At 40.0% G+C, this 49,635-nt stretch carries 43 protein-coding genes and 1 tRNA gene (1 of these 44 cut by a window edge); 17 read left to right on the top strand and 27 right to left on the bottom strand.

Going from position 1 to position 49,635, the window contains the following annotated elements; all coding sequences use genetic code 11:
• The 5 genes from BMW53_RS10280 to BMW53_RS10300 form a co-directional block, all read left to right on the top strand.
• Positions 1 to 49 carry the 3' end of a tetratricopeptide repeat protein gene (locus BMW53_RS10280; RefSeq protein WP_074780619.1) on the top strand. 1,127 nt of this gene lie to the left of the window's left edge, so only the last 49 of its 1,176 coding nucleotides appear in the window; its start codon lies beyond the left edge, outside the window; it ends in the stop codon at positions 47 to 49.
• A gap of 1,185 nt (positions 50 to 1,234) precedes the next feature.
• Positions 1,235 to 2,383, top strand: coding sequence for a putative porin (locus BMW53_RS10285; protein WP_038562007.1), 1,149 nt, complete (start codon positions 1,235 to 1,237; stop codon positions 2,381 to 2,383).
• A gap of 11 nt (positions 2,384 to 2,394) precedes the next feature.
• Positions 2,395 to 3,639: a quaternary amine ABC transporter ATP-binding protein gene (locus BMW53_RS10290; RefSeq protein ID WP_038562004.1), complete on the top strand. Its 1,245-nt coding sequence runs from the start codon at positions 2,395 to 2,397 to the stop codon at positions 3,637 to 3,639.
• A 1-nt stretch (position 3,640) separates the two neighbouring features.
• A complete protein-coding gene (locus BMW53_RS10295) occupies positions 3,641 to 4,501 on the top strand; it encodes an ABC transporter permease (protein ID WP_038562001.1) in 861 nt (286 codons plus the stop codon).
• A gap of 25 nt (positions 4,502 to 4,526) precedes the next feature.
• Positions 4,527 to 5,402, top strand: a complete 876-nt coding sequence (locus BMW53_RS10300; RefSeq protein WP_038561997.1) for a glycine betaine ABC transporter substrate-binding protein — start codon at positions 4,527 to 4,529, stop codon at positions 5,400 to 5,402.
• 84 nt (positions 5,403 to 5,486) lie between these two features.
• On the opposite strand, the gene rimK is transcribed toward BMW53_RS10300, so the two are convergent.
• Complete coding sequence (gene rimK, locus BMW53_RS10305) at positions 5,487 to 6,869, bottom strand: 30S ribosomal protein S6--L-glutamate ligase (RefSeq protein WP_038561995.1); 1,383 nt, start codon at positions 6,867 to 6,869, stop codon at positions 5,487 to 5,489.
• Between the two features lie 209 nt (positions 6,870 to 7,078).
• Here rimK and BMW53_RS10310 point away from each other — a divergent pair, with 209 nt between their 5' ends.
• A complete protein-coding gene (locus tag BMW53_RS10310; RefSeq protein WP_038561993.1) occupies positions 7,079 to 7,432 on the top strand; it encodes a hypothetical protein in 354 nt (117 codons plus the stop codon).
• A gap of 612 nt (positions 7,433 to 8,044) precedes the next feature.
• Here the strand turns inward: BMW53_RS10310 and trxA are convergent.
• From trxA to BMW53_RS10330, 4 genes are read right to left on the bottom strand one after another with little or no spacing between them, the layout of a single operon-like run.
• Positions 8,045 to 8,467, bottom strand: coding sequence for a thioredoxin (trxA, locus tag BMW53_RS10315; protein ID WP_217642932.1), 423 nt, complete (start codon positions 8,465 to 8,467; stop codon positions 8,045 to 8,047).
• 4 nt (positions 8,468 to 8,471) lie between these two features.
• Entirely contained in the window at positions 8,472 to 8,891 is a 420-nt protein-coding gene (locus BMW53_RS10320) for an OsmC family protein (protein ID WP_038561991.1), read from the bottom strand.
• Positions 8,892 to 8,905: 14 nt separating this feature from the next.
• Positions 8,906 to 9,256, bottom strand: a complete 351-nt coding sequence (locus BMW53_RS10325; RefSeq protein WP_038561989.1) for a thioredoxin family protein — start codon at positions 9,254 to 9,256, stop codon at positions 8,906 to 8,908.
• An 11-nt stretch (positions 9,257 to 9,267) separates the two neighbouring features.
• The gene (locus tag BMW53_RS10330) at positions 9,268 to 9,615 is read right to left on the bottom strand and encodes a hypothetical protein (RefSeq protein WP_139178099.1); all 348 of its coding nucleotides are present in this window, start codon (positions 9,613 to 9,615) and stop codon (positions 9,268 to 9,270) included.
• A gap of 386 nt (positions 9,616 to 10,001) precedes the next feature.
• Between BMW53_RS10330 and BMW53_RS10335 the strand changes: the two genes are divergently transcribed.
• Both BMW53_RS10335 and BMW53_RS10340 read left to right on the top strand, forming a co-directional pair.
• Positions 10,002 to 10,643: a Crp/Fnr family transcriptional regulator gene (locus BMW53_RS10335; protein ID WP_051568023.1), complete on the top strand. Its 642-nt coding sequence runs from the start codon at positions 10,002 to 10,004 to the stop codon at positions 10,641 to 10,643.
• Positions 10,644 to 10,793: 150 nt separating this feature from the next.
• Complete coding sequence (locus BMW53_RS10340) at positions 10,794 to 11,546, top strand: hypothetical protein (RefSeq protein WP_038561985.1); 753 nt, start codon at positions 10,794 to 10,796, stop codon at positions 11,544 to 11,546.
• 30 nt (positions 11,547 to 11,576) lie between these two features.
• Here BMW53_RS10340 and BMW53_RS10345 read toward each other — a convergent pair whose 3' ends face one another.
• Entirely contained in the window at positions 11,577 to 12,929 is a 1,353-nt protein-coding gene (locus BMW53_RS10345) for a geranylgeranyl reductase family protein (protein WP_038561983.1), read from the bottom strand.
• Between the two features lie 291 nt (positions 12,930 to 13,220).
• Between BMW53_RS10345 and arfB the strand changes: the two genes are divergently transcribed.
• The 5 genes from arfB to BMW53_RS10370 all read left to right on the top strand — a co-directional run bounded on the left by arfB (position 13,221) and on the right by BMW53_RS10370 (position 18,304).
• The gene (gene arfB / locus BMW53_RS10350; RefSeq protein WP_038561981.1) at positions 13,221 to 13,637 is read left to right on the top strand and encodes an alternative ribosome rescue aminoacyl-tRNA hydrolase ArfB; all 417 of its coding nucleotides are present in this window, start codon (positions 13,221 to 13,223) and stop codon (positions 13,635 to 13,637) included.
• Positions 13,638 to 13,884: 247 nt separating this feature from the next.
• Entirely contained in the window at positions 13,885 to 14,406 is a 522-nt protein-coding gene (locus BMW53_RS10355; protein ID WP_038561978.1) for a GtrA family protein, read from the top strand.
• Between the two features lie 54 nt (positions 14,407 to 14,460).
• Positions 14,461 to 15,279, top strand: coding sequence for a CPBP family intramembrane glutamic endopeptidase (locus BMW53_RS10360; protein ID WP_051568022.1), 819 nt, complete (start codon positions 14,461 to 14,463; stop codon positions 15,277 to 15,279).
• A 74-nt stretch (positions 15,280 to 15,353) separates the two neighbouring features.
• Positions 15,354 to 15,833, top strand: coding sequence for a DUF456 domain-containing protein (locus tag BMW53_RS10365; RefSeq protein ID WP_038561976.1), 480 nt, complete (start codon positions 15,354 to 15,356; stop codon positions 15,831 to 15,833).
• A gap of 92 nt (positions 15,834 to 15,925) precedes the next feature.
• Entirely contained in the window at positions 15,926 to 18,304 is a 2,379-nt protein-coding gene (locus BMW53_RS10370) for a penicillin-binding protein 1A (RefSeq protein ID WP_081804903.1), read from the top strand.
• A gap of 4 nt (positions 18,305 to 18,308) precedes the next feature.
• On the opposite strand, the gene tsaA is transcribed toward BMW53_RS10370, so the two are convergent.
• The gene (tsaA, locus tag BMW53_RS10375) at positions 18,309 to 18,803 is read right to left on the bottom strand and encodes a tRNA (N6-threonylcarbamoyladenosine(37)-N6)-methyltransferase TrmO (RefSeq protein ID WP_038561974.1); all 495 of its coding nucleotides are present in this window, start codon (positions 18,801 to 18,803) and stop codon (positions 18,309 to 18,311) included.
• A gap of 120 nt (positions 18,804 to 18,923) precedes the next feature.
• Between tsaA and BMW53_RS10380 the strand changes: the two genes are divergently transcribed.
• Positions 18,924 to 18,997 (top strand) — tRNA-Pro (locus tag BMW53_RS10380).
• 305 nt (positions 18,998 to 19,302) lie between these two features.
• Here BMW53_RS10380 and BMW53_RS10385 read toward each other — a convergent pair.
• On the bottom strand, positions 19,303 to 19,695 hold the full coding sequence (locus BMW53_RS10385) for a DUF4890 domain-containing protein (RefSeq protein ID WP_038561972.1): 393 nt from the start codon (positions 19,693 to 19,695) through the stop codon (positions 19,303 to 19,305).
• 78 nt (positions 19,696 to 19,773) lie between these two features.
• Positions 19,774 to 20,421, bottom strand: coding sequence for a DUF2490 domain-containing protein (locus tag BMW53_RS10390; protein ID WP_038561970.1), 648 nt, complete (start codon positions 20,419 to 20,421; stop codon positions 19,774 to 19,776).
• A gap of 184 nt (positions 20,422 to 20,605) precedes the next feature.
• On the opposite strand from BMW53_RS10390, the gene BMW53_RS10395 reads away from it, so the two are divergent.
• Both BMW53_RS10395 and BMW53_RS10400 read left to right on the top strand, forming a co-directional pair.
• Entirely contained in the window at positions 20,606 to 21,181 is a 576-nt protein-coding gene (locus BMW53_RS10395) for a TetR/AcrR family transcriptional regulator (RefSeq protein ID WP_038561968.1), read from the top strand.
• 81 nt (positions 21,182 to 21,262) lie between these two features.
• The gene (locus BMW53_RS10400) at positions 21,263 to 21,901 is read left to right on the top strand and encodes a porin family protein (protein ID WP_038561966.1); all 639 of its coding nucleotides are present in this window, start codon (positions 21,263 to 21,265) and stop codon (positions 21,899 to 21,901) included.
• Between the two features lie 82 nt (positions 21,902 to 21,983).
• On the opposite strand, the gene yidC is transcribed toward BMW53_RS10400, so the two are convergent.
• The 10 genes from yidC to BMW53_RS10450 all read right to left on the bottom strand — a co-directional run bounded on the left by yidC (position 21,984) and on the right by BMW53_RS10450 (position 37,805).
• The gene (gene yidC, locus BMW53_RS10405; RefSeq protein ID WP_038561964.1) at positions 21,984 to 23,933 is read right to left on the bottom strand and encodes a membrane protein insertase YidC; all 1,950 of its coding nucleotides are present in this window, start codon (positions 23,931 to 23,933) and stop codon (positions 21,984 to 21,986) included.
• A 6-nt stretch (positions 23,934 to 23,939) separates the two neighbouring features.
• Complete coding sequence (gene pyrG / locus BMW53_RS10410; RefSeq protein ID WP_038565376.1) at positions 23,940 to 25,544, bottom strand: CTP synthase; 1,605 nt, start codon at positions 25,542 to 25,544, stop codon at positions 23,940 to 23,942.
• Between the two features lie 464 nt (positions 25,545 to 26,008).
• On the bottom strand, positions 26,009 to 26,512 hold the full coding sequence (locus BMW53_RS10415) for a flavodoxin (RefSeq protein WP_074780623.1): 504 nt from the start codon (positions 26,510 to 26,512) through the stop codon (positions 26,009 to 26,011).
• A gap of 11 nt (positions 26,513 to 26,523) precedes the next feature.
• A complete protein-coding gene (locus tag BMW53_RS10420; RefSeq protein WP_038561962.1) occupies positions 26,524 to 28,575 on the bottom strand; it encodes an alpha-ketoacid dehydrogenase subunit alpha/beta in 2,052 nt (683 codons plus the stop codon).
• A 6-nt stretch (positions 28,576 to 28,581) separates the two neighbouring features.
• Positions 28,582 to 29,862, bottom strand: coding sequence for a dihydrolipoamide acetyltransferase family protein (locus tag BMW53_RS10425; protein ID WP_038561959.1), 1,281 nt, complete (start codon positions 29,860 to 29,862; stop codon positions 28,582 to 28,584).
• 216 nt (positions 29,863 to 30,078) lie between these two features.
• Positions 30,079 to 30,990: a dihydroorotate dehydrogenase gene (locus BMW53_RS10430; protein WP_038561957.1), complete on the bottom strand. Its 912-nt coding sequence runs from the start codon at positions 30,988 to 30,990 to the stop codon at positions 30,079 to 30,081.
• Positions 30,984 to 31,760 (bottom strand): dihydroorotate dehydrogenase electron transfer subunit, encoded by a 777-nt coding sequence (locus BMW53_RS10435; protein WP_038561955.1) that lies wholly within the window; start codon positions 31,758 to 31,760, stop codon positions 30,984 to 30,986. Before BMW53_RS10435 ends, BMW53_RS10430 begins: the two co-directional genes overlap by 7 nt.
• Before the next feature lie 762 nt (positions 31,761 to 32,522).
• Positions 32,523 to 32,948, bottom strand: coding sequence for a helix-turn-helix domain-containing protein (locus BMW53_RS10440; RefSeq protein ID WP_051568021.1), 426 nt, complete (start codon positions 32,946 to 32,948; stop codon positions 32,523 to 32,525).
• A gap of 1,160 nt (positions 32,949 to 34,108) precedes the next feature.
• Positions 34,109 to 36,991, bottom strand: coding sequence for a TolB-like translocation protein (locus BMW53_RS10445; protein WP_038561953.1), 2,883 nt, complete (start codon positions 36,989 to 36,991; stop codon positions 34,109 to 34,111).
• Between the two features lie 100 nt (positions 36,992 to 37,091).
• Positions 37,092 to 37,805, bottom strand: a complete 714-nt coding sequence (locus BMW53_RS10450; protein ID WP_074780626.1) for a hypothetical protein — start codon at positions 37,803 to 37,805, stop codon at positions 37,092 to 37,094.
• Positions 37,806 to 38,024: 219 nt separating this feature from the next.
• Here BMW53_RS10450 and BMW53_RS10455 point away from each other — a divergent pair, with 219 nt between their 5' ends.
• Positions 38,025 to 38,972 carry a response regulator transcription factor gene (locus BMW53_RS10455; protein ID WP_051568019.1) on the top strand — a complete coding sequence of 316 codons (948 nt, stop codon included), beginning with the start codon at positions 38,025 to 38,027 and terminating at the stop codon, positions 38,970 to 38,972.
• A gap of 15 nt (positions 38,973 to 38,987) precedes the next feature.
• On the opposite strand, the gene BMW53_RS10460 is transcribed toward BMW53_RS10455, so the two are convergent.
• The 8 genes from BMW53_RS10460 to dinB form a co-directional block, all read right to left on the bottom strand.
• Entirely contained in the window at positions 38,988 to 40,238 is a 1,251-nt protein-coding gene (locus tag BMW53_RS10460) for a tetratricopeptide repeat protein (RefSeq protein WP_081804901.1), read from the bottom strand.
• A 52-nt stretch (positions 40,239 to 40,290) separates the two neighbouring features.
• The gene (locus BMW53_RS10465; protein ID WP_081804900.1) at positions 40,291 to 41,709 is read right to left on the bottom strand and encodes a M56 family metallopeptidase; all 1,419 of its coding nucleotides are present in this window, start codon (positions 41,707 to 41,709) and stop codon (positions 40,291 to 40,293) included.
• Positions 41,702 to 42,088, bottom strand: coding sequence for a BlaI/MecI/CopY family transcriptional regulator (locus BMW53_RS10470; RefSeq protein WP_038561948.1), 387 nt, complete (start codon positions 42,086 to 42,088; stop codon positions 41,702 to 41,704). Before BMW53_RS10470 ends, BMW53_RS10465 begins: the two co-directional genes overlap by 8 nt.
• 98 nt (positions 42,089 to 42,186) lie before the next feature.
• On the bottom strand, positions 42,187 to 42,936 hold the full coding sequence (locus BMW53_RS21310; RefSeq protein ID WP_051568018.1) for an energy transducer TonB: 750 nt from the start codon (positions 42,934 to 42,936) through the stop codon (positions 42,187 to 42,189).
• Positions 42,937 to 42,969: 33 nt separating this feature from the next.
• The gene (locus BMW53_RS10480) at positions 42,970 to 43,659 is read right to left on the bottom strand and encodes an energy transducer TonB (protein ID WP_038561946.1); all 690 of its coding nucleotides are present in this window, start codon (positions 43,657 to 43,659) and stop codon (positions 42,970 to 42,972) included.
• A 237-nt stretch (positions 43,660 to 43,896) separates the two neighbouring features.
• Positions 43,897 to 44,685, bottom strand: a complete 789-nt coding sequence (locus BMW53_RS10485) for an amidohydrolase (protein ID WP_217642933.1) — start codon at positions 44,683 to 44,685, stop codon at positions 43,897 to 43,899.
• A 282-nt stretch (positions 44,686 to 44,967) separates the two neighbouring features.
• Positions 44,968 to 47,985: a DNA polymerase III subunit alpha gene (locus BMW53_RS10490; protein WP_038561941.1), complete on the bottom strand. Its 3,018-nt coding sequence runs from the start codon at positions 47,983 to 47,985 to the stop codon at positions 44,968 to 44,970.
• Positions 47,986 to 48,129: 144 nt separating this feature from the next.
• Complete coding sequence (gene dinB / locus BMW53_RS10495) at positions 48,130 to 49,344, bottom strand: DNA polymerase IV (protein WP_038561938.1); 1,215 nt, start codon at positions 49,342 to 49,344, stop codon at positions 48,130 to 48,132.
• Between the last annotated feature and the right edge of the window lie 291 nt (positions 49,345 to 49,635).

The following is a 49,635-nucleotide window of genomic DNA, read 5'->3' on the forward strand; positions in this document are numbered from 1 at the left end:
GAAAAATATGGACAAGTACAACGAAGTTCTTGAAAAGTTAGGACAATAAGTATAGGTAAAAAAAGGAGGGAAATTCTCTCCTTTTTTTTATATCTATTTAAACAACATAATATCAATTATAAGACAAATGCATTTATTTCATATTTTGGAATAACTGGCATGATTACGTCCAGCTCTGCTGGTTTATATAAAATCAGTTATCGTGACGGCTAAGTCCGATAACGTCAAAGATTTTATGTAAAAGTTTATACTGATGCTTCTGGCAAATGATAAGGCAAACATATTTATATCATATTTCGGAATAACTGGCATGATTACGTCCAGCTCTGCTGGTTTATATAAAATCAATTATCGTGACGGCTAAGTCCGATAACGGCAAAGATTTTATGCAAAAGTTTATACTGATGCTCCTGGCAAATGTTTTCCCTGTAATTCAAAATTATTTATGAGCTCTCCCGAAACTTTTAATGCTTGTTTACACCAATCCACTTAAGTAGATAAAACGTCGCAATCAATGTTTTTTTAATTCACGAATTCTTTTAGATGTTTTGCCTTATAATTCTATATAAAACCACAATCGCTGAGAATTTGCTAAACTGAACATTTATACACAGAAATTATTTCATGCGATTCTCAGTGCATTAAAATTTTTACTTTAGGAAATAGCTCTTTAAATTCTGTATTAATATTTATTTCCCGCATTCAATTCCATCAACTACGTTGTTAGTTTTCATTCAGCAAGCAATTAGCTGCTGCCGGAAAAGTTACCACGAAACAAATAACATCTTTAGCTGTTTATTTCTGTAGAAACTTATTTGAGTTCGCTAATACATAATTTCAGCAAGTAAAATATGGCTGATGCATTGATAAGTATCTAAATATATTATTATTACGGAATTATAAATCTGTTACAACACGACGAAATTACATGTGAGTATCATTCGAGTGCATCATTTTTAAATAAATGTTCGTATAGAAATGATGTTAACAATACATTATATAAATAAGTGATCGGTTATAAAATGCAAGCTATTACAATTGATCGTATTACTTTTGCCGCGCATGATTAAAAGGCGTATTAAAACATACAAACAAAATAATCAGCGGGCATTTATGGCTATTAAAATGGCTTATAAAATGCGGTCCGACAGGTTTGTACCACCTGTAGCTCTACTCTAATTTTTCTCTTCCCCCCTCACTTGTATTACCGATTTTTTTCACTAAATTAATTTATATGTTACGAAAATTTAGTTCATTAATTTTAATTATTCTATTTTTTACAACTAATTTGTTTGCACAGGAAAAACCTGAGGTTCAAATTGGTGGAGCACTTCGTTTTAATTACAACCTTTCTTCGTGGAAAGAAGGTCAGAAAACCCGTGGCGGCGATTTTGGCTACGACGTTTTCAGAGTAAATGCCAAAGCAAAATACAAAGGCGTAAAACTAAATGCTGAATACCGGCTTTATTCCGAAGGTTTTGGCGGCGGTATGTTAAAACAAGGTTGGGTTGGTTACGATTTCAGCCCTGAAAATAACCTCCAGATCGGTTTAACACAGGTGCCTTTTGGAATTACCCAATACAACTCGCACAACTGGTTTTTTGGTATTAACTACTATGTTGGCTTAGAAGACGACCACGACATGGGGATAAAATACACCCACAACGACGAGAACTGGATGTATGCCATTGCATTTTTTAAAAATGCCGAAGAACTCCGTTTTGGTAGTGCTTCCGATGTTTCAGACAGTCGCTACTCGTACGATGTAAGTTCATCTGCCGATGGTTTATACCGAAATAAAGAAGTAAACCAGGTAAACCTGAAAGTGGCCAGAAAATTCGCGTCGGGTAACAGTAAGCACATGTTGGGCGTGTCGGCACAATATGGCGGGCTTTACAACCTCGACACCGAGAAAACTGGCGATAGCTACGCAATTGCAGCGCATTACGAGTTAAATGCCGGAAACTTCAATCTGAAAGTTCAGGCTACCAAATATAAAATGAATCCTGAAAATCCTGCCGATCAGGATAGCGAAGGCCTTGCTATGACAGCCTACGGAGCGCCTTACCTTGTGGCATCTGAAGCTACAACTTACACCATTGGGCCAGCGTACTCTGTTCCGGTTGAATGGGGGCCAATTTCAAACCTTCAGTTTTATAACGATTTTGGCTACATGAATAAGGCCAATGATATGTATGAAGACAGTTTTATGAATACTACCGGAGTTTTGGTAACTGCCGGAAACGTTTATACCTACGTTGATTTGGCGCAGGGAAAAGATCACCCGTGGGTTGGGCCGGCTTGGACAAATGGTCTGGCAGCCGGAACACCTGATGCTGAATGGGAAACCCGTTTCAATATTAACATTGGATACTATTTTTAATTGATTCAATTATGTCGGATAATAGAAAAACAAAAATTAAGGTTGAAGACCTGACACTGATCTTCGGCAAACGCAAACAAGAGGCACTCAAGATGCTGGAACAAGGTGTTTCAAAGGAAGAGATCCTGAAAAAGACGAAATGCACCGTTGGTGTAAATCGGGCTAGTTTCGAAATAAAAGAAGGGGAAGTTTTTGTGATCATGGGACTTTCAGGAAGTGGAAAATCGACTTTAATTCGCTGCTTAAACCGCTTGAATGAGCCAACGGCAGGGAAAGTAATTTTCGATGATCACGACATTACCCGCGAAACCAATAAAGAATTACTGGAAACACGGAGAACAGAAATGAGTATGGTTTTCCAAAAATTTGGACTACTTCCCCACCGTACCATTCTGGAAAATGCAGGTTTTGGTTTAGAACTTCGCGGTGAAGAAAAAGCAGCGCGCGACGAAAGAGCGAAAACAGCGCTCGAAACCGTTGGTTTGAAAGGTTACGAAGCGCAATATCCGGCCGAATTGTCGGGAGGTATGCAACAGCGTGTTGGTTTAGCCCGTGCGCTTGCCAACGATCCGGAAGTTCTGCTAATGGACGAAGCATTTTCGGCACTCGACCCGCTTATAAAATCAGATATGCAGGACGAGCTGCTTGAAATTCAGGACAAACTGCACAAAACAATTGTGTTTATTACGCACGACCTCGACGAGGCCATTAAAATTGGCGACCGCATTGCCATTATGAAAGATGGTGTGGTGGAACAAATTGGTACTGCCGAGGATATTCTTACAAATCCCGCCAGCGAATATGTGGAGGCTTTTGTGGAAAAAGTGGACCGCAAAACGATTATTACTGCCGAAACTTTAATGTTTAAAAAGCATACAGCTCTGGAAGTTCATAAAGACGGGCCTAAAGGTGCGGTTCGTAAAATGCGTTCTATCGCTGTTGACCAATTGCCCGTTGTTGATGAACACAAAAAATTCCTTGGCCACGTTTGGTTGCAGGATGTTCTTGAACTGGAAAAAGAGCAGGGAAAATCGTTAGAAAAAGTAATAAACACCAACGTTCCAAGTGTTTACAAACACTATACTGTTGAAGAAATGCTACCACTGATTACCGGTATAAGGCACCCGCTTGCGGTAATTGAAGAAGAAACAGGGAAATTCCTCGGCCTGGTTACACAAACCTCGTTGATTATTGAGGCTACACGCTTCGAGAAAAAAGAAGTGATTAAATTAAAAGAACAAGCTAACGAATTATAGTATGGATAAATTAATAGACCTCGGAAAATATATAGAACAGGGAATTAATGTACTGGAAGAAAGCCTTTCCGGTCTTTGGGGAGCTATCGATGATGTTATTTCATGGACAGTAGAATTCTTAAACGACACGTTTCTGGCTATTCCTTTTATTGTAATTATTGCCCTTGTTACTTTTGGTGCCTACTATGCCAACGCTGGTAAAAAGGCCTTTAAAAAAGAAGGTATAAAAAAAGGTGTAAGCCTGGCTCTTTTTGTTGTGCTCGGTTTGTTGCTGATTTGGGCAATGGGCTACTGGAAAGAAGCCATTCAAACAACAACACTTGTTATTGTGGCTACCATTATAGCGCTTTTGTTTGGTATTCCGCTGGGAATTTGGGCGGCGCGCAGCAACACAGCCAATGCCATTATCCGGCCAATTCTCGACTTAATGCAAACCATGCCGGCATTCGTTTACCTTATTCCCGCTATTTTCTTCTTTAGTGTTGGGAATACGCCGGGTGTTATTGCAACCGTAATCTTCTCGTTGCCACCGGCTGTGCGTTTAACAAGTCTGGGAATCCGGAACGTGCCTGAAGATGTTATTGAGGCCGGTCATGCTTTCGGAGCAACCGACAAACAAATTCTGTTTAAAATACAATTGCCACTGGCAAAAACAACAATTCTGGCCGGTATAAACCAGGTAATTCTGCTGGCCCTGTCGATGGTTGTTATTGCATCAATGGTTGGTGCAAAAGGATTGGGGGCCATCGTTTACCAGGGTATTCAGCAAAACGACATTGCCAAAGGTTTCGAATCGGGACTTGGAATTGTTGTGCTGGCCATTATACTCGACCGTATAACCCAGGCTGTTGCTAAAAAATAAATTATAAATCTTAAAAAGTAATATTATGCTGAACGTAAAAAAATTAGGAACTCTGTTTGTAGCTGCAACTTTGTTGTTTGCAATTACATCGTGTTCAAACAGCGGATCGAAAAATAAATCTGCTGAAGTAGAGAAAAAAGAAGTTAACATTTTATATCCAAACTGGGCCGAAGGTATTGCCTTTACACACCTGGCAAAAATTGCACTTGAAGCCAATGGTTTTGAGGTTGAATTAACCAACCTTGAACCGGGATTGATCTATGGCGAATTGTCGAAAGATGACTCAAAAGGCGATGTTTTTATGGACGCATGGTTACCCAATACCCACAAAGATTATTGGGCCGATTATGGCGACAAACTGGTAAAACTTGGCGAATCGTTTAGTAACGGTACTACCGGATTGGTTGTTCCATCGTACGTAACCATCAATTCTATTGAAGAGCTGAATGCTAACAAAGACAAGTTCGACGGCGAAATCATCGGCATTGGTAGTGGTGCAGGTATTCATGCCAGCACTGAAAAGGTAATTGAAGAATATGGTTTGGATTTCGAGCAGATTACTTCAAGCGGGCCGGCAATGGTTGCCAGTCTCGAGAAAGCGATTAAAAACAACGAATGGATTGTGATTACCGGATGGAAACCACATTTTAAATGGGCTAAAAACGATTTGAAATATTTGGAAGATCCCAAAGGAATTTATCCGAAAGATGTTTGTGCAATTATTTCGCGCAGAGGATTTGCTGAAGAGATGCCAAAAGCAGGTACTTTCTTTAAAAACTTTAACCTGGAAGAAGCTCAGCTTTACGATTTGATGGGTAAAATTTCAGACTCGGGAGAAGAAGCCGGTGCACAACAATTTTACGATGCTAATAAAGCAATGATCGACGCCTGGTTTAACTAAACCGGTTCGATTGCACAATTTTATCATAAAAAATGGCAGGTTAGGTTTTCCTTTCCTGCCATTTTTGTTTCCACCTGAAGCCGTTTAAACGCCTCTCTTGTGGTATTTTAAGTCCCGCTCAATAGCTTCAATCATTTTGCCGGCTATATCTTTATTCGAAGCTCCTTCTACCCCTTCAAGGCCCGGCGATGAATTTACTTCCAGCAACAACGGCCCGTTTTTTCCACGGATGATATCAACACCTGCAACTTTCAGGTTTAAAGTTTTTGATGCAAGAATTGCAATACGTCGTTCTTCAGCAGTAATTTTAGTAATCGACGCTGTTCCTCCCATGTGAATATTTGCACGGAACTCGCCCGGAGCGGCTGTACGCATAATGCTGGCCACCACTTTCCCGTTCACCACAAAACAACGGATATCCTTACCATCGGCCTCTTTTACAAACTCCTGTACCAAAATATTGGCACGAAGGCTTTTAAAGGCGTTAATCAAACTCTCGGCAGCTTTTTTGGTTTCGGCCAACACAACTCCTTTTCCTTGTGTTCCTTCCAACAGTTTTACAATTAACGGAGCTCCGCCAACCATCTGTATCAGTTCGTTGGTATCAAGCGGAGAATTGGCAAATCCGGTTGTAGGAATGGGCAGCCCATTATTGATGAGCAACTGCAAAGCATATAATTTATCGCGCGATTGGGTAATTGCTGACGCGGTATTGAGCGTATAAACTCCCATGGCTTCGAAATGCCGCGTAAGTGCACAACCATAAAAGGTGGCACTTGGCCTGATTCGCGGAATAATGGCATCAAATTCATTCAAAACACGACCACCACGATAATGCATTTCCGGATTTTTACCGTCCAGCTTAATGTAACAGTCTTTCAGGTTCAGAAACTCCATTTCGTGGCCATGCTCCTGCCCTGCTTCCATAATTCGCGTGTTGCTGTACAAATCAGGATTACTGGCCAGCAGCCCAATTTTTAAACCCGTAGGGCGAGTAATATTTGTAAAGTAAAATGATGCGATACGTTCTTTGGAAAGCTCGCCCAAATGAAACGATTCTTCCGGATCGACCAATATTTTTCCCGACATAGCTTGTCGGCCCAACAGCATTCGGTAACCCATCGAGTCGCGGTTGGTGAGTGTAACCTCAATTTCCCACGCTTCGCCTGCGATCGACAAAACTGTTTTTATTACGTAGCGGACTTCGCTGCTGCCACTCGAGCTTTTTACTTTTCGTTTGTCTAACAATGGTGCTTCGCAATGGATGGTTGTTTTTCCGTCTTTCTGCAACGGATGCACATCAAAACTAATCCACGGCTGGCCATTCTTTTTAAACTGATTAATATTTACCGCATGCAGTGCTGAAGTTTTTGCTCCTGAATCGATCCGGGCTTTTACTCCCGGAATATTTAATTGTGGTAAACCGCACCACTCTTCGCTACCAATAATAATTTTACTTGAATCCATTTTTCTAAAATACTAATAATAAGGCTTTTTTGTATCCTGTGTCTGAAATTTAATTGGTTTGTTTATGAGCCGCAATATAAATATCTTTTTTTGATGTGGTAAAGACAAAGGCGGAAGGCATTAAAAATATTTTTACAATTTTAAAAAACAGTTTCTGACAGGATTACAGGAGGTAATAACACATTATTGCAGCTGTACGACTGTTGTGAATGGGTAAAAAAAGTGCTTCTGTAAGGCGAAGAAAGCTACAAATAGAACTATTTGGTGCTGTCGTAGCCGTACGAAAGCTACAAATAGAACTATTTGGTGGTGTCGTAGCTGTACGAAAGCTACAAATAGAACTATTTGGTGGTGTCGTAGCTGTACGAAAGCTACAAATAGAACTATTTAATGGTATCGTAGCCGTACGAAAGCTACAAATAGAACTATTTAATGGTGTCGTAGCCGTACGAAAGCTTCAAATAGAACTATTTAGTGGTGTCGTAGCCGTACGAAAGCTTCAAATAGAACTATTTAGTGGTGTCGTAGCTGTACGAAAGTTACAAAATGAGCATTTCAGATAAGAATGATGGAGACTTAAGGATCCGATCCTTATTATTTTAAACTGATAAGGATCGGATCCCTTTATTACAAGCGATTTGAAACCGCTAAGCGCATTTGCCTACGAAAAAGAGTACACTCTCCCAATAAGCCATTATTTACTGACTTCTTACAATAAAACATTCATGATTCCCGGAAATCACCAACAGGGATGAAAGGACATCAATATTGTTTCACGCAAAGAGAAGAAGAAGCGCAAAATTAGCAAAGGTATAGAGTCTGTTTTGCGTGCTTTGCGAAAACTTAGTGATCTACTCTGCTTGAACTTTTTTGTTTTACCAAAGTGACTTTCATAAAAAGCCTGAAAAACTTCAGGCTTGTAAATTAGTCGAAAGCGACTTTATTTCTGATTTGTTTTGTGTTCTTAATTACGATTCAAAAATAGCCCATGTGCCGCAGTTGACGGAAAAAAATGTCCTTAAATCCAGCTATTAAAAGGTTTGAAATCGTTGGTAAAAATCCTTAGCAGCTATCAGCATTTCTGAACCGTGTGTGAGTAAGGTGCCAAAAAACGAAAGCCACTTATCTGAAATCGATAAGCGGCTTTCTGTATATGTGGTTTTTTATTTTTCCGTTTATCCGGCCATCACTGCATCAACCTCTTTCATAATGGTACGTTTGGTTTTTACTCCAACAATACGGCCGGCTTCTTTTCCGTCTTTTAAAATCAGCATGGTTGGAATATTGCGCACCTTAAATTTTTGTGCCAGTTGCTGGTTGTGGTCAACATTAACTTTTGCTACCATAAAATCGGTTTGGCTGTCGGCAATTTCGTTTAATGTAGGCGCAATAATTTTGCAGGGGCCGCACCAGGGAGCCCAAAAATCGAGCAGTACAACGCCGCGTTTTGTTGCAGCCTTAAAGTTTTTATTATTCAGCACTTTAATTCGTTTGCTGTTTGCCACCGGTTTGGCATTCTTCATTCGAAAATAGTTTACTGCAATAAGTGCCACCAAAGCGACAAGAACAACAGCAATAACAATTAGTGTAGTTGACATAACTTTAATCTATAATTTTAATTTCAGAAGTAACTTCGATTACTTTTCGGTAAAGCGCACTTACTCCACAATATCTTTCTTCCGACAAACTAACTGCTTTTTTTAGTTTCTCCAAAGGAAGATCTTTACCTTTAAACGTATAGATAACATTCATTTTATAATACTGTTTCGGATGCTCGTCGGTTAAATCGCCTTCAACGGTTACATCAAAATCTTCCACTTCAACGCGCATTTTTTTCAGAATAGATATAACATCCATTCCCGTGCAACCGGCAAGTGCCGTAAGCATAAGTGGTTTTGGGCGCGGGCCAAGGTCTTCGCCACCAACTGCTTCGGCCGCATCGAGCATTATTTTGTGTCCGTTTACTTCGGCCTCAAAGGCCATTTTATCTTTCCAGCTAACTTTTACTTCTTGTTTTGCCATAATTGAATCGATTTTTAGTTACCAAACTGCTCGTCGAGAATTGCTGTAACCTGCTCGTGAGTTTGAATACTGGTAGTTGCTTTGGCCACTTTCCCGTTTTTGTAATACATAGTGAACGGAAGCCCCATGAAACCACTGCACTCAGGCGCATTACGAATTGGTGCAGCCTCGGGATTATCAAAAGACATAACCATAAATTTTACGTTGCTACGCTCTTTCTCCAGGCGTTCCATAACATTGTACACCGGGAAACACATGGGGCCCATGCGGCCACAACATACCATAACATTCTCGTTTTCGGCCAGCACTTTTTCCAATTCTGCTGCCGATTCTATTTCGGGTAATCCTGTTCTTAAAAGCTTCATATTTGTTCGTTTTAATTTATTATTTCAGTAATAATGTTTTTATCCGATTCCAGTTTTCCACAACGATAGGCCTCAATAATTTGTCCGGCAGAAACCATGGGTACACCAACAAACAAATTAATTTTCTCTGAAGTAAAAATGCCAATCAATTCTTTCCTTATGCGATGCAGAATAATGTCGGTGATGCCGTTGTTTTTAATCCATAAGCGAATTTCATCAGCATTTGTGAAGTCGATAACAGCGCTTTCAGAAATGGTCGTGTTTTTTGATTCCATATCATAATAGGCAAAGTGCGAACATCCGCACAGATACTCGCTAATTTTTTTGTTCGCTATAGGTATGGCTACTTTCTTCATCATCTTTTCGGTAAAAAAACAGAGCGCCTGAATAGTCGGGCAACTCTGTTTTATCTTTCCTCTATCCCAACATTCTTAAATCAATATCATTATGAAAAATCAATATTACAAAGATAAATCGTTGGAAAACACCGTGCGTAAAAATGGCACTGAAGTCTGTCGGTTCGTAAACTAAAATTTGACAGTTTCATTCCTGTCGTTTGATAGTTTTATACCGATTAGAAATTAAAATGAGCCTTTTGTCGAAAACTCCAAAAGTCTCTTTAATTTTCTATCGGCACTAACCATTGTAATCTCAAAGTTTCGCCAAGCCTCACTTTGAAATACAATTGGTATAGCTTGGTTAATCACATTTCTTATGTAAATTTGGAGAAATATCAGATTCAGCATTGGATTTAACAGACAACATAAAAAACTTAGACAACCTGAATGCCTACAAAACCCGCGTTCAGTACCTAAAAGGCGAAACGATTTTTAAGCAAGGGGCGTTTGCTCCTTATGTAATGTATGTTGTTGAGGGGCTGGTAAAAGTATATCTGCAAACCGGTATTGATAAAAACACGAGTATCAGTGTGGCTGCCGAAGGCGAATTTCTGGCGTTTTCGTCGGTGTTTGGCGAGCCGGTTCATACTTATTCGGCACAGGCAATCAGCAACACCGAAATTTGTATGATCGAAAAAGAAAGCCTGAAAAAGATTCTGTTGGAAAACCCTGAATTTGCCTTGCAAATTACCTCGCAAAACTACCGTAACGAACGACATTTGTTTGAGGTGATCAAAAACATTTCGTACAAACAAATGCGCGGAAAACTGGCTTCTGCCCTGCTCTACCTAAGCCAGGAAGAATTTCTGAAGAAGAACATTTTCGAGTTTCTTACCCGCCAGGATATTGCTGACTTTGCATCTATTTCGGCAGAAAGTGCCATTAAGTTTCTGAAAGAGTTTGAGAAGGAAAACATTATTTCGCTTAACGGCAAAAACATTATAATTGACGATGCTGCTCAATTGCTGAATATCAGCAAAAACGGCTAATATTAAATGATTAAGTAATTGATATTATCTCAACGCTTCATTGTTTTTCAAGCGGTTATTTTGTACTTTAAAAATCAAATTATAGCGTAACGAAAGGCATAGTTGTCAGATTCATTTTTATTCGAAATCATTCAATACTTTTACTCGTAAATGGCAAGTTATCAGAAATCTTCACCGATTAATCTAAATCCACCATCAAGGAGTAAAAATGTATTTTCCGACATCAGGAATTTCTTAATAAATAAACCCCAAAAATCGACATTAATAAAATTTGAATCGGAAGAAAACCGAAAAGAATACAACCGCCGGGTGCTGCAGCGTGTGGGTATCGATGTGAATAAGAACTTTATTTTAAACGTTCATAAAATTGGAGTGAATGCGCCGGTTAGCTACATATTTAATGAATTACTGAATTGGAATGGCGATTCAACCTGCTGGCCCAACCACGTAGCAAAAGTTGAACGTATTGATGATGACATTGAGAATATTGAGATTCTTCCGTTTGGCCTTAAAAAGTATCCTTTTGGCTTAAAAAAAAGCTTCCTGGGTATGAACTTAATTCCGTTGTTCAAGTTGCATTCAATTCGCATTAAAAATACCCCCGACGCTTTTGATTTCGACAATGCCCGTTATTTATTATATGATTGCACCGGAGGATACCCCATTGGCATTTTCGTTATGTACGTGCGTTCGCCGATTGAAGAGATGGGCGAAATTGCCCAATCGCAGTTAATTTTTGCCGTGAGTTTTAATTTTTACGGAAAAGAAAAAGAGGCCAACAGGTTGGTAAATAAAATTTGGGAAAGTGTACATAACCGGGTTACTTCAAACGTTTTAAACCGGGTAAAGCAACTGAGCGAATGGCGATTGGAAAAAATGGCCAATGATATGGAATATTTATAACTGAGTTATTTTGAATTTGTTCTCAACAACTTACTTTTTAATCCCTTTCTTAGGCATGTAAAATAGTTCATTTACCGTATTTGCCAGTAATAGCAGTATTGTTGCCGGATGCAATACGCGCCTTAAAATATTGGTGTACGGCGCACTTCCGGTAAACGTATCCCATAAAACCGAGCTCATTCTTCGTTTGTCGTTTACCTTCTTCTGTTCGTTAACTACCATACGAAATATGCCTTTTTTCAGCACCGAAGATTTTTGAATAATTGTTGTAACCCCAAAAATAAATTTGCCAATGGCATTGTCTCTGTTTAGTCGCGTACATTCCGGTTGATAGTGCTTTTTGAAATCAGCTTGCGATACGCCGTTGAATATTGCTGTTTTGGCCGCTGCTTTGGCGGTTATATAAGCCGCACCAATTCCGTTCTTATATAATTTTGATGATGCGGAGTCGCCAATCAACACCACCCGGTCAGAATAGGCATAATGCGCATTTTTAATATTAATACCCGGAAAACACTGACAGGGCGCAATTTGGTCGATATCCAGCCCTTTGGGGAAACATCGCTGAACGGCCTCGCTGCTTAAAAAGCTGTCAACTATTTCTCCGGTAATTTGCTTTCCCAACAAAACCAGGGTAACGTATTGGCCTTTTGGAATGAGTGCCCCGAATTTTATGTTTTTAAGGTTGAGCAGAAACACGTGCATCGAATTCCCAAAATATTGATTGATCAGCTCATTCCCCAGTTTAAATTCGCAGATATATGTTCTTGTTGTTTCAGGAGGAATATAGGCCGCGGCAACTTTTTTGAACAACGAAAATGACCGTGGATTTAATCCTACCGAGCCAATAACAAGCTCGTAATTTGCTGAATTTGTTTTTGTTTGAACAGTAATTCCGGAATCATTTCGTTCCAAACCGATTACCTTTTCATAAATGGTATGAACTCCTTTCTTTTGGCACAGTTCCAATAAATAATTATCGAAACTAACCGAGTCGATGTTGTCGCTACCCAGGGGGCCAAATCCCCTGAATATGGAGGCTATTTTTTGGTCTTTTAATGGCGTTTCAATTAAGGTTGCACCTTGCTCCATATGAAGTTTGTACGATTCGATTCCACGCCGAACAACATTTGCCGGCAGAACAATTCCGTCGGTGGATAAGGCCTGAATCAACGATTCAGAAACGATTCCGCCACAACGGTTGCAACCTGCAGGGCCGGCTACATGAAAATTCTTTGCTTCGTAAATGTCAATGTGTATGTTGATTCCTCTTTGTTCGGCAAAACCAAGTGCGAAGTAAGCAAAAAAACTTCCGGCCGGACCACCGCCAATAACAGCTATTTTAGAACCATTACCAATATTAAAGTTTTTGTTTTTATTCACTTTCGCCAGGTTTAGTTTAACACCAAAAATAAGTGTAAGGGAAAAGCTTTCTAAAAAAGTACTGGAGTAAAAATGGTTAATAGTTTGAACTGCCAATGAACCGGAGTCCGGTATTTTTATGTGGTATATACCATTTAAACACTGTAAAGGTTACAGTTTGCCCGACTGTTACAGTAGGCTACATGGCTCGGTATTATAATTTGTAATCTGTTTTAATCGATATAATGATTTGATAATTAAAAAAATCCATGTTCTTTTGTGGCATAGAGATTATTGCATGGTACACTTAATATGAGACTTTCGGAAACTCAAAAAGACCAAATTATAAACGAATTAAAGATTTCGGCCATTCGCAGCAGCGGCCCCGGCGGACAAAACGTAAATAAGGTAAATACAAAAATAGAGCTGCGTTTTAATCTGAACGACTCCGCTGTTTTTAGCGAAACACAAAAACAAAGGCTTGGCATTAAATTAAAGAACCGGATTAATTCTGATGGTGTAATTGTGCTTTTTGAAAGCAGCGAACGCAGTCAGTTGAAAAACAAACAGCAAGCCATCGCAAAACTTGTGGAGCTGATAGAGAAGGCATTAACTCCGGTTAAGCGAAGAGTGAAAACAAAACCTACCATTTCGTCGAAATTAAAACGACTGGAGAAGAAAAAACAACAATCGACAAAAAAACAGTTGCGCCAACGGCCTGATTTGTAATTCTGGAACTGATAAATTGTAAAACTGTTAAATGGTGATATTGTTCGCTGGCACTGAGAAAGGGTTTACAGCCATTGACGAATACATCTGTAAGCAAAAAATTGCGAATCAAAATCCGGCAATTGCCGCGTCATTTTGCATTTAATTTCACCACTTGCTTTTCTTTTTGATCGATGCTTCCTCAAATGTGTTTTGTGGGTATAAAAGTATTTTTTGTTTCTTTGCAGCTCAAATCTGAAAATAAAGCATGCGAAACATACTGGAGAAAATAGGAAAGATGATCATCAACGTTGTTGACTGGTTTTATTTTCCATTCCTGCAATTTCTTCCGCGCGAAATCTTTCGCTATGCCGCCACCGGTGGCGCAAACACGCTGCTCGACATTGGTTTGTATTTCATTTTTTACCGTTTTGTACTAAAAATGCAGATCGTCGATCTCGGCTTTATCGCCATAAGTCCGCACATTGCTGCTTTTCTTTTTGTTTTTCCGATAACCTTCACAAGCGGTTTCTTTTTGGCAAAATATGTAACTTTTACGTCATCGGTATTAAAAGGACGCATTCAACTGTTCAGGTATTTGCTTACCGTTGGCGGATCGATACTGCTGAATTATATTTTTCTGAAATTCTTTGTTGAATACTGTGGCCTGTACGCCACGCTTTCGAAAGCAATAACTACCGTGCTGGTAATTCTTTACAGCTACGTTGCTCAGCGTTATTTTACCTTTAAAACGGGGAAAAAACTACTTGCCGCCCGAAATCGTTCGTAAAAATTCACTCTGGTTAACATTTGTTTTACCAATTGTACTATATTTATTAGCCGTATGGAAGAGTACCGCGTTAAATATTATCCAACCATTTTACAGGGCATTCACCTGGTGATCCTTTACATATTTATTCAAACCGTTGTTGATTTTCCGTTGGCGGTAATCGATTATTACAAAGGCACCGAATACCTGTATAATCCCGTTAAAAAAATTGCACTTGGAGTCGGTTCTGTAGTGTTTATCCTGCTATACGGCATTCGCAAGGCAAAAGCTCCGGTTTTGGAGATCTTTCCCATTAAACTTTTTAATCCTTTGGTTTTTATTCCCGTTGTAACATTTCTTTGGGGGGCACATAATATTCTTGAGGATGTTAATATATGGGTTGAGAAGCTGCTGCCTGCCCCACCCTGGTTTTGGGAACTTTTCGATCGTATTTTCGAGGGCGACTATGGTTTTATGGGGGCTTTCCTGAAAGTGGCCGTTGTTGCTCCTGTTATAGAAGAACTCATCTTCAGAGGCTTGATATTTAATGGCTTCCGTAAGAATTACAATGGTTTTGTTGCTGTGTTTATGTCGGCACTCTTGTTCTCCCTGTTTCATTTAAATCCGTGGCAAATGCCGGCAACGTTTCTGCTGGGGCTGCTACTGGGCTGGCTAATGTTGCGCACCAATAATATTTTTGTTGCTATTATTGGTCACTCTATAAATAATGCAATGGTGCTGCTAACTGTAACCTACTGGCAACAAATTCGCGAACATTCCATCTATCTTTTAGAGCGTAATAACCTGTTGCTGCTGAGTGCGCTTGTTATGGCACTTTCTATTGTGTTAATGTATTTCACAAGCATTCCGTGGTTTGGCAAACGCCGGCGATAAGCGCTTGTTTACCGAAAATATTCAACCCGAAAAAAAGGAAACACTATTTTTACGCCCGTAATTAATTTTAAAATATGGACATTCTATTAATCGTTTTAGGAGCACTTTTTATTATCAGCGGAGTTTTAGGTTGCGTTTTACCCATCATTCCCGGACCTCCCTTAAGTTATATAGGCCTATTGTTGCTGCATTTCACCGAACGTTATCAGTTCTCTTCAAAATTTCTGATTATTTGGGCTGTAATTACGGTGGTAGTTTATGCACTGGATTACCTTATTCCGGCATGGGGAACCAAAAAATTCGGAGGAAGTAAACGTGGGGTTTGGGGCAGTATTATCGGCCTGGTAATAGGCATGTTCTTCTTCCCTCCTTTTGGCATAATAATCGGTCCGTTTGTTGGAGCTGTAGTTGGTGAACTTACCGTTGGCAAAGACTCGGGAGCCGCCTTAAAATCAGGCTTCGGATCGTTTATGGGATTTTTAGCCGGGACATTACTAAAACTTATTGCATCGGGTATGATGACCTGGTATTTCGTTAAAGAAATGATTGTTTAACAATTAGAATATAAACAAAACCTCGTTTATAATATTTTCAAATCAATTAAGTTTGATTAAGAAGGACATAGTTTTTATAATACTTTTGTTGCGTGGCAAAAAAGAAAACAATTACAACTTCCCGGACCAAAAAGCCGGCGAGCAGAAAGAAAGGCAAATCGAAGAAAACAGGTAAAAAATATCCATTCCTAAGCTTTATTTTTAAAGCAGGCGTAGTATTATTCTTACTCGGATGTTTGTTTTTTATCCTGGTTTTTCTGGGCGTTCTGGGCCCGGTTCCTTCTAAAACACAGTTACAACAGATTAATAACCCGCTGGCCTCGGAAGTATATTCTGTCGATGGAAAAATACTGGGCCGGTATTATGTTGAGAACCGAAGTTATGCCACATTCGACGAAATTTCGCCCAATGTAATAAATGCCCTGGTTGCCACTGAAGATGCCCGCTTTTACGAGCATCGCGGTATTGATGAAATTGCCCTGGCGAGGGTGCTTTTTAAGTCCATTATTTTGCGCAACGATGCTGCCGGCGGTGGAAGCACCATTAGTCAGCAAATTGCGAAAAACCTGTTTCCGCGCGTGGATTACGGGCCATTTTCGATGCCGGTAAATAAACTGCGCGAAGCAATTATTGCTTATCGTTTAGAGCGTATTTATAATAAACAGGAGATTCTGGCATTGTACCTGAACACGGTTTCATTTGCTGAAAATATATTTGGAATTGAAGTAGCTGCAGAGCGATTCTTTTCCAAATCGCCAAAAAGTTTGGATGTGCATGAAGCCGCAGTGATTGTTGGGATGCTAAAAGCCAATAATTATTACAATCCGCGAACGCATCCTGATCGTGCCGTAGGCCGGCGAAATGTGGTGATCGATCTGATGGTGAAAAATAATTACCTGAATGCAGCTGATGCAGAGAAATACAAGGAAAAACCTTTGGGATTGCATTATCGTTTGATTTCGTATAATCAGGGACCCGCCCCCTATTTTCTGGAGCGTTTAAAGCCCGAATTATTGGAATGGTGCGCTGACAATGTGAATGAAAACGGCCAACCATATAACCTTTATACCGATGGATTGAAGATTACCACAAGTATTGATTACAATCTTCAGCGCTACGCACAGCAGTCGGTTAAAGAGTACATGAAAAACCTTCAAAAGGTATTCGACAACCACTGGAAATCGAGAGATATTTTCCGAGAGAATCCGGAGGTATTAAAAAGTGCGATTCAGAATCTGAATACCAGCGGAGACAGTTACGCTGATGAACTGAAAAAATATTCGGCAAAAACGCATGCTTCATTATTTACCTGGGATGGTGTTGAAAGTATGGAGGTTTCGCGCCTCGATTCATTAAAACACTACCTGAAAATGCTGAATGCCGGATTTATTGCAATCGATCCGCACTCCTCGCATTTAAAAGCCTGGGTTGGAGGAATCGATTACCGCTTTTTTAAATACGACCACGTTACAGCGCCGCGACAAACCGGATCAACATTTAAACCGTTTGTCTATCTGGCAGCGTTGGAAGAAGATATTTCGGCCGATACTTATTTTGTAAATCAATACAAGGTTTACGAAGAATATAAAGACTGGGCACCGCGGAACTCGCACAACGAATATGGCGGCTACTACTCGATGAAAGGTGCTTTGGCAAAATCGTTAAACACCGTTTCGGTTGATGTGTTGTTGGAAGCCGGAATTGATGAAACTATCGATATTGCGCGCGATCTGGGCATTTCGGCTGATCTGCCCGACTATCCTTCTCTGGCTTTGGGAGTGGCTTCGGTATCGTTAAAAGAAATGGTGGAAGCTTTTGCCGGCATTGTAAACGATGGAAAACCCGTAAAAGCCAATTACCTGTTGCAAATTGCCGACAAGAACGGGAAAGTGCTTGAAACCTTTAATTACGATTTACCTTATGAGCCGGTAGTTTCACCCGAAAATTGCAGGGCGGTAATAAATATGATGGAAGCCGTGGTTGACGGCGGAACCGGACGGGGAATCCGTACCGTTTATAAAATCCCGGGCGAGTTTGCCGGAAAAACAGGTACAACACAAAATAACTCGGATGGCTGGTTTATCGGTCTTACACCCGAGCTGGTAACGGGTTGCTGGGTAGGTGCCGACGATCCGCGTGTACATTTCCGAACAACAACCTATGGGCAAGGCGCATACATGGCTTTGCCAATTGTTGGGAAGTTCTTTTATAAAACTTATCACGATAAAAAATTTGAGCACCTGCAATACAGCACTTTCCCCGATCCGGAGCCGGAATTACTGGCCATGCTAAACGAGCCGGAATACAAAGAAGTGCTGGATATTGAAAAACACGGCTTTAATTTTGCCAGCATTTTTGGAAAGAAAGAGACAGAAAACCTGAAAGACCGGCCTGAAGCTAAAGCTGAGGAGAAAGAAAAGGGTCAGCTTTGGAAAAAAATTAAAGGTATTTTTAGTAAAAAAGATAAATAGAAAACTAAGCAAAACGATTATCTGAACGTTGTTTGGCGGGAAAATCATCATCTTTCGAATCCAGCCAACCACAAATTGCATTGGGGCGGTTATCCACTTGCCTGAAAAAGGGTTTGATATCGATCAGCGGTGTTCCGTCCAGCATATCGGCACCTGAAAACCAGATTTTGTTCCCTTCAATTTTGAGTAACTCAACGGTTGAGATACCAATTGGCGACGGTCGTTTGGGCGATCGTGTGGCAAAAACACCATGCTCTTTGTCGTCCATAAAAGGTTTTACTTTTAGTTTATAGCCATCAACACGATGAAGATGATAAAGTAAAATTAAATCCGAAAAGCCCTTCAGTCCTTCCAATCCCGCTGTTAAATGTGGTACCAGTTCAATGATGCCGGTGTACGCTGCTGCCCCAACCGACTGGATTGGAATGTTGGCAATGGTTTTATGTGGTGTGGAAATCGTACCGATTATCTTTAGTTCTACCTTCTCCAAATCTTTCATTTTTCAGGGTATTGAATTTATGCTCAATATAGTAGATTTTTACGAAACAACATTCCTGAAATTTTACAAGAAATTTAGTAACATATTTTTTAAAATTTACTTAAATTAGCGGGCTCAATTCGGGATGTAGCGCAGTCCGGTAGCGTACGTCGTTCGGGACGACGGGGTCGCAGGTTCAAATCCTGTCATCCCGACAGAGACAAAAGCCTTTCGCAATAGCGGAGGGCTTTTTTGTTTGCAATGAAACAGCAGTCTGTTTTATGCGAAATTGGAAAGCAAAAAGCGCAGTGCATAAAATGAACAAGGCTTTTGGCTATAAGCTTCTACCCTTTTTTGATTCATTGTAAAAATAAATCCGGTCATTTATCCGATAAAAATGATTCATAAAATACGCCATAAAAAATGGGATTTATACCAAATTGACCACAAATTGGTATTAGTTTGGGGCAAAAAAAAGGATCAACATTACGCCAATCCCTTTTGTGTATTCTTCTCAACTTTATTGTCTTCCACCACCAGGTCTTCCTCTTCTGTTGGCTCTTCTTTCTTCCATCAGTTTTTCATATTTTGCGAATTGCTCATCGGTTAGAATCTTCTTTAACTCTTTCTGTTGATTGGCTCTCCATTCTGTCATTTTTTCCCGCATTTTTGTGCGGTCTTCTTCTCCGGTCATTTCCTGGCGCAAAGTTGTCATTTCGTTGTAGGACTTCAGCAGAACCTTTTCCATTTTTTCGGCCTGCGTATCATTTAATTCCAACTCTGTTTTAAATTGTTCCGTTTGTCTTTTTGCCATTTCCTCAGGGTCGAACTGACGTTGCCCTCCCCTGTTTTGGGCCATTGCCACAGTAGTTCCTATCAGAACTGCTACCAATAAAAATGCTAATCTTTTCATGCTATCTGTTTTTAATTCTAAAAATCAACAGATTAGACTGCACCTTAAGGGTTTAGTTTAATCGTCAGGAGCTCGGTATTAAATATCGAAGCTCAAATTTAAGCCAAGAATATCAGCCGTTAACCAATGATTCTGCAGTTCTTGTTTCTGCAGTGCATAGTAAATTTTTATTTCCAGGTGCTCCTTTTCAAAAGCTGTAAATCCCGCATAAAACCGAGCTAAATGTGTGCCCTCGCCATTTAGTTTAATAAACGATTCGTTCTGCACATAAAATTGCAATCCCCACTCGGTAATCGCCGGAAATTTCATACGTAACGACTGTCGGTATCTGAAGTAATTATTTAATTCTTTGTAAGTTCGGTATTCGAGACGGTTGTAAAAATCAAATTCAAACTTGCCAATGTCTTTTCCCAGGTTCACAAAAAGCATCGGACGGTTTTCCGGCAACCACTCACCAACCTGAAGATTTGTATAGCTTAACCTGGAACCTACACCATATTCCATCCAATTTAAAACCTGGTGTCCGACTAAAATTTCACCATATTTTAAATCGAGTGTTGTGCGCTTAGGTGAATAATGTATTTTTTCGGAAACAGTAATACTTATTTTATTCCAGGGTTCTATTTCAACCTGATTTTTATTCCAGAGTTCAAACGATCGGTCGTCTTGTGCAAAACTGTTAATGCCTGTAAAAATCAATAATACTATTACGTATAACTTTTGCATGCCTGCAAAAATAGAAAACAATAGTTTTTCCTAAACAGAAGTATGTAACTAAATATCATAATTCGTTTCACTTTTTAATATTGACAGTTCAGAATAATATTTTCTCATATCAGGGGATAGAATATAAGTATCATGAAAAATTCTTGTACATTTGGACCAAAATCGTCGAATAAAAGAAATACTTATGAGCGCGAACTCGAAACAACAGATTATTGAAGCAGCCGGAATAATTTTTGAACATTATGGTTTTAAAAAAACAACCATGGACGACATTGCTTTCGCTGCAGGAAAAGGAAAAAGTTCGCTTTACTATTATTTCAAGAATAAAGAAGAGGTTTTTGAAGCTGTTGTTGCACATGAAGCAAAACAATTGATAGCCGAAATAAATAAGGTAATAAATGCAACGCACTCGGCAGTTGAAAAGCTGAGAAGTTATGTGAATATTAGAATGAAACGATTTGTGCAACGTGGGAACCTGGCAACCGCTTTAAACGACAATTTTTTGGCAACTTTTGCTTTTATTGAAAAAATACAGAATAATTACCGGGATTTTGAGATTGAAATGATTACCGGAATTATAAACGAAGGTATTAAACGAAAGGAATTTAAACCTGTTGATGCCAATTTTACCAGTGAGGCGATTCTTACCTGTATGATTGGTTTTGAAGTTCCCTTATTAACCAAATCGAAAACCAGCGAGGAATCGATAACAAAAATCAATAATGTAATTGATATGTTCTTTTACGGTATTTGTACCTAAAAAATTTTATATCATAATTCGAATATTTTAGGTTATAGTTCAAATAATACAAAACAATATTAAATAGAAAACAAAATTAAGATGAAACAGAAAACAAATTATTCAGGAAAAACACTTTACAGCCTAATACTGGTTGGAGTTTTAACTATGGGCCTTTCACTGGCATCAAAAGCTCAAATGAGTTATGGAATTAAATTTGGCGCAGGTGCAGCCTGTCAGTCTGATTTACTGGAACTTGCAAATAATTGCGATGTACGCTTTAGCCCAACTATAGGCTTTGTTGGAAAGTACCAGATTACAGAAGGTTTTGCCTTAAAGAGTGGTTTGGAATATCAACAAAAAGGACGCAGTTTTACGGAAGAAGATATGGATGTAACGAACAAACTTCAGTATTTATCGCTTCCGGTAAAAGCTGAATTTTCGGCAGGAGAAAAAGCCGGGTTTAAAAAGGGACAACGTCTGTATTTTGCTATTGGCCCCTACTTAAGCTACATGCTTGATGCTGAAGGAGAACTGGATGACGCAACTTTTGATATGAAAAACGATACCAAAGATTTTGATGCCGGCTTAGGACTGGAGCTGGGAATGGAGTTTCCGGTATTTAATCAAAAGGCTTTACAAGTAGGCTTAAACTACGACATGGGACTTGTTGAAGTATATAAATCAGAAGCCGATTTGCATAACAAAATGGCCTCAGTAAGCCTGGGATTACTGTTTTAACGACGAAAACATAGCACAACATCAATACAAAAAAGCCGGCTAAGAAATTTCTTAGCCGGCTTTGCTTTATACAACTGGTATATTATTTTCTTTTTGGTGCTTGAACCCCGCGTTGTTTAGCCATTTCTTCCAAACGTTTCTGGAAATTCGACTGCTTTTTCGCCGGTTTCTTTTTATTGGCTTGCAGCTGTGCTCTAATCTTACCATCGTCAACAAACGAGCGAATCAGATAAGTCTGGCCAATAGTAATCAAGTTAGCAAGGAAATAGTAATAACTCAAACCCGATGGATAACTGTTCAACAGGAAGAAGAACATTAGTGGCATAATGTACATCATGGTTTTCATTCCCGGCATTCCCTGGCTTGTAGTTGCCGACTGGCTTAACTTGGTAGAAATGATTGTTGTAATGGTCATTAATATCGTAAATAAGCTCAGGTGGTTACCCATAAAGTTTCCGATTAACGGAATGGTAAAATCCCAGCTCAGAATCGAATCATAGGTTGATAAATCGTGCGCCCACAAGAAACTTTGTCCTCTTAACTCGATTGAAGTTGGGAAGAAAAAGAACATCGCAAACAAAATCGGCATCTGTAATACCATTGGTAAACAACCACCCATTGGGTTTACGCCGGCCTTTCGATACAGCGCCATTGTTGCCTGCTGTTTTTCCATGGCTTTTTCCTGCCCCGGAAACTTGGCATTTATTTCGTCAACCTCAGGTTTTAATGCACGCATTTTTGCCTGCGACATATACGATTTGTAGGTAAACGGGAACAATACCACTTTAATCATCAGAGTAAGCAGCAGAATGATGATACCAAAATTATCGATTGAACGGCGTAACCAGTTGAATACCGGAATGATAACGTAACGGTTTACCGGACGAACAATGGCGTATCCCAAATCGATCTGGCGCTCCATATCAAGCCCGTATTGTTTCAGGGTTTGATAGTGATTCGGACCAAAATAAAACTGCATACCCATCTTTTCACTTTGTGTTCCGTTGAAAGGAATAGCAATATCGGCCCTGAAATTTCCAAGATAATTCTGGTTGTCTTCGTAGTCGTACTTCTCCTGACGTACCATAGCATTTGGGAATGCTTCGTCGCCAATTATAGTTGAATTAAAGAATAACTGCTTAAAACTAATCCATTTAACACTTGTTGAAAGGTTCTCTTCGTCGGATTTGTTTTTATCCAGGTTATCAACCTCGTCTTCAAAAAACTTATAGGTCATATAAGTATAACGGTCTTCGCCAAATCGCGAATAGTGTTCCTGACGTGGTACATCAAAGGCCCAGCTAAAATTCAGATACGATTGATTCCGTGAAATGTAGCTGTCCATTCCCTGCATATTCACATCAAAATCAACCATAAACGAGTTGTATGCCAGGGTATAAACATACTCGATAAATTTACCCGGTGCAACTTCCAAACGGAAAGTTACTGACTCGGTTTCGCCCGGATTTTCTTTGTTAAACTTAATTCGGCCTTCGTCACCTTTACGCACTTTCGGACCGTTTACCACAACATCTTTTGCACCTCCAACCTGATTAAAGTAAAGGTTATCAGTGGTTATGCTTCTGTTTTGTGCAAAGAAATTCAGACCAAAAAGTGTTTCCGGACCATCAAAAAGAATCAATTGTGTAGAGTCATAACGCTCATAATCTTTCAGCTCAACCGAGTAAATACGTCCCCCTTTATTGGAGAAGGTGATTTTAACCTGGTTGTTTTCGAGAGTGGTAAACTCCTCTGTACCAACTGATGCAGCTCCAAAAACACCAAGTTCCTCTGTTTTCTGTTGCATTATTTGATTCTGAACTGCAGTGTCGGCTTCCATAGCCGCATTTTGCATTTCTTGCTGTTCCTGCATTTTCTGCAGCTCCAGTGCTTGTTGTGCTTCAACTTGTGCTATGGAATCGCGTCGTTGCTTCGCAGCTTCAACTTCTTCTTCCGATGGCTGGTTGATCCATGAAAATACAACCAGAATTACAAAGATCAGAACGATTCCAATAATCGATTTTCTATCCATTTTCTATTATTCAGGTAATGAGTTCTTAATAAAATCAATAAACAACGGATGGGGATTTAATACCGTACTTCTGTATTCCGGGTGGAACTGAACACCTACAAACCACTTGTGTTCAGGTATTTCAACAATTTCCACCAGGTCGGTTTCAGGATTAATTCCTGTTGGTACCATTCCTGCATCGATATATTGCTGACGGTATGTTTCGTTAAATTCATAACGATGACGGTGTCTTTCGTGAACCGTTAATTTATTGTATGCCTTGCTAACTTTTGAGTTTTCATCGATAATACGACATTCGTAAGCTCCCAAACGCATGGTTCCACCATAATTGGTAATGCCTTTTTGCTGTTCCATAAGGTCGATTACCGGATGTGGCGTTTTCGGATTCATTTCTGATGAGTCTGCATTTTCCAGGTTAATTACATTTCGTGCAAACTCAATAACAGCTACCTGCATTCCTAAACAAATACCAAGGAAAGTAATGTTGTTTTCGCGGGCATATTGTGCTGCCAGAATTTTTCCTTTCATTCCACGGTGTCCAAAGCCCGGAGCAACGATAATTCCGTTCATCGGTTTCAACTGCTCGTCGATGTTCTCGGCGTTCAATTCTTCAGAGTGAATCCAATTGATATTTACTTTGCATCTGTTTTCGGCTCCGGCGTGTACCAAAGCTTCGGCAATTGATTTGTAAGCATCGTGCAATTCCACATATTTTCCAACCAACCCAATTTCAACGGTTTGTGTTGGATTTTTATGACGTGCAAGGAAATCATTCCAGGCTGATAGATCAATCTCTTCGTTAATGGTTAAACCAAGCTTTTTCAATACAGTGATATCCAGCTTTTCTTCCAACATTTTTAACGGAACATCGTAAATTGTTGGCACGTTAACCGACTGAATTACAGACTCTAGTCCCACATTACAAAACAATGCAACTTTTTGGCGAACCGATAATTCAATATCGTGCTCGGTACGAAGAACCAGAATATCGGGTTGAACTCCGGTTTCGAGCAACATTTTAACCGAGTGCTGTGTTGGCTTGGTTTTTAATTCGCCTGTAGCCGACAGGTATGGAACCAATGTTAAGTGAATAACCATTGCACGGCTTCCCAATTCCCATTTTAACTGACGAACTGCTTCAATATAAGGTAACGATTCAATGTCGCCTACCGTACCGCCAATCTCAGTGATCACGATATCGTATTTACCTTTTGATCCCAGTATTTTTATTCTCCGTTTTATTTCGTCGGTAATGTGAGGAATAATCTGAACGGTTTTTCCCAGGTAATCACCCCGGCGTTCTTTATCGATAACCGATTGGTAAATCCGTCCGGTTGTTACGTTGTTAGCCTGCGAAGTGGCAGTATTTAAAAAACGCTCGTAATGTCCCAGATCGAGGTCGGTTTCGGCTCCGTCTTCGGTAACAAAACACTCTCCGTGTTCATACGGATTCAGCGTTCCCGGATCGACGTTAATGTACGGATCCAATTTTTGAATGGTAACATTGTAACCACGAGATTGTAGCAACTTGGCCAGCGACGAGGCCAAAATACCTTTTCCCAACGACGAAGTAACTCCACCGGTAACAAATATGTATCTAGTTTCAGGCACGGTAAATTTTTTTATAATTCGAAGCCACAAAATTAATCAATTAATACGAACCGAAAACTAATGAACGGGCAATTTAACCGATATAGCAAATAGTTAATAACAATGAGCTATTAAAAACCCTTTTCTATTTAACAATAATTAAATCGTTTTCCTGCGTGTATTTTAAAGTCACTAATCAGTTGTCAAGAAATATCAAAAAAAGCGAAGCAGTAAATATGGATTATAATCAGGTTACAAAAGTGAATACATTTGTAACCTGAATATATTACACATTTGTAATCAATAGAATATGTTGGTCATGCCTAGTTTTGATGAAAGCCAAATAATTCGGCCCTTTCATGAATATTACATTTGTATCAGATGTATAGAAAATGTAAAAAGGCCATTGGTCAACACCAACGGCCTTTATGCAAATAGAAAAACCTTATATAGCAAGAGTTTTTCTGAAATCGATAATATTAACTTTAAAACTCTTTTTTGAGTTGTGCTACCCAGTCTTCTACCCGTTCTTTTGTTTTACGAGCCTGGTTTTCCTGGTCAATCGGCAATCCGATAAACTTATCGCCTCGTTGTGCGCGCGATGCTTCGAAGGTATATCCCTCAACCGGGGTTTGTCCAACGATTGTTGCTCCACACTCTTCAAGTATTTCAGCCAATAAACCTATGGCATCGCAAAAATTCTCGGTGTATCCTTTCTGATCTCCCAATCCGAAAATGGCAAACTTTTTCTTTTTAAGGTCCATCTCTTCCAAATCAGGAACGAACTCATCCCAGTAGTTGGGCAATTCGCCATCGAACCAGGTTGGTGCGCTAAGAATAAAATTGTCATATTTATTCAACACCTCTTTATTAAGCTCTTCAGCATTAACTGCTTCAATCTCTTTCTCGCCAAAAGCAGCAATAATTTTTTCCGCTACCTTTTTCGATTTTTGAGTATTGTAACTGTATATAATTGCGGTTTTACTCATTTTTCCGATTTTTAGTATTCAATTAATTCTTTTGCTGCTGTGTAAATACGCTCTTTATTTGGTAAGATCGCCTGTTCAAGAATACGGTTGAAACCAACCGGCGTAAATGGCGAACCTACACGTTTAATTGGTGCATCGAGGTATTCAAAACCTTTTTCGTTGATGAGTGCGCTTAACTCGCCACCAAAGCCTCCAAACACTTTATCTTCGTGAACAACCAACACTTTGTTGGTTTTCTTAATCGAATTTAAAATGGTTTCTTCATCCAGCGGAATAAGTGAACGCAGATCGACAACTTCAACATCAGCAATTCCTTCCTCTGCCAGTTTTTTAGCAGCGTCAAGGCTTAAGTGCGTTGTGTTTCCGTAAGTAATAATGGTTAAATCGCTACCCTCACGGCGAACTCGTGCTTTTCCGAAAGGCACCTCAAAATCGTCAGGCACTACAGTTGCAGCTTTTGGATCCTGGTAAAGTGCTTTTGGCTCCATAAACATGGTTAATCCTTCTGAACGCATCGATGTACGCAACAATCCGGCTGCATCATCGGCAAACGACGGATAAACAATACGTACTCCCGGAATGGCTGCCAGCGAACCTTCAATGTTTTGCGAGTGGTACATTCCACCACCGATATAACCACCTGATGCCAGGCGAATGGTTACATTTGGCGAAAATTTACCGTTCGATCGCCACAGGTCGTGACTGGTATCAACGTACTGTTCCATTGCCGGCCAGAAATAGTCGGCAAACTCAGCACCTTCAACTACAACACGGATTTTTTTATCGTATCGCGACATTCCGTTTGCTGTTCCAAGTATGAAATCTTCAGCAATAGGGCCGTTGAATACGCGCTTCTCGCCAAACTCGGCCTGCATGCCTTTTGATACGTTGAAAATACCACCTTTATCTTTGTTGGCCATGTCTTGCCCCCAGATAAAAGTATCCGGATTATGACGGAATTCAGCCTTTAAAGTCTCGTTAAGTGCTGTAATAAACTTCGTCTTCTCGCCTTCTTCGTTATGCAATCCTTCAGGGTATTTCTCCGAAACAAACGGATCAGAAAATACATGATCGTAAATCGATGCAGGATCGGGATCCGGTGCAGCCATCGCCGCTTTATGCGAAGCTTTTATTTCTAATTTTACTTCTTCGTCAATTTTATTCAGCTCTTCTTCAGCAAATCGCTCGTAACGCAATAACAACCTTCTGTATTTTGCCAGCGGATCGTATTCTACCACGTAGTTTCTTTCCGAATCTGAACGATAAAGCAAATGGTCGTCGGAGTTGGAGTGCGACCCCATGCGCACGCAGTTGGCCTGCAGTAATACGGGTTTGCTTTCCTCTATGGCATAACGTTTGGCTTCGGCCATGGCGTTCATCGAATCGAAAACATCTTTACCGTTACAGTGGATAATACGCAGGTTTTTATACCCGGAAAAGTTATTGGCCACTTTTCGTTGCGCAGTCTGGTCTTTTTTAGGTACCGAAATACCATAACCATTATCCTGAACCACAAAAATTACAGGCAATTCTTCTTTATCGGCACCGGTAATCGCTTCGTAAACGTAACCTTCACTAACCGATGATTCGCCTTGGCTACTGATAGAAACCGCTTTCTCGCCATAATATTTAATGGCACGGGCGGTTCCAACGGCATGCAAGGTGTGGTTTCCGGTTGCCGACGACACACTGTGCATGTTCCACTCGGGTTTTGCCAGGTGATTCGACATGTGGCGACCACCGCTTGATGGATCGGTAGCTTTAGAAATACCGTTTAATATAATTTCTTCCGATGTCATTCCGCCCGCAAGAGCAGTCAGCATATCGCGATAATACATATATAAATGGTCTTTCTTTTGCTCAAAATTCTGTCCGATAGCCAGCTGAATTCCATCGTGTCCGGCATAAGGAGCGTGGTACGACCAACCAATGGCCTGTTTCAGATAATTGGGTGCTTTTTCGTCGAGTGCACGGCCAATTTTCATTAACCGGTACCAATTTTCCAGCGTCTCCTTCGGAGTTTTCTTAATTGTATATTGCTTTGGTACTTTTAAATCCTTCATAATAAATTATATTGCGCGGTTTGTATCAAATTGTTCCAGATGATCAGCAATGCGACGCAGGAAAGCGCCTCCAAGTGCACCATCAATAATACGGTGGTCGTATGATAACGACAGGTACATTTTGTGACGGATTGCAATTACATCGCCGCTTGGTGTTTCCAAAACGGCTGGTTTTTTCTCAATAATTCCTGTTGCCAGAATTGCAACTTGCGGTTGGTTGATAATTGGTGTTCCAATAATATTTCCAAACGATCCGAAATTGGTAATAGTAAATGTTCCACCCTGAATATCGGACGGATCGAGTTTATTGTTACGTGCCGCATCAGCCAATCGGTTCAGTTCTTTTGTTAAACCAACCAGGTTGCGCTGTTCTGCATTTTTAATTACAGGAACAATCAGGTTTCCATCGGGCTTGGCAACTGCAATTCCAACGTTTATATCTTTTTTCATTACGATTTTTTCACCGCTAACCGATGAGTTCACCATTGGAAATTCGGCCAATGCAGCTGCAACTGCTTCTGTGAAAATTGGCATGAACGTAATTTTGTCGCCATATTTTTTCTGGAAAGCGTCTTTGTTTTTGTTTCTCCACAATACCAGTTCCGTAACATCGGCCTCTACAACAGAAGTTACGTGTGGCGACACTTGTTTCGACATCACCATGTGGTCAGCGATCAGTTTTCTGATGCGATCCATTTCAACAACGGTATCGCCTGCTCCCACTGAAACCGGAGGTGCTGCTTTCTTTTCTGCAACAGGTGCTGCTGGTGCTGCAGGTTTACTTTCTTTTTTAGCTTCAGGCTGAGCGGCAGAACTGTCTCTGTTTTCCAGATAGGCCATAATGTCCTTCTTCTGAACGCGGCCTCCAACGCCCGATCCTTCAATGCTTTCCAGCTCGTCAAACGAAACATCTTCTTCTTGAGCAATGGTTTTTACCAAAGGCGAATAGAAACGGTTTGAAAGTTTTCTACTGTTATCAACCGAAGCTTCGGCTGTTTCTGCTTTCGCAGGTGCATCGCTGGTTGTAGCAGTTTCTTCAACCTCTCCATCGAGACTTACCACAGCCAGAACTTCTCCAACTGCAACCAGACTATCTTCCGGATAATTAATTTTTGTGATTACGCCATCAACCGGCGACGGGATCTCTGAATCTACTTTGTCAGTAGCAACTTCGAAAAGCATATCATCCTCTTCAATAGTGTCTCCCTCTTTAACGAACCATTTTGTAATGGTGCCTTCCTGGATACTTTCGCCCAGTTTAGGCATAACGATATTAAAACTTGCCATAATAAATACTTTAAATCTTTGTTTTGCTATTTGCACTTAATACAACAGAACTAAAATTGAAATGTTCAGATTGCAATTTTAATTTTGTGCAAAAATAGAGTTAAAAGTATTTTAAAGGCGAAAATCGGGAAAAATCGTACTAAATAGTATTTATCTCAGATAGATTTTATCGAATGACAAAAGTGATATACAGAAGTACATGGAAATAAATGTACATTACACTTGTAAAGCGCCAATTAATTCACTGGCCGACTGCATATTATGGCGTTTCAGATAATCTTCAATGCCTTCAACAATCTTCACCGGAATCATCGGGTCTTTAAATATGGCTGTACCAACCTGCACTACTGAAGCTCCTGCCAACATAAACTCAATGGCGTCGGCAGCAGTCATTATTCCGCCAATTCCAACAACCGGAATTTTAACAGCGTTAGCAACCTGCCAAACCATACGTAATGCAATGGGTTTTATTGCCGGACCGGATAATCCGCCGGTTATTGTAGATAAAAGTGGTTCTCTTTTTTCGGCATCAATGGCCATTCCCAAAAAGGTATTTACCAACGATACTGCATCAGCCCCCTGTCCTTCTACAGCCTTGGCAATTTCAGTAATGTTGGTAACATTTGGCGACAATTTCACGATCATTGTTTTATCGTAAACCCTGCGCACTTCGCGGGTAACCATTTCTGCTCCCGGACAACTAACACCAAAGGCCATTCCGCCTTCTTTAACGTTAGGGCACGAGATATTCAGTTCAATGGCGTTTATTTTATCCAGTTCATTAACCTTTTCAGTTAATGCAATATAATCTTCAACAGTAGATCCGTTTACATTTATAATCAATTGTGTATCATAGTCAACAATCTCAGGGTAAATGTTTTCAATAAAGTAATCGATGCCTTTATTTTGTAAACCCACAGCGTTTAACATGCCCGACGGGGTTTCGGCCATTCGCGGGTAGTTATTACCATCGCGGTTTTTAAGTGTTGTGCCTTTCAGAAAATAACCTCCCAACAGGCCGGGTTCGAAGAATTCCGCGGTTTCGCGCGCAAAACCGCAGGTTCCCGATGCCAGTGTTACCGGATTTTTAAATTCTATATCGTGTAATTTTACTTTTAAATCTACCATTTCAAATCATTAATGTTAAACACCGGACCATCAGTACACACACACAGGTTTCCCTTTGTTGTTGGCTCAATGCAGCACAAACACACACCAAAACCGCAGGCCATAAGGTTTTCGAGCGATACTTCGCAAAATACATTGGCAGCTTTTGCTTCTTTTGCAATGGCGCGCATCATTCCATCCGGGCCACAGGCATATATTTTAGTGTATGAATTTAAGTTATTGGTAAATACAGAATGCTGCGTAACAAATCCCTTTTCACCAAGCGAACCATCTTCTGAAGCATAATGTAAATTCGCATATTTTTTGTAACTATCTACATTTATATGGTCTTCTTTTGATCGTGCTCCCAGTAAAATGTCAACATTTTCAACCGGCAAACCCGATTCTTTGGCTAAGAAAAGCATTGGTGCAACGCCGCTGCCTCCGCCAATCAACAAAATTTTATCGTCAGATGAAGGATAGGTAAAGGTTTTTCCCAGTGGGTAAACCATGCTGAGTTTACTTCCTACTTTTACCTCAGTAAGTTTTCGCGATCCCCGCCCCAGTATTTTTACGATCATCGAGATTACATTATTCTCGTAATCGACCTCAAATATTGAAAAAGGGCGCCGAAGAAAGATTTCTTGCGCTTCCTTAACCTCAATATTTACAAATTGTCCTGGCTTTATCACCGGAAATTCGGTATCCGATTGCACTTTGATAAGAAAGTTTGTAGCGTTTAGCGCACTATTTTCAATTACGTTGAATTCTTTAACAAACTTTTTTGGCATGTATTCTGATTTTGCCGCAAAGATAATAGAATAATTGTTGAATTAACTGCTACGAATTGACACAAAAAGAAAAGACCGTTGAATAACGGTCTTCTATGTAATATTTAAATTAGGTAAAAAATAAGGGTCTTTGTTAATATGTGTACAAATGTATCTATAAATTTCGTGGTTACAAAACAGAATTTTAGTTTTTTTACAATTAAATTCAATTTTTAAAAAACATACTCCTGAAAACCAGAAATGGCCACTAAATATAGTGGCCAAGCGACTTCTGGATTTATCAACTTAAATTGGGTTTGTAAATTGAATCTATATGGTTTTAATCATCCTGTCGTATTGTTGTTTACTTTTGTTGTTACAAATATGAAAACATTAATTCACATATGCAAACATTTTGCAGATTATTTTTGTAAAAATATTTACTTTTGTGCTCCCTGTGTTTAGATGATTGCAAATCAGACAAGTTACAAATATGTATTACAAAAGTAAACTTGAGGGATTTACACATAAACAAAAGAGGACCGTATTGTTACAGTCCTCTTTGTTACTCTGGTTTAACCACCGTTTGGAGGCCAAATACCTTTTAGTAATAACGATTACAATTCTCTACAACATATTACAAACAAATGTTTTTGTATTTTTAATCGCCCGCACCCGGTTTATTTCTTCCGATTTAACCACGGTTTGGCAAAACTCCATTATAAATAAGTGATACTATATAATGGTATGTTCTATTGACGATATACATTTCTATACAATTTCTTAGCGTTGGTTATATATATTAAACGTACCATCACGATATACAATAATCATTTTATCTATATCGCTATTTGATGTAGTCATCGATTTTTCACTATTCTCCTCTGGTACTATTGGTACAATGTTTTTCTTAGCTGGCTTTTCAGTCAATGGTTGCTGTTTAATAGTTTCCTCAGCTATTGGCAGTATTTGTTGCCGATTATCATCAACTGATACTTTTCCGCTAAACATATCGCCCTCGCCTGTAAGTAGCCAGCGAGCGTTTAAGTCAGGGAATTCCAGAAGTAACTTCTCAATAAAGGAAGCACCTGGTTTATTTCTACCATTAAGAATATGTGAGATATTAGATCGTTGCACATCCAGAACGGCAGCCAGTTCGCCGGCTGAGATTCCTTTTGCATCGATAAAATTTTTAATTCGGTCTTTCATTTTTAAAAGTGTGTTGCAAAGATACATTTGTCATGCGTCCAACAGACTTCGTGTATGCTTCAAAAACAAATGTAAATATTATTTTCGAATTTAACAACACCTTTTAATTAAATGTAAATACATAACAAACTTCAAATAGGTATTCACAAGGCGATAAATCACTTAAGAAGTACTTGGTAATACATTAGAATTGAGCGCTATAACTGTGTTTTATTTAAATAGCTGATGCGAAATAGCTGATATAGTGTATTGATTCTGTATATTACTTCATGTAAAACATGTAATATCCTAAAATAAAGATAGATAAATTAATTTACATGCTTTGTATATTTATACATATTGATTTTCAGCGTAAATATTCCACTTTGTAAAATAGGGCTTTATTTATTTAAACACTCTCCTCTTCATTTGTTACATATATACAAATAAGCTGCAATAGTAATTTAAAAAGATGAACTTAACTCTTTGATTCAATTTTCATAGATGACACATATGTAATCTATTTAGATTTGCCAGTGTGACACAAATGTATTCGTCTTATTTTGCAATTATTTTACATCTCTATCTGCTTTTAAATAACTACTTGTGAATTTTACAAGAGTGTACTTGAATACTGAACATTACAATAAAATTTATCAGTCCGAATCACAAGTGTGCACTACAAATAGGCTAATGAAAAAGATTCTTTCGCTTCTTTGCATTACGCTGCCAATAACAGCAAATTATGGTTTTATAAAATTATCCACACCACCATCCAGTCTCCCGGGTCGCCTTTCATTCCGACTATTGCAAGTAATTTAAATTACTTATAGTGGACACTAATGGAATCGAACATCGATAAGGAATGTCGAAATCTACTGCCTGACAAAATTTCTATTCCTATTATCTGAAAAAGCTCCGGTTCTTTTCATTTTGTGCTTTAGCTAAAAATGCGCTAAATATTTACGCATAATTAGACGTAAACGAAAAAATGGCGTATTCTCAGAAGCTTAAACAGAGCAATTACCCTGGTCAAACTGCATGAATTTAATTAGTTAACACTAAAACAACTCAGTTGCCAAATACAATGAAATAGAAAAAACAGCGATAAATCAGCACAATTTTCAACTCAGTAATGGAAAATGCTTGTTTTTCGTTGAGATGTTACTTTTTGAATTTGTCTATAACGAATTAAAATCAACAGACAGTAAAAAATCAAAACCAACATCTTCCAGTTCCTTAAGATACGATGCTCTGACTCCTATTTTTACCGGAGCATAAAATCGGAAGAAATTTACATCGCCTAACAACTCGACACCATACGATGATATATCGACATTAAATTTTGTAGGTGCATCACCGCCATGGTAACCTCCTTGCAAGTTTGCGTAATCAGCAAATAAGGTTGCACTGATTCTACGCACGTAGGTAATTCCGCCAATACTTAAATCGGGATTAATAAGTGGCAGCGCATAATTTAGCGATAAGGATTGCAATTGTTCGGTTTCTATTTTTGTCCATCCTCGTGGAAAGCGGATCGCATCAGAGAATCCAAAAAGGTTTCCGGAGCTTTTATCCTGCAAACCTCCATATAAACGAATGCCATGATTTTTCAATAGGCCGGGTAGATACACGGTAGCTGCCGCTGCTGCTAATTGCCCCATTTCGTTTGATTGCCAGGGCGAGTGTCGGAAATTCCCTTCCAAGGCCAATCCAAAATTTGGGTAAATATCCTGGTGGCTTTTGCGTAGCAACTGGTAGTAGTACAAACGGTACGATAACGATTGATAATTACCTGAGTTAAACTCATCCGGGGTTGACTGTTCCTTACCGTAATGTGCCAACTGGTATTCCACTTCAGGTTGCAAAAGGCGTGAAAATGCTCCTTGCGACAAATTTAAAGGAATACGCATATTGGCATTAAAAGTTGTCTCATTCCATTTATAATCCTGGAGCGTGGTATCTCTTTTAACCACCTGGCCTTCCTGATTTTGGTACTCACGAATTAACCAATATTGCGATGCGCGTTTACCCCCCGTTACTTCGAAATCGAAAACAGGGAACCAACCTTTGTAGGTGTACTTTCCATAAAAATGACCTGTTTTTTCGCTGGTGTCCCATTTATACCCCAAGGTGGTAAATGCTGTACCTAACTTATTTTGCGACATCAAACTTACGCCGGGCAAAAACTCATAATCGTCGGGATCGACAAAAACAGGCGCCCAACTGTGAAAATTAAAAAGATGCTTTGCTTTGTTATAGGTTTGCGACACAAACACTTCTGTAGTATCAACGCGCGTAAAGTCGACAACACCAGGTTCTTGTTGTTGCATGGAGTTTGCAAGTGGCCAGCTGCCGCGAATTACCTCATTTAACGCCATTGTTTTTTTCGGTTTAAATTCGATAATACGAAAACCATCTCCGGTGTAATCGCTCAATGCAATTGTTCCTTTTGGGTTAATGGCCGGATAAGCAACGTCAAAACGAGGTTCGTATACTTGTTCAATTTCAGAACTGAATAAATCGTACACATAAAGTGCATTTTTGCCCGAGTAACTGCTAATAAAATACAAGTTGTTTCCTGCAACCTTTAATTGTTTAATCTTTCCCAGTTCGGTTCCCGGAAGTAAAGTCTGCTCATTATTTCGCAGATCGACTTTCGCAATATGTTTTCCGTTCTCATCCAATAGCACATAAATTAATTCGTGCGGGTTTAACCAAACCGGAGAAAAGAAATAATTGTTATTGTCAGTCTGGAAGCGGTATTTCATTTTTCCGCTTGAGATATCATAAACCGTTAAATAATTTTTACTGGAAAAATCGGTTTCAACAACTGCAACTTCTTTTAAATTGGGTGAGAGAACCGGGGCAAATGCTTTAAATTCAGGCGAAACAGAGTACATTTTTTTTGTATTCGCGTTTAAGATTCTAATTTGTGAAAGTCCGCTGTGCGACCAGCGAACATCGGGTATTTTTTCGGCCCAAACGATCCATTCTCCTTCAAAATTTACCGATTCTTCAAAAATAGAACCCGGAATTATCAGGCGTTCTTCATCTCCTGTTTTCGTGTTAATCCTGACAAAAGAGGGAATCACATCCAGGCCCGTTTTGTAGGCAATCAACTCATCAATGTTAAGCCAGTGTTTGTATAAATAATTGGTGTAGGTTTTATTTTTTTGCGAGAGTTGTGTTAACGAAGGTTCTACAAATTGAGCATCGGTATTTTTCCACTCCGTTGCCAGGCTGTCGAATATCGATTCGTAAAGTTGCACCTTTCCTAAACCGGTTTCCAATTTTAGCGCTTTATCAAAAGGCGTTATCGAAAAAGGTTTCGTTCCTACTCTTTTTATTGCCTTTTCCCAGATTTCACTTCCGTATCGTTCTCTTGACTTAGCTACCAGATAATAACCCAGTTGATAGTGATTGGGTACGTAATCTTTAAATGATCCGAGGTAAGCTTTATCGTACGAAAAAGTTTTGTTATCGACAACCTGCGCCTGATGTTCCATCAGAAATGAAGGGAATCGTCCGCGCCCGTAGTTGCCTAATGCCGTTTCAGTTACAACGGCATCGCCTTCAATAAACCACCACGGAAGATAAGCTCCGAACACTAACGCAGTTCCCTGTTCTCCCAATACGGCTTCAATGATTTTGGGTAATTCGGCGTTTAATTTATCGATTTGCACCACATGTCGGAATTCGTGTAAAGCCAGCTGTTCTAACCAATCTTGCGGATAAATTCCCTGATGTGGTGTGGTATAAAATTCCGACCGTTTGGGAGCATAAGCCACCAAACCGTTCGATTGTACCGTTTGCGTATGAAGAATTACCGATATTTTACCCGGCTTGTATTTTAACGAATAACTCCCGAAATCGTAAACCATTTCCAGTTTCTGAGCCAGAACCTGCGCCTGATTTTCATAATAATCGGGATAAATCAATTGAAAATTTGTGGTATTAATTTGCCGCCATTTCAGCGATGCCGGATCCTGCCCTGTATCGAAATACTGAGCTTGTGCGACATAAGTTGCAAATACAAGAAATAATAAAAGTAGTTTCTTCATTTTTTTAGTGGAAATGAAATGCCAAAATACACAAACGAAACTATATAAAAACAAAAAGCCCGGAAAAATCCGGGCCCTAAGCTTGAACATGTTTTGTTTTTTATTCTTCTACTTCGTTAACTCCTAAAATTGGGATTGGATTGTCATCTTCCTTTTCTCCGTCAACCGAAGCATAAAGTGTTGCAAATGCTGCATGAACCCAAATTAGTGAAAAAATGACTCCCACAAAACACACGATTAAGCCTGCAATATAAATAAAGAAGGATAAGATGGCCATTCCGAAAATGGTCCAACCGTAACCGCGTGTCATTTGCCAGCTTTTTTCAATAGCTTTTATGGCATCCAGTTCTTTGTCCATAACCAGGTAAGGAACAAAAGCCAGGCGGCATGCCACAATAATACCGGGTATTATCAGCATAAAAATTCCTACGGTTACCAATGCTGCTACAATTAAATTGGCTAAAACAATATTTAGGTACTGCGTTTTAAAACCTTCGAACATTACTTTCAGATCCGTTTCTTCGTCTCTTATGGCAGCTAAAAAAAGCCGCTTTTCGCCGTATTTAATTACAGGCACAAACAAGAAACCATATGCCAGTGCGAATAAAGCTATCGGAAAAAGAAATAAACCAATGTTATTAAAGTCACCTCCATTCCATTCGCCTTTAAAACCATAGCCGGGGCCATTAAGTAGCCCAACAATTATTACGGCCACCAGAAGTGTCGGGAATGATTTTTCAAATATTTTTCTCCAGGCGTAACTAAAACTTCCACCTGCCGATGGTCTCAAATTAAAATACTTTAAGCTTTCCATTGTTTTTGTTTTTAATGTTTTTGTTTTTAATGTTTTCTGTTTTCTAAGTGGCACCTTCCGATGCCTGAACATTGTTTTTTGTAATTGTTATTCAAATCTACTGCATATCTCAAAAAAATCCTTCCTACTAAAGTTGGATTTAGGTTTTTCACTACTTTCGTAGTTAGCGCCACAAGCGCAAAGTGCGTAAAATTGCGTTGCACTACTTAAGTAGTTTTTATGTGGATAAAAATTTTAGCATACATCGTTACATTTATTGTTTCTGCCGGAATTTCGGCTTTAGGAATAATGCTCGCTTACCAGCAATACCAGCAAAACAAAAAGCCAATTTTCACTACTTTGCTGTATCAGCAAATATTTCTTTTTTCCTTTCTTTTTTATGGAGTATGGGGAAATATAAGCCTCCGGATGGTTATTGCCGATTTAAATATTGGCGAGGCTCTAAGTGCCAAGTTGGCCGTTTTTATACCCATTATTGGAATACCGTTTATGGTGGTTAGCTGGTTTATGCTTTTAAAATTTGCCAATAATTGCAACGGACGCCGGCTAACAAAAACCTTCATCTTTACCTTCTTTCCTACTTTTGTAGTGTTGGCTTTTGCCCTGGTTTTTCTCATTCAGAAAGAATATATCTATGTGCCTGAAAATGCAGATCTTTTTGTAGTACGGATTTTAGTAGTATTAAATCTGGTGGTGCATTTGTTTTTCCTGTTACCGTTTTTCAGAAAAACAAAAGACGCAGGTTTGTTAAAGGAAAGCGGACTCGACAAAAATCAGGTACTGATTGTTTTTGCAGCCACCTTACTTTATTCCTGCGTGATGTTCTTTTTCAACCGGTTCGGATATATTTCTACTTGTATAGCCCTGGTTGTTTTGTTTGCCAGCAACCTGGTTCTTCCGGCAATTATTCGCCTGAACAATCAAACCACGCCCGAAAATGGGAACATGGATTTTCAGTCGTTTTGCAGCTTTTACGAAATATCGAAACGTGAAGCAGAGATCATTCAGGAAATTTGCAGCGGAAAATCGAACAAAGCAATTGCCGATAAATTGTTTATCACCTTACAAACGGTAAAAGACCATAACCACCGGATCTTCACCAAAACCGGCGTAAAAAGCCGGGTTCAGTTGGCCAATCTGGTACGCGAAAAAACAGGTGAAAATTAATTGGGTTTCACCAAATTATTCATCAAAAAACAGATCCTCTTTTAATTTTTCAATCCGCTCCAATGCATAAATGGCATTTTTCGCACCTTCACCCGATTCAGTCAAATAAATCCGATAATAGTTCATTGCCAGCGTTTTATTCGAGTTATATTCTTCGTAAGTGGTTGCAATTTCAAAAAGCACTTCTGTTTTCCCGGGATTCAGTTCGTAAGCTTTTTTCAATGCATCAATCGATTCTTTAAACTGTCGTTGCTGACCATACATTTGACCCAGGTGATGATACATTTCCGACACATAATCGGGTACTGTTGCCTCAATTGCAAAAGTCATCAGCTCAATGGCATCGTCGTAATTTTTCAGTTTGCGATTACACAAACTTTGGTAGTACATTACCAGCGGATCGTTCGGATTGAGCAATTTTAAGTCGCCAAAAATATCCAGTGCCTTCGCTTCCTGCTCGGCAAAGTAAGTGCAAATACCGTAATTCATCAATGTTTCAAAAGCCGGTTGTTTTTCCTGCTCCAGGTATTTCTCGAACTGTAACATTGCCGGCCCGTAACGTTTTGTTTTATAAAAGAACATCGCCTTTTCAAACAGCAAGTCTTTATCAGCCGGAAACTGTACCAGGCCTGAATCGATGGTAGCCATTATTTCGTTGGCCTCCTTTTTCCAGTTATAACAGTGTATCAGATTTATGTAAGTTCCATGATCGCGGGGATTCGCCTCAAGCACTTTTTCGTACAGATCGCGTGCCTTTTCGCGTTGAAAAACACGGTACGAACAATACGCCAACTGTTTGTTCCAGTAAACGTTACTCGAATCCTTTTCATAAATTCCGGAGAAAACGTTGAACGCTGTTTTATAGTCATCCATATTAATGTGAACGCGTCCGAGCTTTCCGGCCAAAGCCAGGTTATTCGGCTCAACCTGCAGCGCTTTCTCGTAAAATGCAACAGCATCGCGGTTGTTGCCCAAAATTGAAAAACATTCGGCCGTTTCTTCCAGCATTGTAATATTGTTGGCATCGTGCTGAAGTCCGTTCAAAAAAGCCTCTAGTGCTTGTTGGTAATCCTGCAGGTTTTTATAAACCAATCCTTTTTTATAAAACAATTCAGCCGAAGGATTTGCAGCCAGCTCCTTTTCGATCTCTTGCAAAGCTTTATCGTAGCTCTTTTCAATTATAAGCAGATCGATTTTGCGCTGTGCCATTGTGGTGCCAACAGCACACAACATGATGATTAATAGGGTTAAAAGATTTAATCGCATATTCTTTTATTCATTAGTATTATCGGTTGAAGAGGTATTTTTCTGTATAAATTTACTGAAGAACAAAATTGATTGGCACGGTATAACTCACATTAACCGGCTCCCCGCGCTGATATCCGGGCTTCCATTTGGGTAAGGAATTAACCACACGTAATGCCTCTTTATCTATCGATGGATCAACTCCCCGCGCTATTTTTGCATTGGCAATTGTGCCCTCGGTTGTTACCACAAAACTTACGTAAACTTTACCCTGCACTCCATTTTTAATAGCAATATCAGGATATTTGATCGAGCTGGCAATGTATTTACGCAAGGCCAAATCGCCTCCCGGAAATTCAGGCATTTCTTCAACGATAAAAAATATCTGGTCATTTTCCTCCAGCTGGCGCGGCTCTTGCTCTTTACTTTTTACCAGAAAAACAGCGCCGGTACTATCGGTATTAAATTCGTATTTATTCTTGTCGTTTAGCAGGGCATGTAAAAATTCCAAATCATCCTGTTTACCCTCCAGTTTCATACCCTCATCAGCCAACCGGATGATGATTTTTCGATCGTTACTATCCTCTACTTTTTTTACCTGAACGGCTTCTTTTTGTTCGCAGGCAAAAATTACAACCAATGCCAGCAGCGAAACAAATCCCAAAATATATTTCAGATTGGCCAATTTTGATGAACGGATTTTTGAAATCATTTGAATCCGTTTTTTTATCAGCGATGAATTGAAATTATTGGCAATATCCAGCTGCACACCAACTGCCTGACTTAAAAGCAATTGTTTATACTGAGCCGAACTTATTCCGGAGTTAAGAACCGCATGGTCGGCCAGGTATTCGTGATTTTCGCGGATGGCACGTTTTAGCATCCACATAAACGGATTAAACCACTGAAAAACAGTAAGAATTTCAAGAATTAGTACATCAAATGTGTGTCCCTGTTTGATGTGTTCCATTTCGTGGGTCACCATTTTTTCGTAACCGGCTTCTTTTCTCCTGTTTGGATTGATAAAAATATAACCCAAAAACGAAAATGGGCTGATTTTTTTATCAACCATCACAAAACGATAATTATCAATGTATTGAATCTCATTTTTGGAGATGATCAGTAAAATCTGAATGATCCGAAAAATTGTTCTGCCTAGAAAAAATATCAATCCCAATAAATAGATAAGAATGATAATTTTGCTTGAACTGATAGATTGTACCATTGCGCCGGACAGATCTTGTCCGTAAATGGTAACCGCCTCTAAAACATTCCGATACGGTGTTACGGTAACTTCGGCCAGCATATTTGATTGTGGTGCGTAAACCCGGAAATGCAAAAATGGTAGAAGTACAGAAAACAAAATGGAAAAAAGCAGGAAAAGCCGGTTTAAACGGAAAAATGTTTCTTTCCGTAAAAACAGCACGTAAATAAGCGCCAGTAGCGACAAGCTTATTCCCGATTCGATAATAAAATTTACCAAATTATTCATCGGTGTTCCGGTTTTCGTTTTCTATATCGCGTTTCACATCCTCCATCAGTTCATCCAGTTCCGATAAACTCATGTTGTCTTCCTTGGCAAAAAACGAAACCATTTCTTGGAACGATCCGCTAAAATAATTTCGCATAAAATTCTTCATAAACGAACGGGTATATTCTTTTCGCGAAATGAGAGGAAAATACTCATGAGTTTTACCGTAGGCGTTGTGCCCCACAAAACCTTTCTTTTCCAAAATGCGCACAATTGTAGAAACCGTATTATACGCGGGTTTCGGTTCAGGCATTTCTTCTATAATGTCTTTAACAAATGCTTTTTCCAGTTTCCAGAGCAACTGCATTACCTGTTCTTCGGCCTTGGTAAGTTCCTTCATTTTGTTCGTTTATTTTTGATTTCTGCTAAACTACAAAAACTGTACCTAAAAATTTAGTTAATAAACTATCATTTTAGGTACAGTTGAAATATACGCGATTAGTTTAAGGCAAAATTTATTGGAACCGTGTACTGAACACGAACAGGTTCACCACGTTGTTTTCCCGGTTTCCACAGGGGCAAATTTTTTATTACACGAAGTGCTTCTTTATCCAACGATGGATCTACGCCTCTCGCTATTTTTGTTTCACCTACTGAACCATCCTTTTCCACAACAAAGGTAACATACACTTTGCCCTGTATCTTATCTTTTTTTGCAACATCAGGATAGGTAACTGAGTTGGCAATATATTCGCGCAAAGCTTCGTCTCCACCCGGAAATTCGGGCATATCTTCAACAATAAAAAATACTTGGTTAACACCTTCTCCGTGTGATGTTTTTTCCTCTTTTGCGGCTTCTCTGTCAAGGGCAAAGTTAATGGGCACGGTATAACTTACCTTTACAGCAACACCTTTTTGCTTGCCGGGTTTCCAGGTTTTATCCAGTGCATTCATAACGCGCAATGCCTCTTTATCCAGGGATGGATCAACGCCTCGAGCTATTTTTGCATCTTCAATTTTACCTTCTTCGTTTACAACGAAAGTAATGTAAATTTTTCCATGAATTCCATTCTCTTTAGCAGCAACCGGGTATTTTACCAACGCTGCAATGTCATTGCGAAGAGCCTCCTCTCCTCCCGGATATACAGGCATATCTTCAACAATCACAAATACGTTTTCCTTATCATCCTGCGCAAACACATTGATTGTCAGAAATAAACCCAAAATAATCAAAACAAAGTTCTTCATAATTCTTTTTATTAATGGTTAAATTTAAATTGCTTACTCCAGCCTAAATGTAATTTGTGCATTGTAATACACCTTAACCGGTTTTCCGCGCTGTTTACCTGGTTTAAAACGAGGCAGACTGTTTATCACACGCAGCGCTTCTTTATCCAGCGATGCATCTACCGGACGTAACACTTCTGCATTATTTACATTGCCTTGCTCATCAACTACAAACTTTACATATACTTTTCCCTGTATTCCGTTTTCCTGTGCAATTACCGGATAACGAACATGTGAATTGATGTATTGGTACAAAGCCCTCGTGCCTCCCGGAAATTCAGGAGACTCCTCCACAATCACAAATATTTCATCAACGGCCGCTTCTTCTTCTTCCATATTTTCAACAATTGGCTGCACCTCTATAATTGTTTCGTCATCAGCTTCGGTGTCCTCAATTATGAGTTCATCTTCAATTTCAATATCGTCGTCAACAATATTAAGCACCTCTATTACTTTAGGTGGTGGCGGTGGCGGCGGTGGTTTTACTTCCGGTTCCCGTGTAATCGGAATAATTTCTTCCTCTATTTCAAGCGACTGAATCATTCCCAGAGAATCTGCTTTCTTTGGTGAGCTTGTCCATTCAAATGCTGCTAGCATTGTTCCGAGTGCGACTACTAAACCAACTAAGAAAAAAGTATTTCTTTTTCCCTCCAGGTCTGCCTTTTGTGTTTTTTTCAATTCCATAATTATCAAATTTTGTTATTACTTAAAAATTACCGTTCACTAGCAGTAAAACAACATTTGCTTATGGCTGTCATTCAGTTATCCGTTATGTGTGCAAAAGTATAACTAATAAATTAGTTTTCAAACTAAATATTTAGTTATTTGTATTTACAAGATCATAACCAGCTAATATACTTACCATTAAAACAACTATAATTTTAGTTTAAAGAATATGAGATTGAGGGTAAAAAGAGAATCTTACAAAATTGAGAAAGTATCGCGATCGTTGAGCAGGGGGAATTTTTGTCTGAAATTGTGTAATTCGGAATAAGAGATATTATAGGTTTGAATGCTTTCAGAGTCGCCCATAAATTCGGGAAAACCTTTGGGTGAAATGCAGCCTGAATCGCCCAAATAATTTAAACCGATGCCATCCGTGCCAACGCGGTTAACGCCAAAACAATAGGCCTGATTTTCAATGGCTCGGGAAATAAGAAGGTTTTTCCAGACATGATGCCGTGCCGAAGGCCAATTGGCCATATAAAATACAACGTCGTAATCCTCGAGGTTTCGCGCAAACACCGGGAAACGGAGGTCGTAACAAATTTGTGGACAGAATTTCCAACCTTTGTATTCAACAATTAATTTGTCCTTTCCGGAAGCATAATGCAAATGCTCCTGCCCCATGCTGTATAAATGGCGTTTATCGTACGTTTCAATTTTACCTTCAGGAAATACCCAAATCGCACGGTTGTATATCTTTCCTGCTTCTTCAATAATCAGGCTTCCAATAAGTGCTGCATTTTTATCCGAAGCAATTTGTTGCATCCATTTTACCGATGCACCATCCATTGTCTCTTTTAACTTTTCAGGCTGCATCGAAAAGCCGGTGGTAAACATTTCGGGGAGAATGATTACATCAGTTTGTTTGATGTTTTCCAGCATTCCTGAATATTTTTCCAGGTTTGCCTTAGCATTTTCCCAAATGATATCGGGTTGTATAATGGTTATTTTCAGGTTTTCCATATTGTTTCTCGCAGATTTCATCTCCCATTCAAATGTAGTTAGAAGAAATTTGAATTGGAAAAGATATGTGTAAAAGTATTAGTGGTTTTTGGCTTGGTGGTTTATTTTAAACACCAAGGCACTAAGCCACAAAGAGATATTAAAGTTTTTTTTGCACCGTACTTTAGTGCGGTGATTAGTTGATGTGATAATAAATGGCTTTAGCCTTTAACTTTGAATTAAAGGCTAAAGCCATTTTGTTCTTCTATTTATTGTCGCCAAGCTAAAGCATGGCGCAAAACTATTGAGACACAATACAATTTATCAATTTAACAATTTCGCATCCTCAGCAACATTCGATCTTAGCAACTTACTTTTGTCCGGTGCCTTTAACCGTGTCGATGGTTCTTCCATATTCTCGTTGGGCAGGCGGTAGATTTCGGCGGCTTCGATACTGAGGAAACCAAATTCTTCCACCACTTTCCCTTTTATCAGGTAGCACCCACCACCCGAAAAAGGGTAACGCGCGGCAATCTCCGGAAACTGAACCGTGTCGATCCAGTGCCCTTTTAAATCGATGAACACGCCAAAACTCATAATTTTGCCATCGTTGGTGCGGGTGCGCTTTACATGCACCAGACTTCCCACAATAGCTACATTCTGGTTGATCAGAAAAGGCAGATCGGCGGCAGTGGTTGGCGGCAAGGGCATATTTTCCAGCAAATGGAAAGGTGAACAGGTAACCGGAAATCCCAGCAACTCAATTTCGTCGTAGGCATTTTCCAGCGGATGATAATACAATTCCGGGATTTTAAACTCCTTCACTTCCTGTTTAAACAAAGTTCGTTCGGGTGCAGTCTTTTTCGATTTCGACAGAATAAAATGCGCATTCCACAACAGTTCCTTTTTTGATTTCCGGGTAAAATTAAAGGCGCCAATCCGGATCAAAATACTCAACTGCTCCAGCGAAATGGGCACGCGCTCCAGAAAATCCTGTAAATTTTGGTAGTAACCACCACGGTAACGTTCTTTCAAAACAGTATTTATGGTATTTGTTTCGAGGCTTTTTAAAAATCCCAGGCCAAGATGAATAACTTTTCCGTCAATCACGGTTTGTTTTTCGCTGCGGTTAACACAGGGCGGAAAAATGGTTGCCCCGTGCATGCGCGCCTCATGCACATACAATTCGGTGCGGTAAAAACCGCCGCCGTTATTGATGGTTGCCACAATATATTCCAACGGATAGTACGCCTTTATAAACAGCGCCTGGAAACTCTCCACCGCATACGACGCCGAGTGCCCCTTGGAAAAGGCGTAATTGGCAAAACTCTCGATCTGCTCCCACACACGTTTTACCAAATCGTGGGCATAACCACGTTCGGCACAATTGGAGAAAAATTTATCTTTGATCTTTCCAAATTCGTTGCGCTGTTTGAATTTCCACGACATGCCGCGGCGCAAAATATCCGCCTCGGCCAGCGTGAGACCTGCAAAAAGGTGAGCCACTTTTATTACATCCTCCTGGTACACCATCACGCCATAGGTTTCTTTCAGTAAATTATAAAGTGCCGGTGCTTCGGCTTTAGCCGCCACACAACGACTGCGGTCGCGGTAACGCAAAATGTACTCGCGCATCATTCCACTTTGTGCCACACCCGGGCGAATAATGGAACTGGCCGCCACCAAACGCAGGTAATCGTCGGCCTCCAGTTTGGTTAGCAACATGCGCATGGCCGGCGATTCCACATAAAAACAACCGATGGTATTTCCATGCTTCAGCAGCTCTTTTATCTGCGGGTCTTCCTTAAACGTTTTCAGGTCGTGAATATCGATTTCGGCACCGGCATTCTCCTGCACCAGCTGAATGGCATCCTGAATTTTACTCAAACCACGCTGCCCCAAAATATCGAACTTAGCAAAACCAATGTCTTCGGCTTCGAGCATACTAAAATGAACGGTTGGAAAACCTTTTGGCGGCATAATCGTTGCCGAGTACGCACTAATCGGCTCCTCGGAAATAAGAATACCGCTGGAGTGCACACTCAAATGGCTCGGAAAACCGTGAATCAGTTTACTGTACTGCAATACCAGTTTCCCAATATCATCAAGACTGCTGAAATCTTTTACCTTTTGCAGTTTTTCAATTTCGTGCGTAGGCAAACCAAACACTTTTCCCAGCTCGCGAACTACTGATTTGTACTGGAAAGTGATGTAGGTTCCCACCAGTGCGGTGTGATTCCAGCCGTGCCGGTCGAAAATATAGCGGGTAATATGATCGCGGTCGCGCGAGGCAAAATCAATGTCAAAATCGGGCGGACTTTGCCGCGATGGATTGATAAAGCGCTCGAAATACAGGTCCAGTTCAATGGGATCGACATCGGTAATCCGCAGCAGATAGGCCACCATACTGTTGGCGCCACTTCCCCGCCCTACATAGTAACAACCTTCGCGGCGGGCGTACTCCACCAGGTCCCAGTTAATAAGAAAATACGAGGCAAAATCCATCTGCCGGATCACCTGCAACTCTTTCTCCATTCTTGCAACCACAGCCTCCGAAGGACTGCCAAATCGATATTTCAATCCTTTGTTCGCTAGTTTTGTAAGCAATTCAAAATCTTCTTCGGGTGAGTTGGTAAAACATTTTTTGTTTTTGGCTTTTTTAAAGGTAAAATGAATGGTGCAACTGTTAATCAGACGCTGTGTATTTTCAATAATATCCGGAAAATCGCGAAATACCTCCCTGATTTTTTCCTGCGGAAACATAATCTCATCCGGACTGGCTTCTTCGCTTTTAGGCAGGCGACTCAACAACGTATTGTTGTCCATCGTACGCAAAAGCCGGTGGATATTAAAATCGCGTTTATTGCGAAAAGTGACCGACTGCAACACAACCAGTTTTTCCCGGTGGTTTCGCAAGTCGCCAAATATTTTACTTATCTGCGTTGGTTTTACACCGATAAATTCATTCTCGTGCAACAGTTTTGGAGGTACTTTCCCAACCGGGTAAATAAAATACACGTCCTCCATTTCCGGAGCCCGTTCTGCAAAATCAGCTTCTTCGTGCAAATGCATTGTAAGGTGCTCGTTCAGCTTCTGAAAACCACTGTTATTTTGGGCAATGCCGATATATTGCTGCTGTGCGCCATTTCTGAAATCGATGCCCACAACCGGACGCAGATCTTTTCCTTCGCAGCGGCGGATAAAATCAATGGTGGCTGAAGTATTGTTGATATCGGTCAACACCAGCGAATTGTAGCCTTTTCCAATCGCTTCATCAATCAACTCGTCGATGGAAAGTGTGCCGAATTTGTAGCTGTAATAGGTATGGCTGTTTAGTAACATAAACAATGCGTAAATGCTTTAATGCGAGAATGCCTAAATCAGTTTCCAGTCACTGGTCACTAGCCATTGGTTCTGAACACTGCGACTACTCACTGATCATTTTTTCCTTCATTATTCTTAAATCGTTAATCATCATCACTTAATTCACATCCTCCGGTGTGCCGGAATTACCGGTGGCTGGCCGTTAAACGGATTTGCCATCTGTCCGATTCCGCGGGTTCCCAGTGTTGAGGCCCGTTGCACGGCATTTTGCCCATAACGATTCCGGATCTTATCCATGCGCTGGTACAGATTTATCAGTTTGGTATCGTCTTCAAACAGTTTCATCTGGTAACTTCCGCCCACCAAATGACTAAAACGCACACCCACCAGCCGCACCAAAACCCGGCGCGTGTACAACTGATCGAAAAGCTCCATCGTAGTCTGAATTAGCGTATGATCGAGCGAGGTGTAGGGAATGCGCTTTTGGCGGGTGCGGGTATCGAAATCGGAGTAACGCACGGTTACCGTAACACACGACGTTAGTTTATTTCCGTTGCGCAGGTAAAAAGCCAGTTTCTCAGCCATGGCCAGCAGCAGGTTTTTCAGCGCCTGCACATCAATAGTATCTTTCTCAAAAGTCAGCGACGAGGAAATGGATTTCCGCTCGTGATAAGGCTCCACCAACGAATTATCGATTCCCTGTGCCTTTTTCCACAGCACAATGCCGTTCTTCCCCATCACTTTGTCCATCAGCTCGATAGGCATCTCCTGGATGGTTTTCACATAACGGATTCCCATGCTCAGCAGCATTTTGTAAGTCTGGTCGCCCACCATCGGGATTTTTTTTACCGGCAGCGGTGCCAGAAACTCTTTTTCATGCCCGTATTCAATTTGCTGATAACCATTGGGTTTTATCTCGCCTGTAGCCACTTTCGATACCGTTTTATTGGTCGATAACCCAAAAGAAATAGGCAAATGCGTCTGATCGATAATGCGCTGACGCAACTCCTGCGCCCATTTGTAGCAGCCGTAAAATTTGTCCATTCCGCTTACATCAATATAAAACTCGTCGATGGATGATTTTTCGTAAAGCGGTGCTTCCTCTTTAATAATATCCGTTATCTCATCGGAGAATTTGCTGTAAATGGAGCTGTTTCCTTTTACCACAATAGCCTCGGGACAAAGCCGGCGGGCCATTTGCATGGGCATGGCCGAATGTACGCCATATTGCCGCGCTTCGTAACTGCAGGCCGCCACTACTCCCCGTCCACTGGTACCTCCGACCAACACCGGTTTACCAATCAACTCGCGGTTCATCAGCCTTTCGCACGACACAAAAAAGGTGTCCAGATCAATATGTACAATATTTCGATTCAAGATGTCGATATTTTCGTCAATTTTTCGACTATAATTTAGTCATTTTTTATTATATTTGGAAGGAAAAGTAGGAAGAAAAGATTGCTTCTCCGCTGGCTGGCGGATCGCAATGACGTAATTTGAATAGTGCATAGGGAGTTTGGGCGCGGCAAAGCCGCGCCCAAACTCCCCTCCGTTCTGATTTAATGAGTCATTGCGAGAGTCCACCCATTTTTAATGGGCATAATGAGGTAATGACAGTAGATATACCGAACTTAGCAGCAAGCCTGCACAGTTTGACCGTTCTTTGTA

The sequence above is a fragment of the Draconibacterium orientale genome, from assembly GCF_900111425.1.
GTDB lineage: Bacteria > Bacteroidota > Bacteroidia > Bacteroidales > Prolixibacteraceae > Draconibacterium > Draconibacterium orientale.

Bases quoted from the DNA above. Each gene is read 5' to 3' on its own strand.
- BMW53_RS10300 (WP_038561997.1), top strand. From the start codon at position 4,527: ATGCTGAACGTAAAAAAATTAGGAACTCTGTTTGTAGCTGCAACTTTG.
- BMW53_RS10340 (WP_038561985.1), top strand. From the start codon at position 10,794: ATGGCAAGTTATCAGAAATCTTCACCGATTAATCTAAATCCACCATCA.
- tsaA (WP_038561974.1), bottom strand. From the start codon at position 18,803: ATGAAAGATTTGGAGAAGGTAGAACTAAAGATAATCGGTACGATTTCC.
- BMW53_RS10290 (WP_038562004.1), top strand. From the start codon at position 2,395: ATGTCGGATAATAGAAAAACAAAAATTAAGGTTGAAGACCTGACACTG.
- BMW53_RS10490 (WP_038561941.1), bottom strand. From the start codon at position 47,985: ATGTTACTAAACAGCCATACCTATTACAGCTACAAATTCGGCACACTT.
- BMW53_RS10430 (WP_038561957.1), bottom strand. From the start codon at position 30,990: ATGGTAGATTTAAAAGTAAAATTACACGATATAGAATTTAAAAATCCG.
- BMW53_RS10450 (WP_074780626.1), bottom strand. From the start codon at position 37,805: ATGGAAAGCTTAAAGTATTTTAATTTGAGACCATCGGCAGGTGGAAGT.
- BMW53_RS10325 (WP_038561989.1), bottom strand. From the start codon at position 9,256: ATGAAGCTTTTAAGAACAGGATTACCCGAAATAGAATCGGCAGCAGAA.
- yidC (WP_038561964.1), bottom strand. From the start codon at position 23,933: ATGGATAGAAAATCGATTATTGGAATCGTTCTGATCTTTGTAATTCTG.
- BMW53_RS10420 (WP_038561962.1), bottom strand. From the start codon at position 28,575: ATGAAGGATTTAAAAGTACCAAAGCAATATACAATTAAGAAAACTCCG.
- BMW53_RS21310 (WP_051568018.1), bottom strand. From the start codon at position 42,936: ATGAAGAACTTTGTTTTGATTATTTTGGGTTTATTTCTGACAATCAAT.
- BMW53_RS10385 (WP_038561972.1), bottom strand. From the start codon at position 19,695: ATGAAAAGATTAGCATTTTTATTGGTAGCAGTTCTGATAGGAACTACT.
- BMW53_RS10480 (WP_038561946.1), bottom strand. From the start codon at position 43,659: ATGGAATTGAAAAAAACACAAAAGGCAGACCTGGAGGGAAAAAGAAAT.
- BMW53_RS10400 (WP_038561966.1), top strand. From the start codon at position 21,263: ATGAAACAGAAAACAAATTATTCAGGAAAAACACTTTACAGCCTAATA.
- BMW53_RS10465 (WP_081804900.1), bottom strand. From the start codon at position 41,709: ATGAATAATTTGGTAAATTTTATTATCGAATCGGGAATAAGCTTGTCG.
- BMW53_RS10295 (WP_038562001.1), top strand. From the start codon at position 3,641: ATGGATAAATTAATAGACCTCGGAAAATATATAGAACAGGGAATTAAT.
- arfB (WP_038561981.1), top strand. From the start codon at position 13,221: ATGAGACTTTCGGAAACTCAAAAAGACCAAATTATAAACGAATTAAAG.
- BMW53_RS10445 (WP_038561953.1), bottom strand. From the start codon at position 36,991: ATGAAGAAACTACTTTTATTATTTCTTGTATTTGCAACTTATGTCGCA.
- BMW53_RS10360 (WP_051568022.1), top strand. From the start codon at position 14,461: ATGGAAGAGTACCGCGTTAAATATTATCCAACCATTTTACAGGGCATT.
- BMW53_RS10455 (WP_051568019.1), top strand. From the start codon at position 38,025: ATGTGGATAAAAATTTTAGCATACATCGTTACATTTATTGTTTCTGCC.
- BMW53_RS10470 (WP_038561948.1), bottom strand. From the start codon at position 42,088: ATGAAGGAACTTACCAAGGCCGAAGAACAGGTAATGCAGTTGCTCTGG.
- trxA (WP_217642932.1), bottom strand. From the start codon at position 8,467: ATGTCAACTACACTAATTGTTATTGCTGTTGTTCTTGTCGCTTTGGTG.
- BMW53_RS10415 (WP_074780623.1), bottom strand. From the start codon at position 26,512: ATGAGTAAAACCGCAATTATATACAGTTACAATACTCAAAAATCGAAA.
- BMW53_RS10330 (WP_139178099.1), bottom strand. From the start codon at position 9,615: ATGATGAAGAAAGTAGCCATACCTATAGCGAACAAAAAAATTAGCGAG.
- BMW53_RS10435 (WP_038561955.1), bottom strand. From the start codon at position 31,760: ATGCCAAAAAAGTTTGTTAAAGAATTCAACGTAATTGAAAATAGTGCG.
- BMW53_RS10320 (WP_038561991.1), bottom strand. From the start codon at position 8,891: ATGGCAAAACAAGAAGTAAAAGTTAGCTGGAAAGATAAAATGGCCTTT.
- BMW53_RS10365 (WP_038561976.1), top strand. From the start codon at position 15,354: ATGGACATTCTATTAATCGTTTTAGGAGCACTTTTTATTATCAGCGGA.
- BMW53_RS10285 (WP_038562007.1), top strand. From the start codon at position 1,235: ATGTTACGAAAATTTAGTTCATTAATTTTAATTATTCTATTTTTTACA.
- BMW53_RS10425 (WP_038561959.1), bottom strand. From the start codon at position 29,862: ATGGCAAGTTTTAATATCGTTATGCCTAAACTGGGCGAAAGTATCCAG.
- BMW53_RS10485 (WP_217642933.1), bottom strand. From the start codon at position 44,685: ATGAAATCTGCGAGAAACAATATGGAAAACCTGAAAATAACCATTATA.
- BMW53_RS10310 (WP_038561993.1), top strand. From the start codon at position 7,079: ATGGGTAAAAAAAGTGCTTCTGTAAGGCGAAGAAAGCTACAAATAGAA.
- BMW53_RS10355 (WP_038561978.1), top strand. From the start codon at position 13,885: ATGCGAAACATACTGGAGAAAATAGGAAAGATGATCATCAACGTTGTT.
- BMW53_RS10390 (WP_038561970.1), bottom strand. From the start codon at position 20,421: ATGCAAAAGTTATACGTAATAGTATTATTGATTTTTACAGGCATTAAC.
- BMW53_RS10395 (WP_038561968.1), top strand. From the start codon at position 20,606: ATGAGCGCGAACTCGAAACAACAGATTATTGAAGCAGCCGGAATAATT.
- rimK (WP_038561995.1), bottom strand. From the start codon at position 6,869: ATGGATTCAAGTAAAATTATTATTGGTAGCGAAGAGTGGTGCGGTTTA.
- BMW53_RS10460 (WP_081804901.1), bottom strand. From the start codon at position 40,238: ATGCGATTAAATCTTTTAACCCTATTAATCATCATGTTGTGTGCTGTT.
- BMW53_RS10440 (WP_051568021.1), bottom strand. From the start codon at position 32,948: ATGAAAGACCGAATTAAAAATTTTATCGATGCAAAAGGAATCTCAGCC.